We start from the raw sequence: 52,147 nt of genomic DNA on the forward strand, positions 1-52,147 counted from the left end.
CGGGGAAATGCACATGCGGGTCGCCCCCGGGTGCGATTGGGACTTGAGAGAGCAAAGGCGGCTTGTCATTGTCGCCGCAGTGACAGCCTGATGCAGGTTTGATATCCGATCGTCCGCCTCAACGCCCTCGCCGGAGCAGACCATGTCTCGAGACCTACCGGCCGACGCCCTGCTCGGGGGCGGAGAAACGGCATCGCTGATCCGGGAGTTCGACTGGGGCCGCACCAGTCTCGGGGCCATTTGCGCCTGGCCGGCGACCGTGAAGGCGGTCGTGGCGATGATCCTGCGCTGCCCGTTGCCGATCGTCACGCTGTGGGGCGACGACGGCGTCATGATCTACAACGATGCCTATTCGGTCTTTGCCGGCGCACGGCATCCCGCGCTGCTCGGCTCGAAGGTGCGCGAGGGCTGGCCGGAGGTGGCCGACTTCAACGATCATGTGGTGCGCACAGTGTTTCACCGGGGCGAGACCCTGTCCTACGAGGAGCAGGAGCTTGCGCTCGACCGGGGCGAGGGGCCGCGTCAGGTCTGGATGAACCTCGACTATTCGCCGATCGTGGGGGAAGACGGCGTTCCGCTGGGCGTGATCGCCATCGTGGTGGAAACCACCGCCAAGGTCATCGCCGGGCGCCAGTTGCAGGACGAACGCATGCGGCTGCGGCAGATGTACGAGCAGTCGGCGTCGTTCATGGCGTTGCTCGAAGGATCGGAGCACCGCTTCGTCATCGTCAATCCCGCCTACCGCAAGCTGGTCGGCGAGCGCGATGTCGTCGGAAAGACGGTCGCCGAGGTGCTGCCGGAAGCGGTTGGTCAGGGGTATGTTGGCCTGCTCGACGAGGTCTTTCGCAGCGGCCGTCCCTATCGCCTGCTCAACTCGGCCTTCGATCTGGTGGTGAATGCGGACCAGCGGCCCGAGCGCCGCTTCGTCGATCTCATCTATCAGCCGATCACCGATCGCGACGGCCATGTGACGAGCATCTTCGTCAACGGCATCGACGTGACCGACAATATTGCCGCGCAGGAGGCGCTGCGCGCCAGCGAGGCCCAGTTCCGGACGTTTGCCCAGGCGATGCCGAACCACGTCTGGGCCGCCACCCAGTCCGGCCTCGTCGACTGGTTCAACGACAGGGTCTACGACTACAGCGGCCGGACGCCCGAGCAGCTTGTCGGCGCCGGCTGGATCGACGTCGTCCATCCGGACGACCAGAGTTCCGCTGTCAGCAACTGGCAGGCGGCGCTGGCGGCGGGCGAGCCCTACGAGACCGAATTCCGCATCCGCCGCGCCGACGGCGGATACCGCTGGCATCTGGTCCGGGCGCTGCCGATCCGCAACGAGGCGGGCATGATCACCCGCTGGATCGGCACCAACACCGACATCCACCAGCAGAAGCTGGCCGAGGTGCAGAGCTCCCGCGACCTCGAACGCATCTGGAACATCTCGCCGGTGCTGAAGCTGGTGACCACGCCCACCGGCCGGATCACCGCGGTCAACCCGGCCTGGACGCGCGCGCTCGGCTGGACGGTCGAGGAAACGGTCGGCCGGAACGTGCGCGACTTCGTCGATCCGGAAAGCCGCGACCGGACCTCCGACCGCCTGCTGCAGCCCGATGCCATGGCCCGTACGGCAGGGTTCATCCTGTCGAAGGACGGCCACAGCCGCCGCATCGAATGGACGTCGCTCGCCGAGGACGGGACGGTCTATGCCTTCGGCCGGGACATCACGACCGAAGTCGAGACGACCGCCGCGCTGGAAAAGAGCGAAGCGGCGCTGATTCAGGCGCAGAAGATGGAGGCCATCGGCCAGCTGACCGGCGGGATCGCCCATGACTTCAACAACCTGCTGCAGGTCGTGAGCGGCAATCTCCAGCTTCTGGCGGGCGACATCCTGGGCAACACCCGCGCCGAGCAGCGCGTGCGCAATGCGATGGAGGGCGTCACACGCGGCTCGCGGCTCGCGTCGCAGCTTCTGGCCTTCGGCCGCCGCCAGCCGCTCGCACCCAAGGTCGTCAACCTCGGGCGGCTGGTCCGCAGCATGGACGACATCCTGCGGCGCGCGCTCGGCGAGGCCATCGAGATCGAGACGATCATCGGCGGCGGCCTGTGGAACACCTACGTGGATCCGGGCAACATCGAGAACGCGCTGCTCAACCTGTCGATCAATGCCCGCGACGCCATGGAGGGCCGGGGCAAGCTGACCATCGAGATCGGCAACGCCTTCCTCGACGACCACTATGCCCGCGAGCACGCCGACGTCGCGTCGGGACAGTATGTCCTGCTCGCGGTCAGCGACACCGGCGCCGGAATGCCGCCGGAGCTGATCGCCAAGGTGTTCGAGCCGTTCTTCACCACCAAGCCGGAGGGCAAGGGCTCCGGGCTCGGCCTCTCCATGGTCTACGGCTTCGTCAAGCAGTCGGGCGGACACGTCAAGATCTACAGCGAGGAGGGCGAAGGCACGACGATCCGGCTCTATCTGCCGCGCTCGACCGAGGTGGAGGATGCGCTCGCGCCCCGCGAGTTCGGGCCGATCACCGGAGGCGAGGAGACCATCCTCGTCGCCGAGGACGATGCCTTCGTGCGGCAGACCGTCGTGGAGACCCTGAGCGGGCTGGGCTACCGGGTGCTGGAGGCGGCGGACGCGAATGCGGCGCTCGCCATTCTGGAAAGCGGCCTGCAGATCGACCTGCTGTTCACCGATGTCGTCATGCCGGGCCCGCTCAAGTCGACCGACCTCGCCAGGAAGGCGGTGGTCCGCCTGCCGCGCCTCAAGGTCCTGTTCACCTCCGGCTACACCGAAAACTCGATCGTGCACGGCGGGCGCCTTGACGAGGGCGTCGAGTTGCTGAGCAAGCCCTACACGCGCGAAGCCCTTGCCCGGAAGCTGCGCGACCTGCTGGGCAAGCCGGGCGAGTCCGCGGCGCAGACCCCGCCGGCCGCGCTGTCGGAGACGGCGATGGCGGAACGGACCGGCGGTGCCGGGCTGACGATCCTGATCTGCGAGGACGAGGCGCTGATCCGCATGGCCACGGTCGATCTGGTCGAGGATCTGGGCCACACCGTGCTGGAGGCTGGAAAGGGCTCCGTCGCCCTGGAGCTTCTGGCCAACCATCGCATCGACCTCCTGCTGACGGACGTCGGCCTGCCGGACATGGACGGCGCGGCGCTGGCGCGGCAGGCGCGTGCGCTCCATGCAGACCTGCCCATCATCTTCGCGACCGGCCATCAGCGGCTGGACGGCATGAAGATGGATGATCGGATGCGGCTTCTGACCAAGCCTTTCGACGCGCGCAATCTGGAGGAGGCGATCCGGGTCATGGCCCCGGGGCCTGCCTGACGCGGAAGGACAATCAGGCGCCTCGTCGCCGGGAACCCTTGCAGTGGCTGGAACGTTCGCGTCCTGCCGCAGGGGATCATCATGTCCGCAGTTTCCGCCGCCCGCCTCGCTCTTGCCCGTCACCTTCTTGAGTCCGAAAGACCCGCCGGGCCGGTGCCCGGGGTGGTGGTCGCAATTCCGGCCCGGGACGAGGAGGCGCGCATCGACGCCTGCCTCGCCTCGCTGATCGCCCAGCGCGGGATCCCCGCCGCCCATGCGGATGTCGGCATCGTGCTCGTTGCCAACAACTGCCGCGACGCCACCGCGCCACGCGCGCGCCATCTTCTTCGGAAATCCGGGATCCCGCATCGCGTTCTGGCACTCGACCTGCCGGCCGGCAACGCCAACGCCGGCCATGCCCGGGGTCTTGCCCTCGACGTCGCCGGCCTGTGGGCGGGTCAGGCGGGCGGCCGGGGCATCCTCCTCACCACTGATGCCGACACGCGGGTCGGGCCGGACTGGATCGCCCGCAACATCGCCGCCCTGTCCGGTTGCTGCGACGCCGTCGCCGGCCGATTTGTCTTCGACCGGCGCGAGGAGGCCGCCTGGCCGCCGCATCTGCGGCGCCGACGCCGTCTGGAAGGCGCCTACGAGCATGCCCTGGCGGCGCTGTCCACGTGCATCGATCCGCTGCCGGAGGATCCCTGGCCGAACCACTGGACCGAATCCGGCGCAAGCTTTGCCGTCACGCTCGCCGCCTATCGCCGCATCGGCGGGCTTCCGGTGGTGGAGGTCGGTGAGGATCGGGCCCTGGCGGCCACCCTTGCCCGCCACGACATTGCCCTCCGCCACGATCCGGGCATCGTCGTCACCACGTCGGCCCGCTTCGATGGCCGTGCGGACGGTGGCTGCGCGAGCACCCTGCGCCTGCGCGCCGAACGCGACGCGGTGCCGGCCGACGAGCGGCTGGAGCCGTTGCCGGCCGCGTTGCGGCGCATGGTGCTGCGCGGGCGGATGCGGCGGGCCTTCGCGGCGAACTGTCATCCCGGGACGTGGGAGCGCCGGCTCGCGCTGCCGGAGGGCGCACTGGGCGGGCGGACAGGGCGCAGCTTCGGTGAGGCATGGGCAACGGCGCTGGCGCAGAGCCCGCTGCTGGTGCCCGAGCCGCTGCGCCCCGACCGGATCGCGGATCACCTGCGGGACGCGCGGCGGCTGCGGGGCGCGCTCGAGGGCCTGTCACCCGGCAGCGAGAAGATCGAGGCGATAGTCGTCGGTGCGCTGCCGGGCAAGGCGCCGGTAGCCGCTGCCGAGCGCGCGGATGAACTGGTCGGAGGCTGCGTCGCCTGAGAGGGGATAGTCGGTCTCGCGCACCCAGTGCACGAGCAGGACCTGACCGCCGGGCCGCAGCGACCTGTCCACCCGCGCCGCGAGCGCGTCGACATCCGGCGCCCCCAGATAGTAGATCACCTCCGACAGGACGATCAGGTCGAAGCTGCCGGACGGCCAGTCGGCGGGCACATGGCCCTGGACGAAGCTGACCGAGGGCAGGTCGAGGCAGCGCGCACGGGCGGTGTCCAGCGCGCGGGCGGCCGGATCGATCGCCACCAGATGATCGCACCGGCTTGCAAGGCGCTTGGTCAGCACCCCGATCGAGCAGCCGACCTCCAGCACCCGTCCGTAGCGCGCGTGGGGCAGGGCCGCGAGCGTGGCGGCATATTTCGCATCCTCGTAAGGACTGGTCTCGAAGGCCCAGGGGTCGGGCGCGCGCTCGTAGAGGTCATCGAAATAGGTGGGGGGCAGGGTGGTGGTCATGTCACGGGTCCCAGGAAGATTTCCGGCGCCTCGAAGCGCGCGAGCATGTCGGGGGTCAGCCGGAAGCCGTCCGGATCGTCGCCGATGAGATCGGTCGTCTGCGAGGCATGGGCGGCGATCGCCCGCCGCTTGGCCTCGAGATACGGATCGATCCGCACGCGAACGCCAGCGACGGGCGGGCTGTCCAGCGATGTCTGCGGCGGCAGGGTCAGGCCCCAGATCGGATATTCCCACAGGCCCGCCCCGGGCACCCGGCGCACCGCATCGCGGGCGAGGATGAAGCTTGCCTTGTGGTCGATGTGCGGATCGTGGCGCCAGCTGACCGCCACGACGTCGGCACCGGCGCAGAGACCGGCGACCCGATCGGCCGCCTGGTTCGCCTCGGTGCCATGGAAGGGCACCGCCCGGTCCGGCAGGTCGAGAAAATGCACCGCCTCGGCCGGAACGCCGAGCCGATGGGCCGCCTCCACCGCCTCGCCGCGGCGCAGTTCCGCCAGCTTCGGCCCGGGAAACAGCTGCGACCCCGGATGGGAGCCGGCGCCATCGCTGACGATGACGATCGTCACGGGCAGGTCGGCGGCCCGGCACCCCGCGATCAGGCCGCCGCAGCCGAGACTCTCGTCGTCGGGATGCGGCGCGATGACGACGAGATGATGACGGACGAAGCTCTCGGGCTCGACGATCGGCAGGTCCGCCATGGCGCGCAGCGCGTCTTCGGCCGAAAAGATCATGGCCAGATCTCCCGCAGCGGCTGCGTCTCGCCAAGGCCGTAGCCGGCCGCCTCGCACAGCGCCCGGTCCGGGGCCGGCTGGCGCAGGTAGGTGGCAAGATCCCGGCACAGGCGCTCGACCGGATGCGGCCTCAGGAAAGCGGCAAGGCCGATGGAGCGCTGCACGAGCTCCATCACCTGAAGGCCGCAGCGCTCGACGGCGCAGCGCGCGAGGTTGACATAGGCGATCGCGGCCATGCCGCTGTCGTCGCCTCCATCGTCCGACGCGTCCGCCTCCGCGATGCGGGCGGCGCGCTCGACCCAGAGCCGGGCGGTCTCGGCGGCGATCATCGCTTCGCCCATCCGGGCGCGCTGGTGGGGATCGTCGCCGCGGCCGCGGCTGCGCAGGGCCGCCCGCGCCTCGTCCACCAGCCGCTCGATGCCGCCGAGCTGGACGGCACAGAAGCGCCAGGCGCCGGCGGAAAAATGCGGCTGGCGATGATAGTCGTCGTCGCCGCCGAGAATGTCGTCGGCCGCGACCGGCAATCCGTTGAAACTGTAGCTGCCGCTGGCGGAAGCGCGCATGCCGTGCGCCGTCCAGCCGGAGAGATCGGCGCGGGGGGCATCGTCGAGCCGCGGCAGCACCATCAGCAGCCGGCCGGCCTCGTCCCGCGCGGTGACGAGCGGCCGGGCGACATGGCCGGCGCCCGACGCGAAGATCTTGCGGCCGGCGAGTTCGAGGCGATCGCCGCGGCGGACGAGCCGCAGTCCGTCGGCGCCCTCGGTGTTCCAGACACCGAACAGCGCGCCGTCGCGGGCCTCGTGCAACGCCCGCGCCTGCTGGTCGGCGGTGCCGTAGCGCCCGATCAGCGCCGCCGCGTTGACATGCCCCTCGAACAGCCGGCCGAGCGGCTGGCTGGCGTGTCCGACCGCGCGCAGCGCCTCCATCAGGTCGTCGGGCTCAGGCGCTCGACGGCCCTCGGCCGCATCTGCGAACGGAGCGGCAAGGACACCGACTGCGGCAAGATCGGAAATTTCTTCGTCGGGAAAGCTGTCGTCGGCATCAAGTGCCGCGCCGTGGTCGGCAACGGCGCGCATCTGGCGCCGGAAGGAAAGGGTGGCAATGCGCCGGTCATCGACCTCGAGCATGGGGCGTCTCCATTGGATCTGAACAATGGGTTGGACCCCTCGAAGTTCCACTGGACGCGCGGGATGCAGCAGGCAGGATCCGGCAGGCCGGCGCGCGGCCATGATGCGACCCTCCTTGGCCTGCTCGTGTGTCCGGCAAAGCCGATGACGCGCTGGCTGCGTGCAAGGGTGGCCGTCCGGCAGGGCCGCCGCCCGATGCCGCTTCGCCTTCGGTCAGGCCGCCGAGATGCGCCGGAACCGCTGGCGATACTGGAGCGGGGAAATGCCCGTGGCGCGCTTGAACAGGCGCCGGAAGGCGGCGGGTTCGGTGTAGCCGACCTCCTGCGCGACGGCGTCGATCGGCACGTCGGTCATTTCCAGCATCTGCTTGGCTTCCTCGATCCGCAGCGACTGCACGTAGTCGAGCGGCGCATAGCCGGTGGCGGCCTGGAACCGGCGCTTGAACGTGCGTGGCGCCAGTTGCGAGCGCCGGGTCATGCCGGCCACCGGATTGGGGGCGGCATAGTTGTCGGCGGCCCAGATCTGGGCCGCGGCGATGGCGGCATCCTCGTGCTGGGGCGGACGCACCCGTGCGGCAAACGGCAGCTGGCCCTCGCTCCGGTCGCCGAACAGGAAGATCTTGGCGGTGCGCCGGGCTTCCTCCTCGCCGCAGTAGCGGGCGACCACGTAGAGCGCGAGGTCGGTCCACGAGGCCGAACCGCCCGCGGTCACGAGCCGGTGCTCCGCCCCCGCCGGCACCAGCACCCGTTCGGGGCGCAGGCGCACGTCCGGATAGAGGCTCCGGATCTGCTCGGTGGCGGCCCAGTGGCAGGTGGCTTCCTGGCCATCCAGAAGCCCGGCCTCGGCCAGCATCAGCGACCCGGTGCAGACCGAGCAGACGAGGGCGCCCTGCGCATGTTGCCGGCGCAGCCAGGCCGTTTCCTCCGGCCAGCGGCCCCGGGTGTCCTCGTCCCGGCCAAGGGCGAGATCGCCGACGATCACGATGTCAGCCCGCTCGGCCTCGGCGAAGGTCAGGTCCGGCGCGACCGGCAGCCCGGCAAGATTGCGGAAGGGCGTCCGGCTTGCCGCGACGATGCGGGTCCGGAAGCGGCCCGGTCCGGACGGCCAGCCGGTCAGCATCTCCCAGCCGGTTCCCACAAAGACGAACACCTCGCTCAGGCCGTTCAGGACGCCCGTCGAGATTTCGGGGACGGCGAGCAGGCACACGGAAACGGGGGGTGGCGGATCGGGCATGGTCATGATCGGAAAATGGCACATTCGGACCGTTTTTGTCGAGACCGTGCCTGACGCTGCCGCCGCCGATGATGCGATCAGATCCGCGCCGCACCCGATCCGAAGCGAAAGCTGCTGCCCGGGTGCCGCTTGCGGGGCCGGTTGCCCTTTACGGGACATGGCACACCGCTTTCGCGCCCCGGCTCTGCTCGGGGCCACGCTCTCGCACTCAAAGGACCCGTCATGCTCGATTCCGCACCAACTCCCTCTCTGCATCCGGGCCTCGCCCAGGCTGCCTCCTTCCCGCTGATCGCGGCCATCCACGGCCGTCGCTCGCGCCGGTTTGCCAAGGGCGCAACCATCCCGAACGGCCCGCTGGCCTTCACCTCGCGCCATGCGCCGGAGCCGCTCGACCCGGTGGAGCAGATGCTGCTGATCGCCACGGTCGCCGGCAACACCGGATGGTCGAACCTCTTTGCCCATCACCCGGCCTATGGCGCCCGGCTGCCGAACTACACCACGGCGGCCGGCGGACGCAGCTTTCCGTCGTCGGCGGGCTTCAACACTTCGGAGTTCTTCTTCACCGACGACAGCGGCACCTACTTCCTGCCGACCCGCGACATGACGCCGGCGTCGTCCGGGGCGGAAGACGGCGACCTCGCGGCCTGGCTCGACGCGCACCGGGCGCGCATCGTCCGGCTGGCCGAGGGCCGGCTGAACATTCCCGCCGAGATGCCGCATATGGAGGGCCACAACACCTGGTGCGCGAATGTCCCGGGCTCGACGCTGATCTTTCCGGTCGCCGACGTCGCGCAGCAAGTGATCCTGCTGCTGCTCTACCTCGTGCAGAACGGCACCGGCATCTACGACAACGTGAATGGCCGGCAGATCCCGGGGCTGGAGCGCTTCTCGCACCGTCTCGACCTTTCGGTCGCCTACCCGATGACCTTCCTCGAACAGATCGCGATGACCGACGTCGCGGTGGAGATGGGGACGGCCTGCTATGCCGGCGCGCTGATGCTGCAGGCGCTCGGCCTCGGCGGCTGGATGTACACGGGGCTGAACCCGTTCACCGTGCTGGGCGCCAGCGGCGACCCGGCCGTGCCGGGCCTCGGCTTCCGCTTCCGGATGCTGGACGGCAATCCGCTGCCCTACGTGACCGGCCTGCCGGGCGTGTTCGAAGCGCATGTTCCGCCGCATCACGCCGACATGGGGGCCGCGGTGAGCGCGGTCGTGCGCCGCAAGTTCGGCAAGGGCGGCCCGTTCGATCCGACCGTGTCGGGGCCGTATCGCGACAACGCGGCGGTGCGCGGGGCGGCGGCGACGATCGACGAGGAGGCGAGCGAGATCGTGACGATCATGGCCGACTACATCTTCGCGACCTTCGGCCGCTTTCCCGCGACCGCACCGGCGGTGCTCGTGCACACCTATCTCCAGGCGCACCGGCTCGACACCGACTTCTACGACACGCATTTCGGCAAGGGCGCCTATCTCGAAACCCACGCCCGGCACGACGACCTCTGGACCCGCTGACGGTCCCGGCGGGTTGCCGCGAGAGGCCCGGCCGCGTCGCGCAGCCGGACCGGCGCTGCCTGCCGCAGCGCTTGCTCCGGCCGGGCGACCTGGATGATCAGGCGGCGGGGGGGGCGTCGCCTGAGGGGTAACAGAATGTACAAATCAAATAATTTGTGTTCAGGTGTTACGAAAGTTACAGTAACGTATGATATGGAAGATTAGAAATACGTTGGCTCCGAAGTTTATCGGGGCATGAATTCAGGACAGGACATCATGACAACGCGATTTGGAACCTCATACGCTGACCATATCTCGATCTTCGATCCGTCGGTCTCGCAGATCTATGGCTTTGGTGGCGACGACATCATCAATGTCTATGCACCAGGAGCGAAGATCATCGACGCCGGCAGCGGCCACGACCGCATCTCCGCCGGCAATGGCGACGACGTCCTCCATGGCGGCAGCGGCAACGACACGATCTCCGGCGGCTTCGGCAACGACGTCATCAACGGCGGAACCGACCCGGCGCCGGTGGACGACGTCTACGCCGCCCCCCGCGACAGCGACACCGTCAGCTATGCCTACGGCTATGCGATGACGGTCGACCTGGCCGCCGGCACCGCCACGACCCGGTTGCAGGCCAAGCCGGAGAGCGCCAACTGGACGGTGGAGAGCGACACGCTGATCGAGATCGAGAACGTCACCGGCAGCCTCTATGCCGACCGCCTCGTCGGCGACAACGCCGTCAACGTCCTGCGCGGCAACTTCGGCGACGACAGCCTGTTCGGGCGTGGCGGCGACGACGACCTGTTCGGCGACATCGGCGACGACGTGATCTACGGCGACAGTGGCAACGACGAACTCCAGGGCGGCGACGGCCGGGATTCGCTGCACGACGGTACGGGCCGCGATCTTCTCGACGGCGGCAACGGCGACGATCTGCTCTACACCGATGCCGTCGATTTCAGCGTGGACCGGCTCCATGGCGGCGACGGCAACGACAACGCCTTCCTGCGCGACATCGCCGATGTCTTCGACGGCGGCAGCGGCATCGACAGCGTCGGCTTCAATCAGGCGGCCCATGCGGTCCGCGTCGACCTGTCGGTCGGCAAGGTGGCCGTGCTGGGTGAGATCCTGCCGGCAGCGCAGACCCTGTTCAATGTCGAGCGGGCCGCGGGGAGCGAGTTCGGGGACATTCTCAAGGGGTCGGCCGGCAACAACCTGCTCTCCGGCGGCGGCGGCAGCGACGTGCTGTATGGCGGTGCCGGCGGCGACCTCCTGACCGACGGCACCGGCAACGACCATCTCTACGGCGAGGCCGGGAGCGATCACTTCCAGTTCCTGAAGGCGTCCATGAGCGACCACGGCCAGCATGACGTGATCGGCGACTTCTCCGCCGGGGACAGGGTGCGGCTCGTCGATTTCGGCTTCGACTTCGCCGATTTCGACAGCAATGGCGATGGTCTGGTCACCGGCGCGGATGCGGCGGCCGACAGGGTCGGCAACTCGCTGGTCCTGACGCTGTCGGATGCCGCCGACTGGACGGTCGAGCTGATCGGCGTGAGCCAGCTGCGGGAGGGCGACTTCCTGTTCATGAACTGAGCCGGACAGCGCCGGGCGGCCGGAGCCGGACCTCGGGATCCGTCCCGAGCCCGTGTCGAGGCCGCCCGGCGCTGCCTTCGCCGCGACCGACGGCCGCGCGCCGTCGTCGGAGGGAGCCGAACATTTTTTCTCCGGACGAGGGAACCGGGTTCGAGGTGCGCGCGTTTGCGAGTGTTGGCCGACACGATTCCGGGGGCGTACTCACATCCATCCTCGCCCGAGGGGCGCTTCGGGCACTTTCCGTGCGGGTTTTCCGCGCGGAACAGGGCCTGCAGCGCGTGCGCGGTTCCACATCGTGATGCGACCCCTGGAATCGACGATGCTTGCTGACGCCGCCCGGACGAAGACCTTCGAATATCTGCTGTACGGGCTGTTCGCCCTTCTGATCGGGGCCGTGTTCCTGATCGACCTCAACGTGCCGCTCGGGACGTCGGTCTGGGTGATCTATCTGATCCCGGTCGTCCTCTCCTATCTCGCCTGGCGCCCCGCAGTGCCGCCGCTCATTGCCCTGGCGGCCACCGGGCTGATGATCGCGGGCTTCATGGTCGACCGGCCCGGCATCGATCCGAACATCGCCTTCGTCAACCGCTCCATGGGCATCGCCACGGTCTGGGTTCTGGCGATCACCTGCATCGTGTTCATCCGCAACCGGCTTGCCGTGCGCCGCGAGGAGTGGCTGCAGACCGGCCAGGTGGAACTTGCCCGCCGCATGGCCGGAGAGCGCAAGCTCGACGCGCTCGGCGAGGAGGTGGTCCGCTGCGTGGCCGCGCGCCTCGGCGCCCGCGCGGGCGTGTTCTACGTGCGCGACGGCGACGTCTTCCGCCGCATTGCCGCCTTCGGCGTGCCCGACGGCGCCCCGGTGCCGCAGGAAATCCGGCGCGGCGACGGCGTGATCGGCGAGGCGATCGCCGGCAACCGCGGCTATATGCTCGACGAACTGCCCGGCGACTATCTTTCCTACGGTTCCGCCCTTGGCCGCGGCCGGCCGGCCTCGGTGCTGATCGCGCCGGTGCGCCAGGACGACGAGATCAACGGCGTCGTCGAGTTCGGTTTTGCCGGCAAGGCGCCGAAGGAATACGGCGAGTTCCTCGAGCGGATCGCCGGCACGGTCGGCATCGCCGTGCGCTCGGCCCGCTACCGGACGCGGCTGGAGGAACTGGTCGAGGAGACCCGCCGCCAGTCCGAGGAACTGCGCGCCCACGGCGAGGAACTGGCCGCGGCCAACGAGGAGCTGGAGGAGCAGACGCAGGCGCTGCAGGACTCCCAGCGCCGGCTGGAAATCCAGCAGGCCGATCTGGAACAGACCAACGCCCAGCTCGAAAGCCAGACCCAGACCCTGGAGGCCCAGCGTGACGATCTCGCCCGCACGCAGACCGCGCTGAAGCGCCAGGCGCGCGAACTGGAGCGGGCCAGCCGCTACAAGTCCGAATTCGTCGCCAACATGTCGCACGAGCTGCGCACGCCGCTGAACGCGCTGCTGATCATGTCGCGGTTGCTGATCGAGAACCGGACCGGCAACCTCAGCGAAGAACAGATCAGCTTTGCCCGCACCATCGAAGGGTCCGGCAACGATCTTCTCGGGCTGATCAACGACATTCTCGACCTCTCCAAGGTCGAGGCCGGCAAGCTTGACCTGTCGCCGGAGGATGTGGCCGTCGCCGGCGTGGTGGACCGTCTGCGCCGCACCTTCGAACCTCTCGCCACCCAGAAGAGGGTCGGCCTGCGGGTGGAGGTGGAGGCCGGGACGCCGGAAACCTTCGAGACCGACCCGCAGCGCCTCGAACAGGTGCTGAAGAACTTCCTGTCCAACGCGGTGAAATTCACCGAGGCCGGCGAGGTGGTGCTCAAGGTGAGCCCTGCCGGCGACGGGATCGCCTTCGCCGTGACCGACACCGGCATCGGCATCGCGGACGAAGAGCAGGAGACCGTGTTCGAGGCCTTCCGCCAGGCCGACGGCACGATCAACCGCCGCTACGGCGGCACCGGCCTCGGCCTGTCGATCTCGCGCGAGCTCGCCGGCCTGCTCGGCGGCGAGATCCGGCTGGAGAGCCGGCTCGGCGAGGGCAGCACCTTCACGCTGACCCTGCCGCTGCACCTCGATCGCGATGTCGTGGAACGCGAGCAGCCGATGCCGATGCCGCGGCGGGCGGCTCCGAGACCGGCGGCAAGGCCGTCGCAGGCCGCCGCCGCGCCGGTGGTTCCCGCCCCGCCGCTGCCCGGCATCGAGGATGATCGGGCCCGGATCGCGGCCGACAGCCGGGTGATCCTCGTCGTCGAGGACGATCCGGCCTTTGCGAAGATCCTGCTCGATCTTGCCCGCGAACTCGGCTTCCAGTGCATCGTCACGGCCACTGCCGACGACGGCGTGACCGCCGCCCGCCAGTATCTCCCGCATGCGGTGATCCTCGACATGGGCCTGCCGGACCACACCGGCCTGTCCGTGCTCGACCGGCTGAAGCGCGACGTGCGCACGCGCCACATCCCCGTGCATGTCGCCTCGGCGGGCGACTACACCCATGCCGCCTTCGCCTATGGCGCCGCCGGCTACATGCTGAAGCCGGTCCGCCGCGAACGGCTGATCGAGGCGCTGGAGAGCTTCGGCACGAAGATGGCGCGGCCGATGCGCCGGGTGCTGATCGTCGAGGACGATCCGGCCCAGCTCGCCGGCCTGTCGCATCTGCTCGGGGGAACCCATGTCGAGACCGTCGGCTGCAGCACGGCAGCCGAGTGCCTCGAACGCCTCCGCACCGAGACCTTCGACTGCATGGTGCTCGACATGACGCTGCCCGACGCCTCGGGCTTCGACATCCTCGAGCAGCTCGACCGCGACGCGGACTCGTCCTTCCCGCCGGTGATCGTCTACACCGCCCGGGAGCTGACGCCGGACGAGGAGCTGCGGCTGCGCAAGTACTCGCGCTCGATCATCATCAAGGGCGCCAAGTCGCCCGAACGGCTGATCGACGAGGTGACCCTGTTCCTGCACCAGGTCGTCTCGGAACTGCCGGAGCAGCAGCGCACCATGCTCGCCAGCTCGCTCAACCGCGACGTGGCCCTCGAGGGGCGCCGCATCCTCGTCGTCGAGGACGACGTGCGCAACGTCTTCGCCGTCACCAGCATCTTCGAGCCGCACGGCGCCGAGGTGCAGATCGCCCGCAACGGCCGCGAGGCGCTCGACGCGCTGGCCCGGATGGAGGACGGCGGGCAGATGCCGGTCGATCTCGTCCTGATGGACGTGATGATGCCGGAGATGGACGGCCTCACCGCCACCCGCGAGATCCGGACGCGCCCGGCCTGGAAGTCGCTGCCGATCATCATGCTGACCGCCAAGGCGATGCCCGACGATCAGGAGCAGTGTCTCGCCGCCGGGGCGAACGACTATCTCGCCAAGCCGCTCGATGTCGACAAGCTGCTGTCGCTCGCCCGCGTGTGGATGCCGCGATGAGCGAGGTTGCCACCGCCAGCCCCACCGAGACGATCGAACTGGAGCTTCTGCTCGAGGCGATCCACCGCCGCTACCACTATGATTTCCGCTCCTATTCCCGCGCCTCCGTGCGGCGGCGGGCGGATCTGGCACGCGAGCGCCTCGGCTGCGCCACCCTGTCCGCGCTGCAGGAGCGCATCCTGCACGAGCCGAAGCTGCTGCCGGTGCTGATCGACTGCATGACCGTGCAGGTCAGCGAGATGTTCCGCGACCCGGACTATTTCCGGGCGCTGCGCGAGAAGGTGATCCCGCATCTGCGCACCTTCCCGTCGCTGAAGGTCTGGGTTGCCGGATGCAGCAACGGCGAGGAGCTCTATTCGCTGGCGATCCTCTTCCGGGAGGAAGGGCTGGAACAGCGCACGATGTTCTATGCCACCGAGATCAACCCGACGGCGCTCGCGAAGGCCGAGGCCGGCATCTACGACCTCGACCGCATTCCGCTGTTCACCGCCAATCACCAGAAGTCCGGCGGCAAGTCGTCGCTGTCGGACTATTACACGGCGGCCTACGGCGCGGCGGTGTTCGACAAGTCGCTCCGGGCGCGCACCGTGTTCGCCGAACACAGTCTTGCCTCCGACGCGGTGTTTTCCGAGGTGCATCTCGTCTCCTGCCGGAATGTGCTGATCTACTTCGACGCGGAGCTGCAGGACCGGGCGATCGCCCTCTTCAGCGGCTCGCTGGCGCGCGGCGGCTTCCTCGGCCTCGGCCTCAACGAGAGCCTGCGCTTCCGCACCGGCTTCGATGCCTATGTTCCCTTCGCCGAGCCCGAGCGCATCTGGCGCCGGGCAGCCGATCGCACCCCAACGAGAGAGGCCGGCCATGCCGTCTGATGTCGTCAGGTTCCTGCTCGTCGACGATCTCGACGAGAATCTGCGGGCTCTGGAGGCGCTGCTGCGCTGCGACGGGCTCGAGATCCATCTTGCCCGCTCCGGAATGGAGGCGCTGGAGCTGCTGCTGCGCAACGACTATGCGCTGGCGCTGCTCGACGTCCAGATGCCGGGGATGGACGGCTTCGAGCTGGCCGAACTGATGCGCGGCACCGAGCGGACGCGGCAGGTGCCGATCATCTTCGTCACGGCGGCAGCCGCCGACGAGGGCCGGCGCTTCCGCGGCTACGAGGCCGGCGCCGTCGACTACGTGTTCAAGCCGGTCGACCCGCTGGTGATGAAGAGCAAGGCCAAGGTCTTCTTCGAGATCGGCCGCCAGCATCTGGAACTTGCAAGGCGCAAGGACGAGCTGCAGACGCTCGCCGGCAAGCTCGGCACCGCCCTCGACCGCCTGCAGGCCCATTCCGACAACTCGCCGCTCGCCATCGTCGAATTCGATCCGGACCTGCGGGTGCTCGGCTGGTCCAAGGGCGCCGAGCGCATGTTCGGCTGGACATCCGGCGAAATGGTCGGCCACCGGCTCACCGATCTCGGCTGGGTGCCCGACGTCTGCACGGAGGATCTGCGCAGCCAGTTCTTCGCCGATGCCCAGCCCGCGCGTGGTCACGAGGACGTCCGCTGCCGCCGCAAGGACGGCGCGAGCGTCGAGAGCGAATGGTACGCCTCGCTGCTGCGCGACGGCGCCGGCCGGCCGCTGTCGCTCAACGTCCAGATCCTCGACGTCACCGACCGGCGCCGCGCGGAGGAAACCCAGCGGCTTTTGATCGGCGAGCTCAATCACCGGGTCAAGAACACGCTGGCCACCGTGCAGGCGATCGCCACCCAGACCCTGCGCCACACCCGCAATCCGGATCACTTCGCCGACACCTTCTCGGGGCGGATCCAGTCGCTGGCGAGCGCCCATTCGCTCCTGAGCGACAGCACGTGGCAGGGGGCGGGCCTCGCCGATCTCGTCCGCGACCAGCTGCGTCACGGCACGGTCGACCCGGCACGCCTGTCGGCCTCCGGGCCCGAGATCAGCCTCGCGCCGCAGGCGGCGCTGCGGCTGGGTCTCGTCCTGCACGAGCTTGCCACGAATGCGTGCAAGTATGGCGCCTTCAGCGGGCCGGACGGGCGCGTGGCGCTGACCTGGTCGGTGGACGACGGCCGCCTGGTGCTGATCTGGGAGGAGGCCGGGGGGCCGCCGGTGCGGGCGCCCTCGCGGCGCGGCTTCGGATCCACGCTGATCGACGGCAGCATCCGCTCGGACGGCGGGACCGCAGCGGTGTCCTACCGGGTCGAAGGGGTCGTGTGGCGCATCGAGCTTCCGCTCGGCGGCACCAAGGCATCGGAAATCGAAACGAGGCTTCGCGCGGACGAGAAGCTCCGGGCGGTTCAGGCGAAGGAGGAGCCCGTGGGCGAGATCGCGGACAAGACCTATCTCGTTGTCGAGGACGAGGCGCTGGTCGCCCTCGAACTCGTCTCGATCCTCGAGGATGCCGGCGCCACGGCCATCGGCCCGGCCGGAACGGTCGCCGACGCGCTGGCCGCGATCGAGACCGAGCGCTTCGACGCGCCTTCCTCGACGGCAACCTGCACGGCCATGCCGTGGACGAGGTTGCGGCGGCGCTGACCCGCCAGGGCATTCCCTTCGCCTTCGTCAGCGGTTACGGCCGGGAAAACCTGCCCGCCGGCTTCGCGTCGGCGGGGATCGTCGGCAAGCCCTTCTCGCCGCGCCAGCTTCTCGACGAGGCCGCCCGGCTCGTGGAGCCGCGCGCCGACGTGATCCAGCTGCGTACCGGGACCGAGCGGGGCTGATCCGTTGCCGACGGGATCCGGGACGTGCGGGCATGCCGCACGCCCCGGACCGGGAGGCTTACAGCCTGTCCGGCAGGCCGGCGATGATCCGGTCGGGCGTGGCCGGATAGTCGCGCACCCGCACGCCGCAGGCGTGTAGATCGCGTTGGTGATCGCCGCGCCGACACCGGCCAGCGCCAGTTCGCCGATGCCCTTCGACGCGAGCGGGCTGGCGACGCGTCATGCTCGGGCAGCAGCACCACCTCCAGCTTCGGCACGTCGGCATTCGACGGCACATGGTAGCCGGCGAGATCGTGGTTGACGATCAGGCCGCTGCGCGGATCGATCTGCAACTCCTCGGTCAGGGCCGTGCCGATCCCCCAGATCTGGCCGCCGTAGCACTGCGACGTCGCGGTCTTCTCGTTGAGGATGCGGCCGGCCGCGGCCACCGTCAGAAGACGCCGCACCCGCGTCTCGCCGGTGTGGCAGTTGACCGCCACCTCGCAGAAATGCGCGCCGTATCCGGCCTGGTGGAAGCGCTTCTTGGTCTCGCCCGGCTCGATCTCGCCGGTGATCGAGATCGGGTCGGCGCCGATCGCCTCGGCCAGCGGCACGCGCCGATTGCCGACGATCACGTCGCCGTCCTTCATCGACATCTCGGCGGGGGTGGTGCCGAGCCGGTTGGCGATCTCGGCGATCACGCCCTCGCAGGCCACATAGACCGCCGAGCCGGAGCTGTTCGCGCCCCAGGACCCGCCGGAACCGGAGGAGGGCGGCAGCAGGCTGTCGCCGAGCGTCACGTCCACCTTGTCGATCGGCAGCCCCAGCATCTCGCCGGTGATCTGGGCGAGGATCGTGTAGCTGCCGGTGCCGATGTCGGTCATCGCCGTCTTCACCGTGGCGCGACCCTCCGGGGTCAGCGTCACCTCCGCGGCCGCCTTCATCAGCATGTTGGCGCGCGAGGCGGCGGCCATGCCGTAGCCGATCAGCCACTCGCCCTCGCGCCGGCTTCCGGGTGCTTCGGGGCGCTTGTCCCATCCGAAGCGCCGCGCGCCCTCGTCCATGCAGGCGACCAGATTGCGGGCGGAGAAGGGCCGGCCATCCTGCGGGTTGACCTCCGGCTCGTTGCGCCGGCGCAGTTCCACCGGATCAAGGCCGAGCTTCTCGGCCAGCTCGTCCATGGCGTTTTCCAGCGCCAGCATGCCGACGGCCTCGCCGGCGCCCGGACGGAGGCGGTCATCAGCAGGTCGCTTTCGGCGAGGAAATGCCGGATCGACCGGTTCTCGCCGGCATAGAGGAACACGGTCGACATGCCGGCCGGCTCGAAGAAGCTGTTGCCCGGCGAATTGGTGGCCACCGTGTCGTGGGAAATCGCGGTGATCCGCCCGTCGGCCTGCGCGCCGATGCGGACGCGCTGGCGTGTTTCCGACCGGCGCGAGGTCGCCTGGAACACCGCCTGCCGGGTGAGCGCGACCTTGACCGGCCGCACCAGCCGCTGCGCGGCGCGGGCGGCGAGGATCACGTCGGCGCTGATGCCGAGCTTGTTGCCGAAGCCGCCGCCGACATAGGGGCTGATCAGGCGGACCTTCTCCTTCGCGATGCCGAGACTGGCCGCGACCTGACCGGTGTTGACCTCGACGAGCTGCGAGGAGCAGTAGACGGTCAACGCGTCCTCGTCCCAGGAGGCGACGGCCGCCTGCGGTTCCATCGCCGCCGAATGATGCGAGGGCGTGGTGTAGTCGAGATCGATCTTGACGTCGGCCGCCTCGAAGGCGGCGGCGAAATCGCCGCGCTCGACCTTGGCCGGCATCACGCCGTCCTCGGCCAGCGGCGCGTCGTCGGCAAGCCTGTCGAGCTCGTAGCGGCCGAGTTCGGTTTCCGACACGACGGTGACGGCGGTGGCCGCATGGCGCGCGGCCTCGAAGCTTGTCGCCACCACGAAGGCCACGGGCTGGCCGTGGTGGTGGATCCGCCCCTCGGTCATCTGAGGCTTCTCGCCCATCGGCTGCGACGAGGCGCGCGGCAGGTCGTCGGTGAGCACGAGCAGCACGCCCGGCATCGCCTCCGCTTCGCCCTTGCGCACCGAGGTGAGGTGGCTGCGCCCCACCGGCGCGGTCACGAGATAGCCGTAGGCGGTGTCCGGGCCGGCGTCATGCTCGTAGGCGTAGGTCGCCCGTCCCGTCACCTTGAGCGGGCCCTCGATCCGGTCCGCCGGCGTGCCGAGCAGGCCGTTGCCGGCGTCGTCGAGCCGGGTGTGGCCGATGTCGGTGTCCATCACGTGCTTGGTCATGCGGAGGTCTCCTCCTCGAACGAGGCGGTGGTTTCCCGCAGCGCGGCCATCAGCGTCCGGCGGGTCAGCGGAATCTTGAAGTCGTTGTGGCCGTGGCCGCGCGCCTCCTGCAGCAGCAGGCGGGCCGCCTCGTCGAACAGCTTGTCCGACGGCGCCTTGCCCTCCAGCACCAGCTCGACCCTTTGGTCGCGCCAGGGCATCGTGCCGATGCCGCCGAAGGCCAGCCGCACATCCCGCATCAACCCGTCTTCCAGGCGGACCGCGGCGGCGACCGACACGAGGGCGAAGGCATAGGATGCCCGGTCACGCACCTTGCGATAGGTCTGCCAGCCGCCGTGCGGCGGCGGCAGGACGACGGCGACGATCAGTTCGCCGGGGGCCAGCACCGTTTCCACCGACGGGTCTTCGCCCGGCAGCCGGTAGAAGTCGCCGAGCGGGATCCGCCGCGTGGCGCCGTCGGCCGACAGCGTCTCCACCTCCGCGTCGAGGGCGCGCATGGCCACCGCCATGTCGGACGGATGGACGGCGATGCAGGCACTGCTGCCGCCGAGGATGGCGTTCATGCGGTTGATGCCCTCCATCGCGTCGCAGCCGCTGCCCGGCATGCGCTTGTTGCAGCGGGCGGAGGGCTCGTAGAAATAGCCGCAGCGCGTGCGCTGCAGCAGGTTGCCGCCGGTGGTCGCCTTGTTGCGCAACTGGCCGGAGGCCCCGGCGAGCAGCGCCCGCGACAGCAGCGGCCAATGGCGACGCACATCCGGATCCGCCGCGAGATCGGCGTTGGTGACGAGCGCGCCGATCCGCAGGCCGCGGTCGTCGGTCCGCTCGATCGCGGCAAGGTCCAGCCGCGAGATGTCGATCAGGGCGTCCGGCGTCTCGATCTGCAGCTTCATCAGGTCGAGGAGATTGGTGCCGCCGGCAATGAAGCGGGCGTCGGGCGCGGCGGCCATCTGGCCGGCCTCGCCGGGCGAGGCGGCGCGGGTGTATTCGAACGGTCTCACGAGGACGCCTCCGTGTCCTTGGCGGCGGCGGAAATGGCCGCGACGATGTTGGGATAGGCCGAGCAGCGGCAGAGGTTGCCGCTCATCCGCTCGGCGATCTCGGCCTCGGTGAGCTCCGGCTTGCCGTTGAGGCTGGCGCTGGCGTGGCTCGGCCAGCCCTTGGCGACCTCGCCGACCATTCCGACGGCGGACATGATCTGGCCCGGCGTGCAGTAGCCGCACTGGAAGCCGTCATGGGCGACGAAGGCGGCCTGCATCGGATGCAGATCGTCCGGGGTGCCGAGGCCCTCGACGGTGGTGACGGTGTCGCCGTCGTGCATCACCGCGAGCGTGAGACAGGCGTTGATCCGCCGGCCGTCGACGAGGATGGTGCAGGCGCCGCACTGCCCGTGGTCGCACCCCTTCTTCGTGCCCGTCAGGCCGAGATGGTCGCGAAGTGCGTCGAGCAGAGTGGTGCGCGCATCGAGCGCGACGGTGCGGCGTTCGCCGTTGATGGTGAGGGTGACGTCGTGCATGCCATCCGTTCCGGCTCGGCGGGAGGGGCGGCGCGCAACGGAGACGATGCTCCGTCCGCTGGCCGCCGTCTCCTGCGGGTTCTCAGGACACGAAACAAGACGAGTCGTCCGGCGCGGCAAAAAGCGCGTGCCAGCCGGCGGCAGCGCCGCCCGATCCGTCGTTTCGCGGGGCTCCGGCGCGTCTGTCGTGCCGAATGTCCTGTTTAATGCGCGAGCGGCGGCGTTGTTCGCGGGAGGACGACGATCACGGGTCGGAGGATCCGGGAAGGGCCGGATCGGCCGGGCGGCAGCACGAGATCGGCCGCAACAGGGGAGGAGCGAACGGCGTTACTCGCCGCGCGGAAACCGCTGGCTCTCTTCGAGGACATTGAGATCCATGTGGTTGCGCATGTAGCGCTCCGACGCCTTCTGCAGCGGCTGGAAGTCCCACGGATAATAGGCGCCGTTGCGCAGCGCCGCATAGACCACGTGGCGGCGCGCCTGGCTCTCGCGCACGGCGGCGTCGAAGGCGGCAAGATCCCACCGCGCGGCGACGGCTTCGGCAAGCCGGGCCTCGACGTCCGCCACCTCGGCTCTTCCGGCAAGATTGTCGCGCTCGAGCGGATCGGCGGCCAGATCGAACAGCATCGGCGGGTCGGCCGGGCAGGCGACATATTTCCAGCGACCGTCACGGATCGCCACCATCGGCGTGATCGTGCCCTCGGCGGCATATTCCATCGGCACGGCGCCGCGGCCGCCGCTGGCATTGGCCAGCGGCACGAGGCTTTCGCCGTCGGTCCACGGCGCGACTTCGGCCAGATCGATCCCGGCAAGCTCGGCAAGTGTCGGCAGCACGTCGAGGGTGGAGACCGGCGTCTCGACGCGGCCGGCCGGAATGCCGTGCGCGGCGATCATCAGCGGCACGCGGGCCGAGCCCTCGAGGAAGCTCATCTTGAACCACATGCCGCGCTCGCCGAGCATGTCGCCATGGTCGGAGACGAACACGATGGCGGTGGTGTCCGCCATCCGGGTTGCCTCGAGCGTGGCGAGCAGCTCGCCGACCTTGTCGTCGATGTAGGAGATGTTGGCGAAATAGGCCTGGCGCGAGCGGCGCACCATCTCCGGCGTGATCGTGAAGCTGCCGCAGTCCGAGGCGTGCCACAGCCGCAGCGCATGCGGGTCGAGATCCTCCGGCGGGATCGGGCCGATCACCGGATCGAGCGCCGGGCAGCCGTCATAGAGATCGAAATATTTCCGCCGCGCGACATAGGGGTCGTGCGGATGGGTGAAGGAGACGGTCAGGCACCACGGCCGGCCGTCGTGGCCACGCGACAGGTCGTGGAGCTTGCGCTGGGCGTGGTAGGCGACCTCGTCGTCATATTCGAGCTGGTTGGTGATCTCGGCGACCCCGGCGCCGGTGACCGAGCCGAGGTTGTGATACCACCAGTCGATCCGCTCGCCGGGCTTGCGGTAGTCCGGGGTCCAGCCGAAATCGGCCGGATAGATGTCGGTGGTCAGCCGCTCCTCGAAGCCGTGGAGCTGGTCGGGGCCGACGAAATGCATCTTGCCCGACAGCGCGGTGTGATAGCCCGCGCGGCGCAGGTGATGGGCGAAGGTCGGGATGTCGGAGGCGAACTCGGCGGCGTTGTCGTAGACGCGGGTGCGCGAGGGGAGTTGCCCGGCCATGAACGAGGCGCGCGCCGGGGCGCACAGCGGGCTCGCCGTGTAGGTGTTGGCAAAGCGGGCCGACCGGGCGGCGAGGGCCGACAGATGCGGCGTCTTCAGGAAGGGCGCCGGCCCGTCGGGAAACAGCGTGCCGTTCAGCTGGTCGACCATGATCACGAGGATGTTCGGGCGCGACATGGCGGATCCCTGAGACGAGCGGCGGACGGGAGAGCTGGAGGGGTGTCCCCCGGCGCACAGACCTGGCGCCGGGGGAGAAAGGCCGGATCAGAGGCCGAGGGCGGCCTTGACGGCCGGCAGCGCCGGCTCGCCGGCGAGCGTGGTCACGCCGTCCAGCCAGGCATCGAGCTTGCCGGGATTGGCCTTCAGCCAGGTCTCGGCCGCCACGGATGCCTCGGTGCCCTCGTTGAGGATCATGTCCATCATCTGGTTCTCGGCGTCGATGTCGAACACCAGCTTGCCGAAGAAGGCCGCGGCGTTCGGGCAGGCCGCCGGCCAGCCGGTGCGGGCCAGCGTATAGACCTCGGCACCGCCGAAGTTCGGGCCGAAATAGGCATCGCCGCCCGAGAGATAGGTGATGTCGAAGCGGGTGTTCATCGGATGCGGCGCCCAGGCGAGGAACACGATCCAGTCCTTGCCGCGGTCGGCGCGCTTGACCTGCGCCAGCATCGCCTGCTCTCCGGATTCCACGACGCTCCAGTCGGTCAGGCCGAAGTCGCCGCTGGCGATCATCTTCGAGATGTTCTGGTTGGCCGGCGCGCCCGGCTCGATGCCGTAGATCTCCTTGCCGAACTTGTCGGCGTTGGCGGCAAGATCCTTGAAGTCCCTGACGCCGCCTTCGGCGACATAGCTCGGCACCGCGAGGGTGAATTTCGCGCCTTCCAGATTGCGCGTCACCACCTCCACCGCCTTGGCGGCGTTGAGGTCGTCGATGAACTTCTGCTGCGCCGGCATCCAGTTGCCGAGGAAGACGTCGATCTCGCCGTTCTTGATCGACTGGTAGCCGATCGGCACCGACAGCGTCTTGATGTCGGCCTCGTAGCCGAGCGCACCCAGCAGGGTGCCGGCGATCGCGTTGGTCGAGGTGATGTCGGTCCAGCCCGGATCGAACATGCGGACGGTCTTGCAGCTCTCCGGATCGGCGGCCTGAGCCGCGCCGGCCGAAAGAAGGCCGGCTACGACGGCGAGCCCGGCGAGACGTCCTGTGGAACGAAGCTTCATCACGAAATTCCCCTTTGGTCTGCGCCTTGTCGGCGGTTGGCGCCCAGCCCCGGTTGGTCTCCCGGCCGACCTCGCTGCGGGTCTTCGTTTGCGCGTCTGGACACGGTATGAGACCTTTCATGAGGGCGGCCGTGCAGCCGCTTTTTTCTGATCGCAGACCAAGAGTTTCCTTATGGCAAGAGATCGGCTGGACGTCGGCTGGCTGCGCGTGTTCGAGGCGGTCGGCCGCACGCGCAACCTCACCCGCGCGGCCGGCGAACTCGGCCTGTCCCAGCCCGCCGTCAGCTACCAGATCCGGCGGATCGAGGACGAGCTCGGCGTGCCGCTCGTGCGCCGCCTGCACCGGGGCACCGACCTTACCGCCGACGGCGAGGCGCTGCACGAGGCGGTGAGCGCGGGCCTTGCCCGGATCGACGAGGCCGCCCGCCGCATCCGCCGGCGCCGGCGGCCGGCGGCGGTGCGGCTCTTCACCGACTACGGCTTTGCCGCCTTCTGGCTGATGCCGCGGATTGCCGAATTCCGCCGCCTGCGGCCGCAGATCGAGGTCCACATCGTCGCCTCGCAGGCGCTGGAGGCGGACGACGAGGCGGCCGCCGACATCCACGTCCTGTTCGGCGCGCGCGGGCAGGTGCCGGACGGCGCGGTGCTGATCATGCCGGAGCGGGTGGTGCCGGTCTGCAGCCCGGGGTTTCTCGCCCGCTTCGGTCCGTTCGGGACGCCGGAGAGTTTCGCCGGCGTCAAGCTGCTCCATCTCGACAGCGGTCCCGCCCCGCGCTGGTACACGTGGACCACCTGGCTGGGCGCCCACCATGTGACCCGCGAACCCTCGTCCGGCGACCTCGGCCTCAACACCTACAGCCTCGTCGTCCAGGCGGCGCTGGCCGAACAGGGGGTGGCCCTCGGCTGGGTCGGCCTCGTCGACGATCTCCTCGACAGCGGCGCGCTGGTCCGGGTCGGGCCGGAACTTGTCCGGGAGGACCGCGGCTACTGGCTGGTCGCCGATGCGCCGCGCGGCAGCGATGCCGGAACCCTGGCGGCCTGGCTGCTGGAGGTCTGCGGCTGAGGCCACTCGCGGACCGGCGGCCGGCTCTGGACCGGCCGGTGGGACTCGTATCAAATGCCCGGCAACCGCGCCGCAGCGCCTCGCCGATGTTGCCTTGCCCCGCACTCAGGACACAGGATCGCCGATGAAGACCGTCTATTCGCCGGACCATGCCGCCCACGCCGGCCACTGGGAGGTCGCGCGCGGCGCGATGGTGCCCTGTTTCGAGAAGCCGATCCGGGCGGAATACGTCAGGGCGCGGGTGGAGGAGGTCGGCCTCGGCGAGATCGTGCTGCCGAAGGTCTGGTCGATGGAGACGGCCCGCAAGGTCCACGATCCGGCCTATCTCGCCTTCCTCGGCAAGGCCTGGGACATGTGGGCGGCGGAGGGCAACCACACCTCGGCCCTGCCGATGACCTGGCCGGTGCGCGGCCTGCGGAACGACGTGCCGCCGGAGTGTATCGAGGGCCTGCTCGGCTTCTACTCGATGGACGCGGGCGCCTCGATCACCGCCGGCACGTGGAAGGCGGTGAAGGCCTCGATGGACTGCGCTCTCACGGCCGCCGAGATCGTGGCCGGCGGCGCGCGGGCCGCCTTCGCGCTGTGCCGTCCGCCCGGCCACCATTCCGGCCCGGCCTTCATGGGCGGCTACTGCTTCATCAACAACGCCTCGGTGGCCGCGCAGTGGTTCCGCGACCAGGGCGCCGCGCGGGTCGCGATCCTCGACGTCGACTATCACCACGGCAACGGCACGCAGGACATCTTCTACGAGCGCGGCGACGTGTTCGTTGCCAACATCCACGGCGACCCGAAGACCGAATATCCCTATTTCCTCGGCCACGCCGACGAGACGGGACGCGGCGCGGGCGAGGGCTGCAACGTCAACTATCCGCTGCCCTTCGGCACGGCCTGGGACACGTGGAGCCTCGCGCTCGACGCCGCCTGCGACCGGGCGGAGGCCTTCGGCGCCGAGGTGATCGTCGTCTCGCTCGGCGTCGACACCTTCGAGCGCGACCCGATCAGCGCCTTCAAGCTGAAGACCGCCGACTATCCGAAGATGGGCGCCCGCATTGCCAAGCTCGGCAAGCCGACGCTGTTCGTGTTCGAGGGCGGCTACGCGGTGGACGAGATCGGCGTCAACGCGGTCGGCGTGCTGACCGGCTTCGAGGGCCGTTGATACCGAGCACGGGAAGTTTCGGCTTGCCGAAGCTTCCCGTGCGAAGGAAAGCCCGACCGGGTGCCGGCCGGTCAGGCCGTAACCTCGCAAATTTCCGGCAGGCCGGAAATGTGCGAGCCGGGTATGACCCTTCAGCGCAGGGCGGCCATCAGCGCGGCGCCGGCCGGGCTGCCACGCCGGCCGCGCTCGGCGATCCGGCCGCGTGCGTCCATTCGCCAGATCTCGTCGCAAGGCCTGCCTCCCGGGCAAGATGGGTGACGATCAGCGTGGTCGCCCCCTCGGTTGCCCGCGCGAGACCGGCGGCGACGCCGGCCGCGGTTGCGGCATCGAGGCCTTCGGTCGGCTCGTCGAGCAGCCACACGTCGGGGGCGGCAACCACCAGCCGGGCGAGCGCCAGCCGGCGCTGCTCGCCGCCGGACAGGCCGCGGCCACCTTCGCCGAGGCGGCTCTCCAGCCCATGGCCGAGCTTGTCGAGCACCGGCAAGAAGCCGGCGAGGTCGAGCGCCTCCATCAGGTCGATGTCGGTCGCCTCGGGCCGGCCAAGGCGCAGGTTCTCCGCGATCGTGCCGGCAAAGAGCCGCGTGTCCTGCGACAGCAGGCCGATGCGCGCGCCGTCGGCGGCAAGGCCGGGGCCGGCGAGGGGTGCGCCGCCGATCAGCACGCGCCCGGCGTCCGGCACGACCAGCCCGGCGGCAAGGCCGAGCAGTGTCGACTTGCCGGCGCCGCTCGGCCCGATCAAGGCGACGCGCCGGCCTGCGGGCACCATGGCATCGACGTTGTCGAGCACCGGCGGCCGCCCTGCTGCGAAGGAAAAGCCGACGTTGCTGAAGACGATGTCGCGCGCCCGGCGCAGCACGGTCGGCGGCGGCACGATTGGCTCGGCGCCCACCCGGGTCAGCGGCGCCAGCCGGCGCGCGGCCAAGACGATGCGGCCGAGATCGAGCGCGCCGGCCCGGATCGGCCCGGCCACCTCCACCGCGGCAAAGGCGGCAACGACCACGGCGACATAGACCGGCGCGCCGATCGTGCCGGCCGCGACCAGCCCGGCGCCCGCCAGCGCGGCAAGGCCGATCGCCAGATGCGCCGAAATCCCCGAACCGAAACGGATTGCCGCTTCCCGGCGGGCGAGCCGCGCCTCCAGCCCGGCCGCCCGGCGCGCAGCCCCGATGACGGCGTCGGTCTTCTCGCCGAGCCGGCCGGCCAGCGCCAGTTCCGTGCGGCCTCGGTCGAGATCGACGAGCCGCAGCCGCAGGGCGTCCAGCGCGCGATGCGGCGGCGCATGTCACGGCGGGCCGACAGGCCGATCATCAGCGGCAGCAGCAGGCCACCGGCAATCGCCGGAAGGGCGATGACGGCCGCCAGCGTCCACGAGACGGTGGCGAGCAGAAGGATGCCGCCGATCGCCACGGCAAGGCCAGCAACCAGCGGCCCGGCAAGGCGGATCGTGAGCCCGTCGAGGGCGTCCACGTCACTGGAGAGCCGGGCAAGGAGATGGGCCTGCCTGAGGCCGGTCGGCCGCGCGGCGATGCCGCGGAAGGCGGCGACGCGCAGCACCGCGAGAATGCGCAGGGTCGCGTCGTGGTTGGCGAGCCGCTCCAGATAGCGGGCCACGGTGCGGAAGATCGCGAAGAAGCGGATCCCGGCGCTCGGCCGCATGGTGTCGAAGACGATCAGCCCGAGGCCGGCAAGACCGGCGCCGGCGATCAGCCAGCCGGAGACCGCGAGAAGCCCCGCGCCGGCGGCGAGCGTCGCGGCCAGCAGCATCACGCCGAGCGTGAGCCGTCGTCCCTCGGCCCTCAGGAAGAAGGCGAGGATGTGGGCGATGTCCCTCATGCCGGCGCCCCCGCGATTGAGGCGGCTTCGGTTCCGGAACCTGTTGTGTCGCCGATGCGGATGATGCGGTCCATGGCGGCGGCGAGCGCTTCGTCATGGGTGGCGACGATCAGCGTGCGTCCCTCGGACAGTGCCAGCAGGCCACGCCGCACCGCGGCGGCGGTCTCGGCGTCGAGGCTCGCGGTCGGCTCGTCGGCGAGGACGAGATCGGCGGGGGCGAGCGCCGCGCGGGCGACGGCAATGCGTCGTCCTTCGCCGCCCGACAGCCCGGCGCCGGTCTCGCCCACGGGGGTGGCAAGGCCGCGCGGCAGGCACTCGGCAAAGTCGCAGGTGGCAAGGCGCAAGGCGGCGTCCATCGCGGCGGCGTCGACCGCAGGGGCGACGAAGGCGAGGTTGGCGCGCAGCGTGCCGTGGAGAAGATGCGGGCTCTGGCCGATCCAGGCCATGCGCCGGCGCAGGTCCGCGGCGGTGGCGTCGCCGAGCGGCTGCCCGCCGACCGTGACCTCGCCGGTCGTCGGCGCGATCAGGCCGGCAATCGCATGCAGCAGCGTGGTCTTGCCCGATCCGCTCGGCCCGACGATCGCCACCCGCTCGCCGGGCGCGACCACGAGGTCGGTTGCCGCCAGCATCCGCCGCCCGCCGTCCGGCGCATCGACCGTGAGGCCGCGCACGTTCACGCTGAGCGGACCGCGAGACCTCGGCGCACCGGCCGCGCCGGCCCCGACCATCTGCGCCCGCGGCGTCTCGACCAGCGCGGCATAGCGCGCGGCGGCGGCCTCCGCCGCGGCCTTGTCGTGATAGGCGGCGGCGAAATCGCGCAGCGGCTGGAAGAAGTCGGGGGCGATGAACAGGAGGAACAGGCCGGTCTGCAGCGTCAGCGGCGCGGCGGTGGCGCCGAAGTCGATCCAGCCGAGCAGGGAAAAGCCGATGTAGACCGCGATCAGCCCGACACCGATCGCCGAGAACAGCTCCAGCACCGCCGAGGACAGGAAGGCGAGCCGCAGCACCGACATGGTCCGGGTGCGGATCCTGTCGCCGGCAGCCTCGATCGCGTCCGCCGTGCGCTCCGTGGCGCCGAACAGGCGGATCGTCGCAAGGCCGGCGAGGCGGTCGAGCAGGGTTCCGGTGAGGCTGCCGACCTCGGCCAGTTGCTCGGCGCTGCGCTCGCGCGCGGCCGCGCCGATCAGCGACATCAGCACCGGGATGATCGGCCCGGCAAGGGCCAGCAGCAGCCCGGCGGCCCAGGAGAAGGGCAGCGTCGCCACGAGGATCGCGATGGGCAGGAAGGTCATCCGCGCCTTGGTCGGCGCATAGCGGGTGAGCCAGGGATCGAGCGATTCGATCTCGGCGCCGGCCAGCGCCACGATCTCGCCGGTCTTCGGCCGGCCGGTGTCGGCCGGCGACCAGCGGGCAACCTGCTCCGCAAGCCGCTCGCGCAGCCTGAGCTTGATGGCGGCGGCATGTCTGCTCGCCGCCATGTGCGAGGCGCCGTCGAGGCCGGCCCGCAGCAGGGCGAGGACGAGAAAACCGCCGATGAGGGAAGGAAGGTGGTCCGCATTTCCGGCAACCACATTGCCGAGCCCGAGCGCCAGCAGCCAGGCCTGCGGCAGCCACAGCAGCGCGGCGCCGACCGACAGCACAGCCGCGCGCCGGCTCACGGGCGCATGGGCGGACAGGGCGGCGGCGGAAGACGTTTTCGTGCGGGCCATGGCGTTCGGTCTGACGGCGACAGGCCTCTAGATAGAGCCCATGGGCGGCCGGGGAAAGCGAAACGCCGACCCGGGTGACAATTTGCCTGCAAAGCTCTGGCGCCGCCTTGGTCAGAACGACTCAGCCGACCGGCCTGTCGCCCCGGGCGCCGAGGATCAGGTCGGCCACCTCGCGCAGCGCGCCGCGCCCGCCGGCAGCTAGGCAGACGTGATGAACCGCCGCCTTCACCGCCTCCACCGCATCGGCGGGGGCGGCGGCAAGGCCGACCGCGCGCAGCGCCGCGATGTCGTAGACGTCGTCGCCAAGATAGGCGATCTCGTCAAGGCCGAGGCGGTGGGCGGCGGCGATGGTCTCGATCGCTGCCAGCTTGTCGGCCGCTCCCTGCACCAGCACGTCGAGCTTGAGCTTGGCGGCGCGCCGCTCCACCAGCCGGGTCGTCTCGCGGGTGACGAGGCCGGTGAGGAGGCCCGCCTCGCGCAGGAAGGCAAAGCCGGCGCCGTCGCGGGTGCTGAAGCGCTTCAGCTCGTCGCCGGTCTCCGAATAATACATGCCGGCGTCGGTGAGCACGCCGTCGACGTCGGAGAGCACCATGCGGATCCGCCGGGCCCGGGTCTCAAGGTCCGTCGCCCACGCCGGTGGGCCATCAGCTTTTCGACGACCAGCCAGTCGTCGGGGTCGTCGATCTCCGTCAGTGTCTCCGGCGCCATCTCGAAGGCGGCCATCCGGCCGTGCAGGCGGCAGCCGGAGGCGAGGAAGCCGGCCTTGGAAAAGATGTAGAAGGCGCCGTTCTCGACCAGCTGCCCGGCAAACTCCTGGCGGCGCGGCCGGGCGGCCGGCGTGTAGTTGAGCGGGCGCGACAGGCCGTCGGCGCCGGTCTCCCAGAAGAAGCGCTTCTGGCGGGCAACGGTGACGAGGCTGTCGGCGCGCAGGTCGGCAAGACGCGCCAGCGCGCCCGCGATGTCGGCGGGTGTCGTCAGCGGCGAGGTCGCCTGCATCAGCACGACGAGGTCGGTGTCATGGGCGGCCAGCACTTCGGCAACGACGCTCTCGGTGCTCGCCTCGTCGGTGGAGGTGGCAGGGCTGCGCCGGAAGACGGAAAGTCGGGACAGGCCGAGACCGGCGGCGACGGCGGCGATCTCGTCGTCGTCGGTGGCAAGGATCACGTCGTCGATCGCGGCCACCGCGTGGGCCGCCTCGGCCGCATGGGCGATCAGCGGCTTGCCGGCGAGCGGGCGGATGTTCTTGCGCGGGATCGACTTCGATCCGCCGCGCGCCGGAATGAGGGCAGTGATCCGCACGTGGCTCAGCTCCGCGACGGACGGCTCACCGCGCCGCCCACTTGAGCTTGGCGCGCTGGGCGACTTCCACCGGCATGATCTCCTGCGCCTTGAAGCGCAGCGCCAGCGAGACGTTGCGCGCGTCGCGGGTCATGCGGCGCAGGCCGTCCGGTTCCAGCGAGGCGGCGTGGTCGGTGCCCTTCCAGGTGCGGTTGAGGGTGAAGTGGCGTTCGATCCAGGTCGCGCCGAGGGTGGTGGCGGCGACGTCCACGGCGATGCGTGATGGTGGCCGGAAAAGCCGATCGACTTCACCCGCGTGCCATAGGCCTCCTGCAGGCGGACGATCTCGTAGAGGCACACCTCCTCGCATTCCACCGGATAGCCGGAGGTGCAGGCGTAGAGCACCACGTCCTTCGCCCGGCCCTTGCGCTCGAAGAAGGCGACGATGCGCTCTTCCTCCTCGCGGGTGGTCATGCCGAAGGAGCAGTGGATCTCGCCGGCATATTCGTCGGTGAGCACCGACAGCATCTCGAAATTGAGATTGAGCGCCGAGGGCACCTTCAGGAATTTCGGCTTGAGCGAGATCATCTCGCGCGCCGAGGTCACGTCCCACACCGAGGTCGAGTACTCGACCCCGAATCGGTCGCAGATCTCCTTCAGGCGGCGGTGCTGGTCGGTGCTGAATTCGAGGAATTCGCGGTGGGCGCCGTAGGTCGGCCCGTAGGCATGCATCGGGTTCGGATGCGGCGCGTCGAAGGCTTCCGGCGAGAGCAGTTCGCGGTTGTTTCGCTTCTGGAACTTGACGGCGTCGACCTTGCAGAAGGTCGCGGCCATCATGATCATCTCTTCGGCGATGGCCATGTCGCCCTTGTGGTTGCAGCCGATCTCGGCGACGACCTTCGGGGGGGCGGTGACCTCTGGAATGGAGAGCCGTGTCATTGTTCTTCGGCCTTGTCGTCCTGCCCGCGCGGCGCGGGCATCAGCGAGGCGCCGTCACACCGCGCAATCCGGACGGCGTCGATCCTCTGCCGAGGATGGGCCGAACATGGTTAGCAAAGCCTTAATGCGCCGGATGCGGGCGTTTACGGATGCGGCCTGCATGTCGGCGGCTGCCGCTCACGGGCCGGGCTTCACCACGAAGGCGGGCACGGAATAGAAGGGCGTCTTCTCCACCTTGCCGATGCCGCGCGCGGCGCAGAAGGCGTCGAAGGCATCGGTCGCCCCGGCCACGGCGTTGTAGTCGTCGACGACCACCAGCCCGCCCGGCACCACCCGGTCCCACAGCGCCTCGAGCGCAAAGGCGGTCGGCGCCTCCACGTCCATGTCGAGATGGAGCAGCGCGATCCTGAGTTCCGGATGGCGGGCGAGATAGGCAGGGATCGAGGCCATCACGTCGCCGGCCTCAAGGTCCACGTTGTCGAAACGCTTGGCGGCGAGGATCGCCGCCACTTCGTCCCGCGACAGGCCGTCGCGCCCGCGGCCTCGAAGCGCTTCACGAAATCCACGTCCTCCGGCCGCGCGTCGCCGGCCACCGGAAAGGCGCCGAAGGCGTCGAAGCCGATCACCTTGCGGGCATGGGCGTTTTCCAGCATCTCGCGGAAGGTGCACCAGCGGATCAGCGACGCAGCCTTGTAGACGCCGAGCTCGACCACGTGGCCCGGCAGGCCGACGATCCGCTTGTAGAGCTCCCAGTGGGCAAGCTGCTTGGCGATGCGGCTGGGCGGCGAGAACCAGTAGAACGCATTCTCGTGATCCCAGACCGCGTCCGAACTGAGGCCTCTGATGTCCATGACGGTCTCCGGATGCGGGCTGGGTGCCTGACGAGGCAATTTTCAGGGGGCGTCGGCGATGGCGACGAGCGTGTCGGTGGCGTCGACCGCCTGCAGGGCGGCCTCGTAGGCGCGGGCAAGATCGGGCGTGTCGAGGGCGGCGAGCGGGCCCTTGTGGCCGCCCGGCCGCCCCGACGACAGCCAGCCGAGATGGTTCGACAGCGGATAGCGCTGCCGGCCCTGCACGATCACGTTGCGATAGCCGGCGGCCATCAGCAGCCGGCGCAGGGACTCGCGGGTGTGCAGCACCAGATGCTGGCTCCAGAGGGTAAAGCGGCGGAAAGCCTCGCAGTCGAGCCGGCCCAGCAGCAGGTCGCCGGCATGGGGCACCTCGACGACGATCCGCCCCCCGGGGCGAGCAGGCCGGACGCGCGGGCCATCAACCCGACCGGATCGGGAAAGTGTTCGAGCGCGTGGAAGGCGAACAGCGTGTCGATGCTGGCCGGCGTGATCTCGTCCATCGAGGCGGTGGCGCGGATGCCGGCGTCGTCCAGCATCGCCAGATAGTCTTCCTGCAACTCGATCCCGACCACCGAGCGAGCGGTTGTCTGCACCGCGCGTAAAAAATCGCCGGCGCCGCAGCCGAGGTCGGCAACGGCGCGGCCGACGTGATAGGGGCGATAGTCCGCCACCCGCCGCGCGGTGTCGGCAAGGCGCTCCAGATCCGGCGGGCCGATCAGCGGCGACTGGGCCGCGCGGTAGCCGCCGCTGCGGTAGGTCTCGTCGCCGGTGTAGAAGTCGTCGATGTAGACGACGCCCGACAGCCGGTCGCGCCAGACGGTGAGGCCCTCGACGTCGCGCGTCGCCGTCGCATAGACCTCGCGCGTTGCTTCGCCGGTGAGGCCGAGAGAGGCGAGCGTGTCGAAGATCGTGCCCATCAGGCGGACGCGGCCCCGGCCGCCTCCTTGAGGATGGTCGCGACCCGCTGGCGCGCGGGGTCGAAGCCGTCGCGGAAGGCGGCGAGATCGGCGATGATCGTCGGCAGGTGGTCGTGGGGCGTCATCTCGCCGGTGATCTTGAAGAAGCGCGTCGTCGGGTTCCAGGGCGGGTTCGGCTGGCCGAGGGTGAACACGCCATCCTGGATGCCGCCGAAGCGCCAGCAGGGCAGGCCGAGGCGCCGGCGATGTCGCCCACCACCGTGTTGGCGGTGATCACGAGATCGCAGCAGTCGATCAGCGACACCGAGCCGTCGATGTCCTGCTTCTGGTCGAGGTCGGGCAGCGAATGGATCACGAGGCCGGTGTGGTTGTAGAAGGCCTCGAGCTCCTCGATCGTGCAGTTGTACTGGGTGTTGACGAAGGAGATGCCGGGCACCGAGACGATCGGGCCGAGTTCCATCAGGTCGAGATAATAGCGGCTGCGCACGCCTTGCGTGTTGCGCGAGCGCCAGCAGAGGCCGACCACCGGCGCGGGACCGAGCCGGCGGGCGAGGCTGGCATATTGCAGGCGCCGCCGGCGGTCGGGCACGACGAAGCGCGGCGGCACGTCGAACTCGGCAAAGCTGCGCCGGAAGAAGGTCGGCAGGCTGCCGAGCGAGAGCTGCAGGTCGTGCTCCTCCGGCCGGATCGTCTGCAGGCTGATCACGTCGATGCCCGGCATGCTGCGGGCGACGATGGTGACGAGCCGCGGATCGCAGGCGACCGTCACCTTGCCGGTGCGGGCGATCGCCTCGCCGAGCAGGGAGATCATCCGGATCGTGTCGCCGACGCCCTGTTCGGACCAGAGCAGCAGGCGCTTGCCGGGCGCGGGCTGGCCGTCCCAGAAGGGCAGCGGCAGGCTCATGCGGCGGATGCCGATGTGGTCGATGCCGAGCCGGAGGTCGTAGAGGTCCCAGCCGGCTTCCAGGTTGCCGAGGCCGAGATTGATCAGCGACAGGTTCCAGCCGATGCTGTCGTTCTCGGGGTGCTCGGCATAGATCGGCGTCAGCTTCTGCAGCGCGGCGGCAAAGTCGTAGCGGGCCATGTCGACCAGCGTGTCGGTGACGACGATGCCGGGGGTGACGTCCTTCGGATCGATGCTGGCGATCACCGTCTTCGATTCGTCGAACAGGCCGAGATGGTAGAAGGCGGCGGCAAGGAAGTTGCGGAACTCCACGTCGTCGGGGAAATGCGTCAGGCACATCTCCAGCGAATCGAGTGCGGCGTGATACTCGCGCATGGTCATCTCGCAGACGACCACCTCGCGCAGCGCCCGCCGGTCGTCGGGGCGCAGCTCGCGGACCCGGCGGTAGAAGGGCAGGGCGGCGGCGTAGCGGCTGGCGCGGGTGTGGATCTGGGCGATGCTGTCGAGCGCGCCGACATGGTCCGGGTCGATCGCCAGCACCTTGCCGAGGGTCACCAGCGACCTGTCGTCGGCCCCGTCCTCCTTGTCGAGGCGGGCAAGGCGCATCATCGCGTCGATCAGCCCCGGATCGAGCTCCAGCGCCCGCTCCACGCAGGCGCGCGCCTCGGCGGGCCGGCCGAGATCGTGCAGCACGGCGGCGCGGTTGGAATGGTAGACGGCGGCGTTGGGTTTCAGCGCGATCGCCTTGTCGATCAGCTCGATCGCCCGGGCATGGTCGCCGGTCTGGCGATGGATCACGCCGAGAAGATGGATCGCGTCGGCGTGGCGCGGCATCAGCCGCAGGGCGCTCTGGTAGCCGCTGCGCGCCAGCTCGAGCTTCCCGGCCCGGTGGTTGCGCAGGGCCGTCTCCATCAGGGCGATGAACTTCTGCTGCTGTTGCTGCGGGGCGCGCTGCGCCATGGACCCGATCCTCGTTCGGTCTCCGGCGCGCCGGCCGGACCGGCATGACGCCGCGGCGCCGGTCGCTCCGGATCCGGCGAGGCGGTCGTGATGCCGCCCCCGTGGCGCAAGTGTCGTGATTCGGGGAGGGCTCCGTCAAGGACGCTGTGTCGGGACGGTCCCGTCACTCCGCCGGAAGGGGCGGCGGAGGCGGCGTGCCGGCCGCGTCGCGCTCGTCGCGGCGACGCTCCTCGATCATGTCCGCCTCGGCAAGTTCGGCGACAAGCCGCTGTTCGGCGGCCACGCGCGGCTTGGCGAAGGGCGCGAGCAGCAGGAACACCACCGGCGTCAGGAACAGGGTGAAGACGGTGGCGATGCCGAGCCCGCCGACCAGCACCCAGCCGAGCGCGATGCGCGCCTCGGCGCCGGCGCCGAAGGCCAGCACCAGCGGCACGGCACCGACGATGGTGGCGATCATCGTCATCATCACCGGGCGCAGGCGCACGGTGCTCGCCTCCTCGATCGCCTCGCGCACGCCCATGCCGCGGTCGCGCAGCTGGTTGGCGAACTCGACGATCAGGATGCCGTTCTTGGCCATGATGCCGACCAGCATCACCAGGCCGATCTGGCTGTAGAGGTTGAGCGAGCCGCCGGTCAGCGCCATGGCGAAGACTGCGGCTGCAAGGCCGAAGGGCACGGTGGCGATGATGATCAGCGCGGCGATGAAGCTCTCGAACTGCGCGGCGAGCACCAGCAGCACGATGATGATCGCAAAGCCGAAGGTGGTGGCAAGGCCGCTGGAGGTTTCCACCAGCGTCGCCGCCTCGCCGAGCGGAATGATCCGGTAGCCCGGCGGCAGGGTCTCGGCGGCAAGGCTCTGCGCCGCCGAAAGCGCCTGCCGCATGGCGACGCCCTCGCCGAGCGCCGTCGAGACCTCGACCGCGCGGGTCCGTTCCTCGCGCGCCAGTTCCGGCGCGTCGGCACTCTCGCGCACGGTGCTGACGGCGCTCATCGGCACCATCCGGCCGTCGGCGGTGCGCAGGAACAGGTTCTCGAGATCCTTCGGGTCGTTGATCGGGTTGGAACTGGCGAGCAGCTTCACCGGCACGGCGTTGCCGTCGACGTTGACCTCGGCGATCTGGCGGCCGTCGAGCACGGCCTGCAACGCGAGTTCGAGATCGCTGAGCTCGATTCCGAGATCGGCGACGCGCTCGCGGTCGATCTCGATCGACAGCTGCGGCTGGGTCGGGTCGGTGGCAAGGCGCGGAGTGTTGAACTCCGGCCGGCCGGACATCGCCACGATCAGGTTGTCGGCGGCAGCCTCCAGGCCCTCGTAGGTCGGGCCGAGGATGGCAAAGCGCAGGCCCTGGCCGCCGCCGCGGATGCCGAGGCTGTTCGGCGAGAAGGCGATGGCGCGCAGGCCCGGAATGGCCGCGACCTTGCGGTTGATCTCGGCGCTGATCACGGCCTGCGAGCGGCTGCGGTCGTTCCAGTCGGCGAGCGTCAGCACGACGAAGCCCGAGTTGGTCTGCCCGGCCCGGCCGGCGATCGCGAACAGCGCCCGTGCCTCGCCGCTGTCCACATAGGGCCGCAGCATCTCGTTGATCTGGCCCGTCTGGCGGACCATGTAGTCGATCGACACGCCCTGCGGCGCGCTCACGCGCAGGAGGATGACGCCGCGGTCCTCCTGCGGGGTCAACTCTTCGGGCAGGTTCTTGTAGGTGAGGAAGGCGAGGAAGCCGAACACCAGCGAAGCCAGAACGACGATCAGCGGCGCGGCCAGCGAGGCGCGCAGCAGGACGCTGTAGAGCCCACCGAGTTTCGCCCCGACCCCGTCGAGGGCGCGGGCAAGGACATTGCGGTTGGCGCCGTGGGCGACCGTCTCGGGCAGCAGGTAGGCGGCGAGCATCGGCGCGAAGGTGAGCGCGGTGATCGACGAGATCGCCACCGAGATCGCCAGCACGAAGCCGAACTCGCGGAACAGGCCGCCGGCCTGTCCCGGGAGGAAGGAGATCGGCACGAACACGGCGGCGAGCGTCGCCGTGGTCGCGAGCACCGCGAAGAACACCTCGTTGGTGCCGACCACGGCCGCCGCCCGCGACTTCAGCCCGAGCGTCCTCTGGCGGACGATGTTCTCCAGCACGACGATCGCGTCGTCGACGACGATGCCGGTGGCGAGCACCAGCGCGAGCAGGGTGAGGATGTTGATCGAGAATCCGACCAGCCACACCGCGGCCAGCGTGCCGATCAGCGACACCGGGATGGTCACCGCCGGGATCAGGGTTGCCCGTGCGTCGGCGAGGAACAGGTAGATCACGAGGATGACGACGATCACGCCGAGCGCGAGCGCGATCTCCACCTCGTGCAGCGCGCCGTTGATGAAGTTGGCGTCGTCGCTGGTGACGAAGATCTCGACGCCTTCAGGCAGGGTCGCGCGCAGGTCGTCGACCGTCGCGCGCACCTTGTTGGAGATGTCGATGGTGTTGGAGCCCGACGAGCGGATGATGCCGAGGCCGATGCCGGTGCGGCCGTTGACGCGCAGCACGGAGCTGGTGAGGTCCGGGCCGCGGCTGACGCTGGCCACATCGCGCACGCGGGTGGCGCTGTCGACGAGCAGGTTGCCCATCGCCTCGGCGCTGATCACCCGGGCGTCGGCACGCACGGTCAGCGCCTGGTCGTCGCTGCGCAGCGCGCCGGCGGGCACGTCGAAGGTGACGGTGGAGAGCGCCTCGACAAGGTCGGGGATCGACAGGCCGCGGGCGGCGAGCGCAGTCTCGTCGATGTCGATGCGGAAGATCGCCTCGCGGTCGCCGTTGATCTGCACGTCGGCGACGCCGTCGACCGCGGCCAGCGGGTCGGCGATCCGGTCGTCCACCAGCGTGGTCAGGTCCTCGATCGACAGGCCGTCGCCGATGACGGCGACGCGCATGATCGGATCGCTGTCGGCGTCGGACTTGACCACCTGCGGCGCGTCGGCCGCGTCGGGCAGGTTGTTGCGGATGCGGTCGACCGCGCTGCGCAGGTCGTTGGCCGCGGTCTCGATGTCGACGGTCTGGCCGAATTCGACGGTGACCCGGGAGCGGCCGGACTGCGAGGTGGAGGAGATCGACGAGACGCCGGCGACGCGGGCGACTGCGCTCTCGATGACGTCGGTGATCTCGGTGTCGATGGTCGCCGGCGCGGCACCGTCATAGTCGGTGGTGATCGAGACGACCGGCCGGTCGATGTCGGGCAGCTCGCGGATCTCGACGCCGTTGAAGGCCGCAAGGCCCGCGACGACGATCAGTGCGTTGATCACCAGCGCCAGCACGGGCCGGCGGACGAAGAGGGCAGTGAGGGCGGCGGTGCGGTTCGACATCGTCGGGGCGTCTCTCGTCAACCGGAGGGCTGGCTGCGGGCCGTGGAATCCGGCGCGGCATCGGCGGCATCGGCGGTGACGTCGGCGACGGCGCCGCCGGCGCGAAGGCGCTGCACGCCCTCCTGCACCACGGTGTCGCCGACGCGCACCCCGCCGGTGACCAGCGTCGTGGTGTTGTTGCGCTCGACGATCTGGACCGGGACGCGCTCGGCCTTGCCGTCGGTCACGCGCCAGACGTAGGTGCCTTCCTTGTCCCACTGCACCGAGAGCGCGGGGACGGCGACGAGCTTCTCGCCGGGAAAGCGCAGTTCGACGAGGAAGGACATGCCCGGGCGCAGCTGGTCGTCGGCATTGTCGATCTCGGCGCGCACCACCAGCGTGCGGCTGTCGGTCTCGATGCGGCTGCCGAGGGCCGACACGCTGCCGGTGAAGGTCTCGCCCGGCCGCGAGGGCGTCGTCGCGATCGCCTCGTCGCCGATGGCGACCATCGCGGCATATTTCTCCGGAATCCGGAACTCGACCTTGAGCCGGCTGCGATCGTCGATCGAGGCGATCTCGGTGGACGAGGTGATCAGGTCGCCGGCCTCGACGTTGGAAATGCCCATGACGCCGGCAAAGGGCGCCCGGATCGTCCGGTAGTCGAGAGCGATCTTGGCCTCCCGCTCGGCGAGGATCGCCGAGGAGAGTTCCGACTGGGCGTTCTCGCGTTCGACCTCGGAGATCGCGCTCGCCGAGGCGAGGCGCTCGTAGCGCTGCACCTTGCGCCGCGCGTCGGCAAGCGCGAGTTCGGCCTTCTCGAGAGCGATGGTCTCGTTGTCGTCGTCGAGCCGCAGCACCACGCGCCCGCGTCCACCCGCTCGCCGGGCCGGAAGGCGATGTCGGCGACGATGCCGGTGACGCGCGGAAACAGCATGACGGCGCGGGCGGCCTCGGCGGTGCCGATCGCGCGCACCCGGTCGTTGGTCAGCGCCTCGCTCGCCACGGCCGTGACGACCGGCGACGGCCCGGCATTGCGTCCGCCACCGCCGCCGGCAGCCGGACCGGACGGCGCCACGGCGCCCTCTTCAGGCGCGGCAAGGGCGACCAGCGGGCCGGGCACCCCCCAGGCAGTGAGCAGGCCGGCGGCGGCCGGGTCGAAACGGACCCAGAGACCGGCGCCGACGAGCAGCACGACGAACGAGAGTATCAGCTGTTTCCAGACGGCCATCGACGGCAAGGCTCCTTGAGGGGCGGCGCTGTGGCCGAACTATCCCGCAAATGGCGCACGATGCCATGGAGAAAAGTGTCGCCGGATGTAACGGTGACGATACGGGGGCGCGTTTCCGACGACGGTCCCGTCACGCCGCGATCACAGTTTCGTGTTGCAGCGCGACATTCCCGCTTGCGGCGAGGGAATGCCCCTGCCGCTCAGCCGACGATCCCCTTGTAGAGCAGCTGCAGCGACACGAGGAACAGCGCGGTCTGGACGATGCGGAAGAAGATCTTCTCCGGCAGGATCCGGGTCAGCCGCGAGCCGCCGATCGTCGCGATCACGGCGACCGGCACGAGGTAGACCGCGACTTCCAGATTGTCGGTGGTGAACTCGCCGAGCGCCCAGTAGGGCACCAGCTTCACGATGTTCATGCCGGTGAAGAGGATGGTGGTGGTGCCGGCGAACACCATCTTCGGCAGCTTCTGCGGCAGGGTGTAGATCTGGTAGGGCGGGCCGCCCGAATGCGAGACGAAGCTGGTGAAGCCGGCGAGCGTGCCCCAGAAGACGCCGCGCGGCACGTCGGCGGGGCGCGGCGGGATCTCGCTGCGCTTGCGCTTGCGCCACTGGTCGATCGAGAAGGCAAGGCCCATGGCCCCGATCATCAGCAGCACGAAGCGCTCCGACACGAAGGACGCCGTCGCCCAGCCGAGGCCGATGCCGATCAGGGTTGCCGGAAACAGGATCACCAGATTGCGCCGGCTGAACTCCCGCCGGTAGATCCACAGGCCGACCAGATCGGACAGCACGTAGATCGGCAGCAATAGCGCCGCCGCCCGCACCGGCGACATGACGAGCGCGAGCGTGGGCACCGCCAGCAGGCTGACGGCGGGCAGGCCGCCCTTGCCAAGGCCGACGAAGACGGCGGCGAAGAGGGCGGCGGCGATCAGGCCGGGGCCGATCTCGGTCATGAACAGGTTCCTTGGATGGGGTCAGGCGTCGGCGTCGAAGGCCGTCCGGCTGGCGGTGATCCGCTCGGCGATGAAGCGGTAGACCTCGGCGATCCGGCGGGTGTGGTGGGTGTCCGGATGGCTGATGATCCAGTAGGCGCGGCGGAAGCGGATCTCCGGCAGCACGCGCACGAAGCCGGCCTGGGCGGCGACCACATAGTCGTGGACGATGCCGACGCCGCTGCCGGCGCGGATCGCCTCCAGCTGGCCGGAGATGCTGGCGCAGGAAAACCGCATGCCGGCGGTCCGCGTCAGGGTCTCGGAGTAGCGCAGGGCGCTCGAATAGGACAGTTCCTCGATGCCGGTGATCACCACGTGCCGGGACAGGTCATCGAGGTTCTCCGGGGCACCGTGCCGGTCGAGATAACCCGGCGCCGCATAGACGCTGAGGGTGTAGTCGGTGAGCTTCTTGACGATCAGCTTGCCGTGCGAGGGGCGGTCGAGGCTGATCGCCAGATCCGCCTCGCGCCGCGAGAGCGAGAAATTGCGCGGCAGGGGTGCCAGTTCCACCGACAGCTGCGGATGGCGCCGCGCCAGACGGCTGAGTTCGGGCGCAAGGAAGTAGTTGCCGATGCCGTCCGGCGCGCCGATGCGCACGCTTCCGGACAGAAGCTGGTCGGCCCCGGACAGGTCGGACTGCGCGCGCAGCAGTTCGGCCTCCATCTCCTCGGCGCTCGCCCGCAGCCGCTCGCCGGCCGGCGTCAGGGTGCAGCCGGTCGAATGCCGGTCGATCAGCCGCGCGTCGAGCATGGTCTCCAGCGCGGTGATGTGCCGGCCGACGGTGGCGTGGTTCAGGCCGAGCCGGTTGGCGGCGCCGAGGATCTGTCCGGCGCGGGCCACGGCGAGGAAGACGCGCAGATGATCCCAGTCCATCGGTCCTCCCGTAGTGCCGGCCGGTGTGCGGCATCTCCGTTCTCGCATGGTTGCCTTACAAACCGAAGGCGAATTCCTGCACAACAGTTGCGACGCCGCAGGCGGGTCCGGGCCCCGTGAGCGCGGCGTCCAGCCGGGGGTGGCGGGCCGGATCGGCCGGCATCTGCCGCGGGCGCCGCGGGGCAGGGCCGTCGCCGCGGCGTTCGAGGCGCAGTGCATTGCAGCGCGATGCGGCGGAATTTCCGTTGCGGTGCAATAATTTACGCAGTCCTGGCCGGTGTCGTCATCGAACTGTCGCCTCCCGGCCATACTGCCGCCGCCCGGATCGACGATCACGGGTCATCGCGTCGGAGCGGTCACGGCAGGCCCTGCCGGTGGCCGGCGACGATTTTTTAAGAATTGACGGCCCCGCCTGCGCAAAATCGCTTGACGCAGGGGCGAGCTTGAGGCGCCATGGGGCGTGGCTCCTGGGTCGCTTTTCCGTCGCTCTGGAAGAGGATGATTCGCATGATGCCGACAGACCACCAGTTGGACAGCGTGTGCCGCATCCTGATCGTCGAGGACGATCCGGACGATGTGTTCCTGCTCGAGAGCGCCTTCTCGCGCGTCACGGCGGCGGCCGGGACCCGGCTGCGGGTCCAGACCGTGGGCAACGGCCTCGAGGCGATCAATTTCGTGACCATGCACGACGTGGTCAACGACCTGCCCGACATCATCGTGCTCGACCTCAACATGCCGGTGATCGACGGCATCGGCTTCCTGCGCTCGCTGCGCCGGTCCTTCGACTTCGAGGCGATCCGCGTGATCGTGCTTACCACCTCCGCCGACCACCAGATCCATGCGACGGCCCGCGAGGCCGGCGCGGACGAGATCTTCACCAAGCCCGACACCCGCGAGGAACTTGTCGCCATCGCGCGGCGCATCATCGGCCGCTGCCCCGTCTGCGTCCGGGCCGCACCGGCGGCCGGCCATGCCGAGGACGGTCTCGGCAGCTACGGCATGCCGCGCGGCGAGATCGGTCACCCGCCCCTTCCGGCCTATGCGGGCACGGCGTCCTTCGCGGACGGAAAGGCCAGTTCCGGCGTGATCGAGCTCGTGCCCCTCACCTTGCGCGAAGGCGTGGGCGAGGCCGACTTCCTTTCCGCGGCGGAAGCGGCGGCCGACCTGCTGAAGTCCTGTCCGGGCTTCGTCCGGCGCCGGCTGGCGCGCGGCGCGGCGGACGAGTGGGTCGATTTCGTCGAGTGGGAGCGGCCCGAACCCGCCAGCGAGGCGGCGCGCACGGCACGCCAGGAAGACTGCATGCGCGCCTACCTGGAAACGATCGGCGGCGTCTCGTCGGCCGGGCGCCGGCTCAAGGTCCAGACTGGCGTGCACTGACGACAGATCGGGACGATCGGTCGCCCGGACGACGGGTCAGACACGAAAGGGCCGCCCGTGACGACGCGGGCGGTCCTTTTCGTTGATGTGCCGGCTCACTCTTCCGGATACCAGTAGCGCGCCGCGGCGGCGCCTTCCTCGATCACCACGAACTGGTTGGCGAACACCCGGTAGGGGTGGCTCCAGTCGCCGTTCGGCCACTGGACGCGGATCTGCGCGCGCTCCGAGGTGCCGACGCCCACATGAGTCCAGCCGAGATGGCCGGAGGCATGGCCGCCGCCGACCTGCACGTCGCGCGGCATGGTCGGCGTGCCGGTCTTGACCGTGATCTTCGCGCCCACGCCGTGGATGTTGCCGCCCTTGGCCTTCAGCCGGATCTGCAGCCAGTTGCCCATGCGCCGCGGCGCGCCCTGCTGCATCACGCCGCGATTGCGGAACAGGCTGGCCGGCTGGCCGCGGTTGACCACCACCAGATCGAGCAGGCCGTCGAGATTGAAGTCGGTGACGCCCGCGCCGCGGCCCTTGGTGTCGAGCGCGATGCCGGCCTGTTCGCCGGCTTCGGCAAAGCTGCCGTCCCAGCGGCCGAGCAGCAGGTTGTCGGGATCGAAGGCGGCAAAGTCCGGCATCGCCTCGACGTTGCCCTTGGCGATGAAGAGGTCGGCAAGGCTGTCGTTGTTGACGTCGGCAAATTCCGCGTGCCAGCCGGTCGAGGGATAGATGTTCGGCCCGGTGTAGGCCGGTGCGCCGTCGCGCCCTTCTCGAAGGCGATGTCGCGGTAGACCGGCCGGTCCTCCTCGGCCTCGTCGTCGAGGGTCTGCAGCTTGGTGTCGCCCATCGACGTGAGCGCGTATTCGGGGGCGCCGTCGACGTCGAGGTCGAACTGGGCGATGCCCATGCCCCAGATCGTCAGCGGCTCCCAACCATCGGCCTTGCCGTAGAGCCGCGGCGGCTTGCCCGGGGGTACGGCCCAGAGCTGCTCCTGCCCGCCGCGATAATACTGCCGGTCGTTGGTCATGCGCAGCGACGGCTCGCCGGACCGGTTCCAGTCGGTGAACAGCATCGACAGGGTGCAGAAGCCGGGGGTGAGCACCGTGCGCTCGCCATAGCGCGGGCTCTCGCCGGCCTCAGGCCGGAACAGCTCGTTGTCGTGGCAGGTGCCCCAGGGCGAGCCGGGCTGCGCGCGGTCGACATAGTTGCCGAAGGCGAGCGTCGGGAAGCGCTGGCCGCGCTCCCACTCGGCGGCAAAGGCGGTGGTCCACGCCCGTCCGCCGTCGAAGCCGAAGGCGCGGTTGGCCACCTCGAAGCGGCAGCCGGGGGCGCCCTTCAGCAGCAGGTTCTCGCCGAGCCGCAGCACGGCGAGATCCATGTGGCCGTCGCCGTCGATGTCGAGCGGATAGGCGCCGAGCACCTTCGTCCCGTCGCGTTCGTCGAGGCCGGTCGGGCTTTCGCGGAATTTCAGCGCGCCGCCGACCGGGCTCTCGTTGACGAACAGCTTCGCCGGGTTGCGGCCGCCGGCCATGAACATGTCCGGCTTCAGGTCGCCGTTGCAGTCGAAACTGGCCACGCCGCCGCCGACGAAGAACTCCCACGGACCGTCATAGACCTGGTGAACGCCGGCGGTGGTCGCCTCCTCGTGCATCGACGGGATGTCGGCGGTGGGGACGGGCAGGGTGTCGTCGGCGAGGGCCGGGAGGGGGAGGAGGAGGGAGAGGATTGCTAGGGTGCGGAGAACGCGGCTCCCCCCTCTCCCTGTCCCTCCCCCTCCGGGGGGAGGGGACGCAGGGCGCTCGGCCCGTCATCCCTCGGACATCCGTCGCGACGAGACGCAAAGGAAAATCCGCTGCCGCGCGCCGATCGTCCCCTCCCCCCTGGAGGGAGAGGGACAGGGAGAGGGGGGAGGCGCATCGGCGACTGCCAACGCTGGCGATCAAGCCCGACAAGAATTCCCCTCATTCCCCCACCCCCCCGATCACCAGCGTCCGCAGGAATGCGATCACCGCCTGCCGGTCGGTCTCCGCCAGCGCCTCGTAGGCCTTCGCCGCGTCGGTGCCCTCGCCGCCGTGGGCGCGGATCACCTCGTCGAGGGTGGTGAGGTCGCCGCGGTGGCCGTAGGGGGCGGTGGAGCCGATGCCCCAGAGTTCGGCGGTCATGAACACGTCGCGGGCGACGAAGCGCTGCGACAGGAGCTCGTTGCCGAGCCGGTCGTTGCGCTGGTCGGCGATGCGATGGCGCTTGAGATCGCCGAACAGCGGCACGAGCACGCGGCCCTCGGCGTCGCGCGGCAGGGCCTTCACCCAGTCGAAGCGCGCGAAGTCGATGCCGACCGGCGTGTCGACCGCGCCGAGTGCCAGCGTCCCGGCCATGTCCGAGGGGCCGGGGTCGGTGAAGACGAGGCTGTCCAGCGGCAGCGCCGGCTTGTGGCAGGCCGTGCAGCCGACCTGCGAGAACAGCGCCTCGCCGGCGGCCGCCGCCTCGCGCCAGGCCGGCGGCAGGTCGTCCTGCCGTCCGGGGGCGGCCAGCGTCGCCTGCCAGGCCACCATCGCCGACACGTCGCCGGCGGTGAACTCGTTTGCGTAGCCGTCCTCGTCGAAGTCGTCGGAGCCGGTCCAGCGCCGGCCGAAGCGTTCGTCGGGCTGGATGCCGTGGTGCTGGTTGAGCGCGTTGACCGTGAACTGGCGCAGGCTGACGAACACGCCCTTCTGGCTGAACGGCCGCAGGACGAGATCGCTGTCGATGCCCTCGATCCCGGAAATGTCGACCATGCCGTCCGGTCCGGCGGTGATCTTGCCGAAGTCGACGCCCTTGGTGACGAGCCGGGCGGTGACCGGGGCGCCGCCGGCCCGTGCCTCGGCCAGCGCATCGCGGCGGATCGCCTTGAGGTCGGCGGTCATCTCGCGGGCCAGCAGTTCCAGCAGGCCGGAGCCCTGCAGGGCGTTGGTGTTGCGCTCGGAGGAGAATTGCGGGTCGAGGCTGTCGAAGTCGGCGCTCTCGAAGCCTTCGGAGACGAAGACGTTGCCGACGAATTCGCCGGCCCCGCCCGGGACGGGGTCGTTGTGACAGCCGGCGCAGGCGTTGGCGTCGAGGCCCGAAGTCCGCTGGAACGTGTGGGCGGCGGGCCGCTTGCGCCGGGTCGGCACGATCGCCTGGGTCGACATCGGCCGGCCGGCGCCGTCGAGCGTGGTGAACTTGGCCGCGAACAGCTCCTCGCCGCGGGCGATCAGCGCGTCCAGCGCGGCGTCTCCCTGCCGGGCCACCGTGTCGAGGTCGAGCGGGTCATGGATCGTCTTCTCCGCCCACGGCGGATCGTCGGCCCCGAGGGCCATGCCCGGACAGGCGAGAAGAGGAAGGGCGAGGGCAGCAAGCTTCGACAGCTTCATGACCGGTCTCCTCAGGGTGTGGCGGCCGCCTGGCGCACGGCGGCGGGCAGGGCGAAGACCTCGCGGTCGAGCCGGCCGAGCGCATCGGCGAGCAGGCCGGCGACCACGAGATCCTGGTCCCAGGGGCGGGTCTCGATCGCGGTGTTGCGCCGGAGCGCCTCGACCAGCGCCTCCTCGAGGCCCGAACGCATGCCGTCCTCGATCAGCGAGAAGGCGCGGGCCGACGCGCCGGTGAACACGATCCGCGACGGATTGACGATCGCCATCAGCCGGGCAAGGCCGTAGCCGAGCGCGACGCCCGCCTTGTGGTAGATCGCCGCCAGCCGCGCGTCGCCGGCCCGGGCCGCCTCCTCGATCGTCAGCAGTTCCTCCAGCGTCGGCCGGATCTCCTTCGGATCCGTGTCCGGCGGCAGGTTCCGCGCCTCGCGCAGGATCGCATAGTCGGCGATGAAGGCCTCGAGACAGCCGCGCCGGCCGCAGGAGCAGCGCGGACCGCCCGGCACGTGGTTGACGTGGCCGAGCTCGGCCGCCGAGCCATCGCGCCCGCGTGCAGCCGGCCGCCGACGAACAGGCCCATGCCGACGCCGTAGTCGGCGAAGATCACGGCGAAGGTGCCGTCGTAGGTCGCGGGATCGGACCAGTTCAGCGCCTGGGCGATCATGTTGCCGTCGTTGGAGATGAAGCAGCGGGTGCCGAAGGCGCGGGCGACCGGCCGCACCAGCTCGATGTCGCGCTCGGCAAAGGCCGGCGACCAGACGATGGTGCCGCGGTTGGTGTCGACCACGCCCTGCGCGGCGATGCCGATCTCGGCGAGATCGCGCAGGCTCAGCCGCTGGGCGCCGAGGAAATCATGGATGGCGCGCACCAGCGTGTGCGGAAAGCTGGCCCGGGTTTCCTTCAGCGTGTCGAGCGTCACGCTCCGCCGGGCGGCGACCTCGCCCACATAGTCGGCCAGCACCAGCATCAGCCGGTTGGTGGTGATCTTGACCGCCAGCACGTAGGCGGTGCGCCGGTTGAGCTGGAGCATCACCCGCGGCCGGCCGCGCCCGGTGGCGGGCCGGGGTGACGTCTCGCCGTCCGCGGCGGTGTCGGGTTCCAGCGTGACGGTCTCGACGATGTTCTCGCCGATGAGATCGGCGGTGATCGCGGTGATCGTCGCCGGGGAGAGATGGGTTTCCGTGCCGAGGTCGACCCGGGCGATCGGCGCCTGCCGGCGGATCGCGGACAGCACCAGCATGCGGTTGTGGCGTCGCACCTGATCGGTGTCGGCGCGCCTGTCCATCCCGCCGCGCCAGGGGGGTCGTTCCGCCATTGCCGTTTCCTCCCGGGCTCCGGGGCAAGCCGCCGGAGCACCGTTTCCTGATCTTGTTCTTCGGCCGCTCTTGCGGGCGGCTCCGGCTGTGCATCGCCTTCTGGCAGGGCGTTTCCGCGGCACGGCCGGCCACGACGTCGATGCTGCGCTGCGAAGCCGCAAGGGGCTCTGGGATCACAGCAATCGTGTGTGGTTCATGCAATTGTGCAGCGACGCTTCCCTCCCGGGCGGTGTCACATGAAATGATATTGACATCGACCCCAATTCGGGTCCACAATTTTTTTTGACTTCGAAATAAAGATATCGATGTCGTCCGCGGGGGGTGGGAGAGACCGTCTGCGGGATGTTTTTTGCAACGAGTTGCCCCGCACGCGGGCAACCTGAATGCCAGGGAGGACTTCATGACCCGGATCCTGTCCGTGGTGGGCGCCGCCATGCTCGCCACCACCGCCGTTTCGTCCGCGCTTGCCGCCGACATCGTGGTCGGCGTGAGCTGGTCCAACTTCCAGGAAGAGCGCTGGAAGACCGACGAGGCCGCGATCAAGTCGGCCCTCGAGGCCGCCGGCGCCACCTACATCTCGGCCGCGCCCAGTCGTCGCCGGCCAAGCAGCTCACCGACGTGGAGAGCCTGATCTCGCAGGGCGCCACCGCGCTGATCATCCTCGCGCAGGACTCCTCGGCCATCGCCCCGGCCGTGACCAAGGCCCAGAACGAGGGCATTCCGGTGGTCGGTTACGACCGCCTGATCGAGATCCCCTCGGCCTACTACCTGACCTTCGACAACAAGGAAGTCGGCCGCATCCAGGCGCGTGAAGTGCTGAAGGTGAAGCCCGAGGGCAACTACGCCTTCATCAAGGGCTCCGCCTCCGACCCGAACGCGGACTTCCTCTTCTCCGGCCAGATGGAAGTGCTGAAGGAGGCGATGGACAGCGGCAAGATCAAGAACGTCGGCGAGGCCTACACCGACGGCTGGCTTCCGGCCAATGCCCAGAAGAACATGGAGCAGATCCTGACCGCCAACAATAACGCGGTCGACGCGGTGGTCGCCTCCAACGACGGCACCGCCGGCGGCGCCATCGCGGCGCTCAGCGCCCAGGGTCTCGAGGGCTCGGTTCCGGTCTCCGGCCAGGACGCGGACTTCGCCGCCCTCAACCGCATTGCCCTCGGCACCCAGACCGTGTCGGTGTGGAAGGACAGCCGCGAGCTCGGCAAGAAGGCCGCCGAGATCGCCGTGGAACTCGCCAAGGGCACCGCGCTCGACGGCGTGGCCGGCACCACCAAGTTCAACGGTGGCCCGGGCGGCGTGGAGATGAACGCCCAGTTCCTCACCCCGCTGGCGATCACCAAGGACAATCTCAACGTGATCATCGACGCCGGCTGGGTGTCGAAGGACGTGGTCTGCCAGGGCGTGAAGCCGGGCACCGTCGACGTCTGCGGCTGATCGCAACCACACTCTGCGTCCGGCGGACCCTCGCGGGCCTGCCGGACGCGGCATCCTGAGGGCAGCGGCGCACACGCCCGCTCCGGCCGCTTCCGGCCGGGCGAACGCCGCCTTCGCCACCGGCGCCATTGCCCGCGCCAGAAGTGCCATCGCCGCCCGTGGACGGGAACGGCGGCCGGCAGCCTGAACAGTCGCTCCGCCGAACGCCCGGACGTCCCGTGACGGATGCGGGGCCTCTTCGCGCATCCGCCGCCCGGGAGTAGGATGGCGGCAACGAGCGGAAGCAACCGACCAAGGTTGACGACAGAGGGGGTCATCTCATGAGTCAGAACGCAGCCGGACACAGCGCGGCCCCGACGGGCTCCGCGCCGCAGGTGCAGCCGGCGTCCATTCTCAAGGCGATGGAAGTGGACGTCCGCTTTCTCGGCATGATCGGCGCGCTTGCCGTGATCTGGATCGGATTCCACATCCTCTCCGGCGGCACCTTCCTCACCTCGCGCAACCTGTGGAACCTGTCGGTCCAGACCGCCTCGGTGGCGGTGATGGCGACCGGCATGGTGCTGGTGATCGTCACCCGCAACATCGACCTTTCGGTCGGCTCGATCCTCGGCGTCACCGGCATGATCATGGCCGTGGCGCAGGCGAGCTACCTGACGCCGGCCTTCGGCTTCAACAACCCCATGGTCTGGATCACGACGCTCGCCGTCGGCGTGCTCGCCGGCGCGGCGATCGGCGCGCTGCAGGGTTATGTGATCGCCTTCATGGGCGTGCCGGCCTTCATCGTCACGCTCGGCGGCCTCCTGGTCTGGCGCGGCGCGGCCTGGTGGGTGGCGAGCGGCAAGACCATTCCGCTCACCGACGACAATTTCAAGCTGATCGGCGGCGGCGCGGACGGCTCGGTCGGCGCGACCTGGAGCTGGGTCATCGCCATCGTCGCGGTTCTCCTGATCGCCTTTGCCGCCTGGAACGCCCGGCGCCAGCGCAAGCGCTTCCACTTCCCGCTGAAACCCCTGTGGGCCGAATTCACCACGGTCGGCATCGCCGCAATCGCGGTGGTCGCCGCCACCATGGTGGTCAACGCCTACACGCTGCCCGGCCCGCTCGCCCGCCGCTATGCGGAGGCCAACGGCATCCCGGTGCCCGAGGGCGGCCTGTTCATCTCCTTCGGCTATGCGGTCCCCGTTCTGATCGCCGTCGGCGTCGGCATCCTGATGACCTTCATCGCCACCCGCACCCGCTTCGGCCGCTATGTCTTCGCCATCGGCGGCAACCCGGAGGCCGCGGAACTCGCCGGCATCAACACCCGGCGCGTGACGATGATGATCTTCGCGCTGATGGGCGCGCTTGCCGCGCTCGGCGCCGCGATCTCGACCGCGCGCCTCACCTCGGCGACCAACGCGCAGGGCACGCTCGACGAGCTCTACACCATCGCCGCGGCGGTGATCGGCGGCACGTCGCTCGCCGGCGGCTCCGGCACCATCGCCGGTGCCATGATCGGCGCGCTGGTGATGCAGAGCCTGCAGTCGGGCATGGTGCTGCTCGGCATGGACACGCCGCTGCAGAACATCATCGTCGGCATCGTGCTGGTGCTCGCCGTGTGGCTCGACAGCGTCTATCGGCGCCGCTTCAACTGAGGGAGGGACAGACCATGACCACGACCACAGGAACCCCTCTCGTCGAGATGCGCGACATCTCGATCTCGTTTGGCGGCATCCGCGCCGTCGACGGCGTCACCGTCGATCTCTACCCCGGCGAGGTGGTCGGCCTGCTCGGCCACAACGGCGCGGGCAAGTCGACACTGATCAAGATCCTGTCCGGCGCCTACCGGGCGGACGGCGGCTCGATCCACATCAACGGCGGCAAGGTCGAGATCAACAGCCCGCGCGACTCCAAGAAGCACGGCATCGAGACGATCTACCAGACGCTGGCGCTCGCCGACAATGTCGACGCCGCCGCCAACCTGTTCCTCGGCCGCGAGCTGATGACCCCCTGGGGCACGCTCGACGACGTGGCCATGGAGGCGGCGACGCGCAAGGTGATGGGCCGGCTCAACCCGAATTTCCGCAAGTTCAAGGAGCCGGTGAAGGGCCTCTCGGGCGGCCAGCGCCAGTCGGTGGCGATCGCCCGCGCGCTCTATTTCGACGCGCGCATCCTGATCATGGACGAGCCCACCGCCGCCCTCGGCCCCCAGGAGACGGCGCAGGTCGCCGATCTCATCAAGGAGCTGAAGCGCGAAGGCCTCGGCATCTTCCTGATCAGCCACGACCTCCACGACGTCTTCGACCTCGCCGACCGCGTCAGCGTGATGAAGAACGGCAAACTGGTCGGCTCCGCCCGAACCACCGACGTCACCAAGGACGAGGTGCTGGGCATGATCATTCTTGGAAAGTGCCCGCCGGGGGCCACGCGGGGGCCGGGGGCGCTTACGGATGCGGAGCTTGCGGGCGCGCATGTGTGAGGGTGGGATGAGGAGATTGGGTAG

Annotated in this window: 39 protein-coding genes and 4 pseudogenes; 13 read left to right on the forward strand and 30 right to left on the reverse strand. The window is 69.7% G+C overall.

What is annotated here, in order from left to right; genetic code table 11:
• Nucleotides 1–142: 142 nt before the first annotated feature.
• Nucleotides 143–3,331: a hybrid sensor histidine kinase/response regulator gene (locus tag A6302_RS03205; RefSeq protein WP_069305841.1), complete on the forward strand. Its 3,189-nt coding sequence runs from the start codon at nt 143–145 to the stop codon at nt 3,329–3,331.
• Nucleotides 3,332–3,412: 81 nt separating this feature from the next.
• A complete protein-coding gene (locus A6302_RS03210; protein WP_083255462.1) occupies nt 3,413–4,657 on the forward strand; it encodes a glycosyltransferase family A protein in 1,245 nt (414 codons plus the stop codon).
• Here the strand turns inward: A6302_RS03210 and A6302_RS03215 are convergent.
• The 4 genes from A6302_RS03215 to A6302_RS03230 form a co-directional block, all read right to left on the reverse strand.
• A complete protein-coding gene (locus A6302_RS03215; protein WP_069305843.1) occupies nt 4,547–5,122 on the reverse strand; it encodes a class I SAM-dependent methyltransferase in 576 nt (191 codons plus the stop codon). The two genes, A6302_RS03210 and A6302_RS03215, sit on opposite strands and share 111 nt — an antisense overlap.
• Nucleotides 5,119–5,853, reverse strand: coding sequence for a PIG-L deacetylase family protein (locus tag A6302_RS03220; protein WP_069305844.1), 735 nt, complete (start codon nt 5,851–5,853; stop codon nt 5,119–5,121). Before A6302_RS03220 ends, A6302_RS03215 begins: the two co-directional genes overlap by 4 nt.
• Nucleotides 5,850–6,980 (reverse strand): acyl-CoA dehydrogenase family protein, encoded by a 1,131-nt coding sequence (locus A6302_RS03225; RefSeq protein ID WP_069305845.1) that lies wholly within the window; start codon nt 6,978–6,980, stop codon nt 5,850–5,852. Before A6302_RS03225 ends, A6302_RS03220 begins: the two co-directional genes overlap by 4 nt.
• Nucleotides 6,981–7,193: 213 nt before the next feature.
• Nucleotides 7,194–8,219: a GlxA family transcriptional regulator gene (locus A6302_RS03230; RefSeq protein ID WP_069305866.1), complete on the reverse strand. Its 1,026-nt coding sequence runs from the start codon at nt 8,217–8,219 to the stop codon at nt 7,194–7,196.
• Nucleotides 8,220–8,435: 216 nt separating this feature from the next.
• Between A6302_RS03230 and A6302_RS03235 the strand changes: the two genes are divergently transcribed.
• The 5 genes from A6302_RS03235 (at nt 8,436) to A6302_RS03255 (ending at nt 17,289) form a co-directional block, all read left to right on the forward strand.
• Nucleotides 8,436–9,725, forward strand: a complete 1,290-nt coding sequence (locus tag A6302_RS03235) for a hypothetical protein (protein WP_069305846.1) — start codon at nt 8,436–8,438, stop codon at nt 9,723–9,725.
• A gap of 255 nt (nt 9,726–9,980) precedes the next feature.
• The gene (locus tag A6302_RS03240) at nt 9,981–11,309 is read left to right on the forward strand and encodes a calcium-binding protein (RefSeq protein ID WP_069305847.1); all 1,329 of its coding nucleotides are present in this window, start codon (nt 9,981–9,983) and stop codon (nt 11,307–11,309) included.
• A gap of 319 nt (nt 11,310–11,628) precedes the next feature.
• On the forward strand, nt 11,629–14,751 hold the full coding sequence (locus A6302_RS03245) for a response regulator (RefSeq protein ID WP_069305867.1): 3,123 nt from the start codon (nt 11,629–11,631) through the stop codon (nt 14,749–14,751).
• Nucleotides 14,748–15,620 (forward strand): CheR family methyltransferase, encoded by an 873-nt coding sequence (locus A6302_RS03250; RefSeq protein ID WP_069305868.1) that lies wholly within the window; start codon nt 14,748–14,750, stop codon nt 15,618–15,620. Before A6302_RS03245 ends, A6302_RS03250 begins: the two co-directional genes overlap by 4 nt.
• Entirely contained in the window at nt 15,610–17,289 is a 1,680-nt protein-coding gene (locus tag A6302_RS03255) for an HWE histidine kinase domain-containing protein (protein ID WP_245293889.1), read from the forward strand. The genes A6302_RS03250 and A6302_RS03255 overlap by 11 nt, the downstream gene beginning before the upstream one ends.
• Nucleotides 17,290–17,323: 34 nt before the next feature.
• Here A6302_RS03255 and A6302_RS25550 read toward each other — a convergent pair whose 3' ends face one another.
• From A6302_RS25550 to choX, 6 genes and pseudogenes are all read right to left on the reverse strand, one after another.
• Complete coding sequence (locus A6302_RS25550) at nt 17,324–18,634, reverse strand: xanthine dehydrogenase family protein molybdopterin-binding subunit (protein ID WP_425349107.1); 1,311 nt, start codon at nt 18,632–18,634, stop codon at nt 17,324–17,326.
• A 3-nt stretch (nt 18,635–18,637) separates the two neighbouring features.
• Nucleotides 18,638–19,743 (reverse strand): annotated as a pseudogene (locus tag A6302_RS25555) (xanthine dehydrogenase family protein molybdopterin-binding subunit); the annotation flags it as partial.
• On the reverse strand, nt 19,740–20,741 hold the full coding sequence (locus A6302_RS03265; protein WP_069305848.1) for an FAD binding domain-containing protein: 1,002 nt from the start codon (nt 20,739–20,741) through the stop codon (nt 19,740–19,742). The gene A6302_RS03265 and the pseudogene A6302_RS25555, both read right to left, overlap by 4 nt.
• Nucleotides 20,738–21,256, reverse strand: coding sequence for a 2Fe-2S iron-sulfur cluster-binding protein (locus A6302_RS03270; protein ID WP_083255464.1), 519 nt, complete (start codon nt 21,254–21,256; stop codon nt 20,738–20,740). The genes A6302_RS03265 and A6302_RS03270 overlap by 4 nt, the downstream gene beginning before the upstream one ends.
• A 327-nt stretch (nt 21,257–21,583) precedes the next feature.
• Nucleotides 21,584–23,098: a choline-sulfatase gene (gene betC / locus A6302_RS03275; RefSeq protein WP_069305850.1), complete on the reverse strand. Its 1,515-nt coding sequence runs from the start codon at nt 23,096–23,098 to the stop codon at nt 21,584–21,586.
• A gap of 87 nt (nt 23,099–23,185) precedes the next feature.
• Nucleotides 23,186–24,139 carry a choline ABC transporter substrate-binding protein gene (gene choX / locus A6302_RS03280; RefSeq protein WP_069305851.1) on the reverse strand — a complete coding sequence of 318 codons (954 nt, stop codon included), beginning with the start codon at nt 24,137–24,139 and terminating at the stop codon, nt 23,186–23,188.
• A gap of 172 nt (nt 24,140–24,311) precedes the next feature.
• Here choX and A6302_RS03285 point away from each other — a divergent pair, with 172 nt between their 5' ends.
• Together A6302_RS03285 and A6302_RS03290 are read left to right on the forward strand one after the other, a co-directional pair.
• Nucleotides 24,312–25,202, forward strand: coding sequence for a choline sulfate utilization transcriptional regulator (locus tag A6302_RS03285; protein ID WP_069305852.1), 891 nt, complete (start codon nt 24,312–24,314; stop codon nt 25,200–25,202).
• A gap of 124 nt (nt 25,203–25,326) precedes the next feature.
• Entirely contained in the window at nt 25,327–26,358 is a 1,032-nt protein-coding gene (locus A6302_RS03290; protein WP_069305853.1) for a histone deacetylase family protein, read from the forward strand.
• 148 nt (nt 26,359–26,506) lie between these two features.
• On the opposite strand, the gene A6302_RS20965 is transcribed toward A6302_RS03290, so the two are convergent.
• From A6302_RS20965 to A6302_RS03355, 16 genes and pseudogenes are all read right to left on the reverse strand, one after another.
• Nucleotides 26,507–27,358: an ATP-binding cassette domain-containing protein gene (locus A6302_RS20965; RefSeq protein WP_083255465.1), complete on the reverse strand. Its 852-nt coding sequence runs from the start codon at nt 27,356–27,358 to the stop codon at nt 26,507–26,509.
• Complete coding sequence (locus A6302_RS20970; protein WP_083255466.1) at nt 27,253–28,191, reverse strand: ABC transporter domain-containing protein; 939 nt, start codon at nt 28,189–28,191, stop codon at nt 27,253–27,255. The genes A6302_RS20965 and A6302_RS20970 overlap by 106 nt, the downstream gene beginning before the upstream one ends.
• Complete coding sequence (gene cydD, locus A6302_RS03300) at nt 28,188–29,900, reverse strand: thiol reductant ABC exporter subunit CydD (RefSeq protein WP_069305854.1); 1,713 nt, start codon at nt 29,898–29,900, stop codon at nt 28,188–28,190. Before cydD ends, A6302_RS20970 begins: the two co-directional genes overlap by 4 nt.
• Before the next feature lie 121 nt (nt 29,901–30,021).
• Entirely contained in the window at nt 30,022–30,492 is a 471-nt protein-coding gene (locus A6302_RS03305; RefSeq protein WP_069305855.1) for a KdsC family phosphatase, read from the reverse strand.
• On the reverse strand, nt 30,420–31,199 hold the full coding sequence (locus A6302_RS03310) for an acylneuraminate cytidylyltransferase family protein (protein ID WP_069305856.1): 780 nt from the start codon (nt 31,197–31,199) through the stop codon (nt 30,420–30,422). Before A6302_RS03310 ends, A6302_RS03305 begins: the two co-directional genes overlap by 73 nt.
• Nucleotides 31,200–31,353: 154 nt before the next feature.
• Nucleotides 31,354–32,117: pseudogene (locus tag A6302_RS03315) on the reverse strand (N-acetylneuraminate synthase family protein); the annotation flags it as partial.
• 177 nt (nt 32,118–32,294) lie between these two features.
• Nucleotides 32,295–32,567 carry a TylF/MycF/NovP-related O-methyltransferase gene (locus A6302_RS23415; RefSeq protein WP_210183253.1) on the reverse strand — a complete coding sequence of 91 codons (273 nt, stop codon included), beginning with the start codon at nt 32,565–32,567 and terminating at the stop codon, nt 32,295–32,297.
• Nucleotides 32,567–32,968 (reverse strand): hypothetical protein, encoded by a 402-nt coding sequence (locus tag A6302_RS23420; RefSeq protein WP_210183254.1) that lies wholly within the window; start codon nt 32,966–32,968, stop codon nt 32,567–32,569. The genes A6302_RS23415 and A6302_RS23420 overlap by 1 nt, the downstream gene beginning before the upstream one ends.
• A 42-nt stretch (nt 32,969–33,010) precedes the next feature.
• Entirely contained in the window at nt 33,011–33,256 is a 246-nt protein-coding gene (locus tag A6302_RS23425) for a hypothetical protein (protein ID WP_210183255.1), read from the reverse strand.
• The gene (locus tag A6302_RS03330; RefSeq protein WP_069305857.1) at nt 33,220–33,885 is read right to left on the reverse strand and encodes a class I SAM-dependent methyltransferase; all 666 of its coding nucleotides are present in this window, start codon (nt 33,883–33,885) and stop codon (nt 33,220–33,222) included. Before A6302_RS03330 ends, A6302_RS23425 begins: the two co-directional genes overlap by 37 nt.
• Nucleotides 33,885–34,010 (reverse strand): hypothetical protein, encoded by a 126-nt coding sequence (locus A6302_RS25135; RefSeq protein ID WP_280938810.1) that lies wholly within the window; start codon nt 34,008–34,010, stop codon nt 33,885–33,887. Before A6302_RS25135 ends, A6302_RS03330 begins: the two co-directional genes overlap by 1 nt.
• Nucleotides 34,007–35,749: a tetratricopeptide repeat protein gene (locus tag A6302_RS03335; RefSeq protein ID WP_069305858.1), complete on the reverse strand. Its 1,743-nt coding sequence runs from the start codon at nt 35,747–35,749 to the stop codon at nt 34,007–34,009. Before A6302_RS03335 ends, A6302_RS25135 begins: the two co-directional genes overlap by 4 nt.
• Nucleotides 35,750–35,912: 163 nt before the next feature.
• On the reverse strand, nt 35,913–39,086 hold the full coding sequence (locus tag A6302_RS03340) for an efflux RND transporter permease subunit (protein WP_069305859.1): 3,174 nt from the start codon (nt 39,084–39,086) through the stop codon (nt 35,913–35,915).
• A gap of 17 nt (nt 39,087–39,103) precedes the next feature.
• Entirely contained in the window at nt 39,104–39,925 is an 822-nt protein-coding gene (locus A6302_RS03345) for an efflux RND transporter periplasmic adaptor subunit (protein WP_083255468.1), read from the reverse strand.
• Between the two features lie 568 nt (nt 39,926–40,493).
• Nucleotides 40,494–41,246 carry a sulfite exporter TauE/SafE family protein gene (locus tag A6302_RS03350; protein ID WP_069305860.1) on the reverse strand — a complete coding sequence of 251 codons (753 nt, stop codon included), beginning with the start codon at nt 41,244–41,246 and terminating at the stop codon, nt 40,494–40,496.
• A 21-nt stretch (nt 41,247–41,267) separates the two neighbouring features.
• Nucleotides 41,268–42,158 carry a LysR family transcriptional regulator gene (locus A6302_RS03355; RefSeq protein ID WP_069305861.1) on the reverse strand — a complete coding sequence of 297 codons (891 nt, stop codon included), beginning with the start codon at nt 42,156–42,158 and terminating at the stop codon, nt 41,268–41,270.
• Between the two features lie 507 nt (nt 42,159–42,665).
• Between A6302_RS03355 and A6302_RS03360 the strand changes: the two genes are divergently transcribed.
• Entirely contained in the window at nt 42,666–43,535 is an 870-nt protein-coding gene (locus A6302_RS03360) for a response regulator (protein ID WP_069305862.1), read from the forward strand.
• A 95-nt stretch (nt 43,536–43,630) separates the two neighbouring features.
• Here the strand turns inward: A6302_RS03360 and A6302_RS24020 are convergent, their stop codons facing one another.
• From A6302_RS24020 to A6302_RS25990, 4 genes and pseudogenes are all read right to left on the reverse strand, one after another.
• Nucleotides 43,631–44,005, reverse strand: a complete 375-nt coding sequence (locus A6302_RS24020) for an ASPIC/UnbV domain-containing protein (RefSeq protein WP_245293893.1) — start codon at nt 44,003–44,005, stop codon at nt 43,631–43,633.
• On the reverse strand, nt 43,954–45,174 hold the full coding sequence (locus A6302_RS25560) for an FG-GAP repeat domain-containing protein (protein WP_342586203.1): 1,221 nt from the start codon (nt 45,172–45,174) through the stop codon (nt 43,954–43,956). Before A6302_RS25560 ends, A6302_RS24020 begins: the two co-directional genes overlap by 52 nt.
• A 310-nt stretch (nt 45,175–45,484) precedes the next feature.
• A complete protein-coding gene (locus A6302_RS03370) occupies nt 45,485–46,912 on the reverse strand; it encodes a di-heme oxidoredictase family protein (RefSeq protein WP_069305863.1) in 1,428 nt (475 codons plus the stop codon).
• Between the two features lie 11 nt (nt 46,913–46,923).
• Nucleotides 46,924–48,224 (reverse strand): annotated as a pseudogene (locus A6302_RS25990) (ROK family protein).
• Nucleotides 48,225–48,625: 401 nt separating this feature from the next.
• Between A6302_RS25990 and xylF the strand changes: the two are divergent.
• The 3 genes and pseudogenes from xylF to A6302_RS03390 all read left to right on the forward strand — a co-directional run bounded on the left by xylF (nt 48,626) and on the right by A6302_RS03390 (nt 52,123).
• Nucleotides 48,626–49,665 (forward strand): annotated as a pseudogene (gene xylF, locus A6302_RS03380) (D-xylose ABC transporter substrate-binding protein).
• A 320-nt stretch (nt 49,666–49,985) separates the two neighbouring features.
• Nucleotides 49,986–51,299, forward strand: a complete 1,314-nt coding sequence (locus A6302_RS03385; protein WP_069305864.1) for a sugar ABC transporter permease — start codon at nt 49,986–49,988, stop codon at nt 51,297–51,299.
• Nucleotides 51,300–51,313: 14 nt separating this feature from the next.
• Nucleotides 51,314–52,123, forward strand: a complete 810-nt coding sequence (locus A6302_RS03390) for an ATP-binding cassette domain-containing protein (RefSeq protein WP_069305865.1) — start codon at nt 51,314–51,316, stop codon at nt 52,121–52,123.
• Nucleotides 52,124–52,147: the final 24 nt, after the last annotated feature.

The organism is Methylobrevis pamukkalensis, from assembly GCF_001720135.1.
GTDB classification, from domain to species: domain Bacteria; phylum Pseudomonadota; class Alphaproteobacteria; order Rhizobiales; family Pleomorphomonadaceae; genus Methylobrevis; species Methylobrevis pamukkalensis.

What these genes read in the sequence shown, in the direction of transcription:
- A6302_RS03215 (WP_069305843.1), bottom strand. Translation starts at nt 5,122, where the DNA reads ATGACCACCACCCTGCCCCCCACCTATTTCGATGACCTCTACGAGCGC.
- A6302_RS20970 (WP_083255466.1), bottom strand. Translation starts at nt 28,191, where the DNA reads ATGAGGGACATCGCCCACATCCTCGCCTTCTTCCTGAGGGCCGAGGGA.
- cydD (WP_069305854.1), bottom strand. Translation starts at nt 29,900, where the DNA reads ATGGCCCGCACGAAAACGTCTTCCGCCGCCGCCCTGTCCGCCCATGCG.
- A6302_RS03220 (WP_069305844.1), bottom strand. Translation starts at nt 5,853, where the DNA reads ATGATCTTTTCGGCCGAAGACGCGCTGCGCGCCATGGCGGACCTGCCG.
- A6302_RS03305 (WP_069305855.1), bottom strand. Translation starts at nt 30,492, where the DNA reads ATGGTGCTCTCCGACGTCGACGGCGTGCTCACCGACGCCGGCATGTAT.
- A6302_RS03235 (WP_069305846.1), top strand. Translation starts at nt 8,436, where the DNA reads ATGCTCGATTCCGCACCAACTCCCTCTCTGCATCCGGGCCTCGCCCAG.
- A6302_RS03285 (WP_069305852.1), top strand. Translation starts at nt 24,312, where the DNA reads ATGGCAAGAGATCGGCTGGACGTCGGCTGGCTGCGCGTGTTCGAGGCG.
- A6302_RS03390 (WP_069305865.1), top strand. Translation starts at nt 51,314, where the DNA reads ATGACCACGACCACAGGAACCCCTCTCGTCGAGATGCGCGACATCTCG.
- A6302_RS03250 (WP_069305868.1), top strand. Translation starts at nt 14,748, where the DNA reads ATGAGCGAGGTTGCCACCGCCAGCCCCACCGAGACGATCGAACTGGAG.
- A6302_RS03290 (WP_069305853.1), top strand. Translation starts at nt 25,327, where the DNA reads ATGAAGACCGTCTATTCGCCGGACCATGCCGCCCACGCCGGCCACTGG.
- A6302_RS03205 (WP_069305841.1), top strand. Translation starts at nt 143, where the DNA reads ATGTCTCGAGACCTACCGGCCGACGCCCTGCTCGGGGGCGGAGAAACG.
- A6302_RS03240 (WP_069305847.1), top strand. Translation starts at nt 9,981, where the DNA reads ATGACAACGCGATTTGGAACCTCATACGCTGACCATATCTCGATCTTC.
- choX (WP_069305851.1), bottom strand. Translation starts at nt 24,139, where the DNA reads ATGAAGCTTCGTTCCACAGGACGTCTCGCCGGGCTCGCCGTCGTAGCC.
- A6302_RS03225 (WP_069305845.1), bottom strand. Translation starts at nt 6,980, where the DNA reads ATGCTCGAGGTCGATGACCGGCGCATTGCCACCCTTTCCTTCCGGCGC.
- A6302_RS03385 (WP_069305864.1), top strand. Translation starts at nt 49,986, where the DNA reads ATGAGTCAGAACGCAGCCGGACACAGCGCGGCCCCGACGGGCTCCGCG.
- A6302_RS25135 (WP_280938810.1), bottom strand. Translation starts at nt 34,010, where the DNA reads ATGACGCCCCACGACCACCTGCCGACGATCATCGCCGATCTCGCCGCC.
- A6302_RS03370 (WP_069305863.1), bottom strand. Translation starts at nt 46,912, where the DNA reads ATGAAGCTGTCGAAGCTTGCTGCCCTCGCCCTTCCTCTTCTCGCCTGT.
- A6302_RS03350 (WP_069305860.1), bottom strand. Translation starts at nt 41,246, where the DNA reads ATGACCGAGATCGGCCCCGGCCTGATCGCCGCCGCCCTCTTCGCCGCC.
- A6302_RS03335 (WP_069305858.1), bottom strand. Translation starts at nt 35,749, where the DNA reads ATGGCGCAGCGCGCCCCGCAGCAACAGCAGCAGAAGTTCATCGCCCTG.
- A6302_RS03340 (WP_069305859.1), bottom strand. Translation starts at nt 39,086, where the DNA reads ATGTCGAACCGCACCGCCGCCCTCACTGCCCTCTTCGTCCGCCGGCCC.
- A6302_RS03330 (WP_069305857.1), bottom strand. Translation starts at nt 33,885, where the DNA reads ATGGGCACGATCTTCGACACGCTCGCCTCTCTCGGCCTCACCGGCGAA.
- A6302_RS03355 (WP_069305861.1), bottom strand. Translation starts at nt 42,158, where the DNA reads ATGGACTGGGATCATCTGCGCGTCTTCCTCGCCGTGGCCCGCGCCGGA.
- A6302_RS25560 (WP_342586203.1), bottom strand. Translation starts at nt 45,174, where the DNA reads ATGCACGAGGAGGCGACCACCGCCGGCGTTCACCAGGTCTATGACGGT.
- A6302_RS03230 (WP_069305866.1), bottom strand. Translation starts at nt 8,219, where the DNA reads ATGACCATGCCCGATCCGCCACCCCCCGTTTCCGTGTGCCTGCTCGCC.
- A6302_RS03210 (WP_083255462.1), top strand. Translation starts at nt 3,413, where the DNA reads ATGTCCGCAGTTTCCGCCGCCCGCCTCGCTCTTGCCCGTCACCTTCTT.
- A6302_RS03255 (WP_245293889.1), top strand. Translation starts at nt 15,610, where the DNA reads ATGCCGTCTGATGTCGTCAGGTTCCTGCTCGTCGACGATCTCGACGAG.
- A6302_RS03245 (WP_069305867.1), top strand. Translation starts at nt 11,629, where the DNA reads ATGCTTGCTGACGCCGCCCGGACGAAGACCTTCGAATATCTGCTGTAC.
- A6302_RS23415 (WP_210183253.1), bottom strand. Translation starts at nt 32,567, where the DNA reads ATGGCCTCGATCCCTGCCTATCTCGCCCGCCATCCGGAACTCAGGATC.
- A6302_RS23420 (WP_210183254.1), bottom strand. Translation starts at nt 32,968, where the DNA reads ATGGACATCAGAGGCCTCAGTTCGGACGCGGTCTGGGATCACGAGAAT.
- A6302_RS03360 (WP_069305862.1), top strand. Translation starts at nt 42,666, where the DNA reads ATGATGCCGACAGACCACCAGTTGGACAGCGTGTGCCGCATCCTGATC.
- betC (WP_069305850.1), bottom strand. Translation starts at nt 23,098, where the DNA reads ATGTCGCGCCCGAACATCCTCGTGATCATGGTCGACCAGCTGAACGGC.
- A6302_RS25550 (WP_425349107.1), bottom strand. Translation starts at nt 18,634, where the DNA reads ATGGACGAGCTGGCCGAGAAGCTCGGCCTTGATCCGGTGGAACTGCGC.
- A6302_RS03270 (WP_083255464.1), bottom strand. Translation starts at nt 21,256, where the DNA reads ATGCACGACGTCACCCTCACCATCAACGGCGAACGCCGCACCGTCGCG.